Source organism: Burkholderia sp. SIMBA_062 (assembly GCF_046534765.1).
In the GTDB taxonomy this organism is placed as follows: Bacteria; Pseudomonadota; Gammaproteobacteria; order Burkholderiales; family Burkholderiaceae; genus Burkholderia; species Burkholderia ambifaria.
This window is the reverse complement of sequence record NZ_JAWRYD010000023.1, coordinates 1-57,197: the sequence shown is the minus strand read 5'-3', so window position 1 is coordinate 57,197 and position 57,197 is coordinate 1. Positions and strand designations below refer to the sequence as shown.

The 57,197-nt window shown below is 67.1% G+C and carries 50 protein-coding genes and 1 pseudogene (1 of these 51 running past the window's edge); 28 read left to right on the top strand and 23 right to left on the bottom strand.

Features of this window, described 5'->3' with window-relative positions:
- From radC to nadB, 4 genes are all read left to right on the top strand, one after another.
- A protein-coding gene (radC, locus tag SB786_RS23730; RefSeq protein ID WP_410729615.1) for a RadC family protein crosses the window boundary here: on the top strand, positions 1-415 show its 3' portion. 362 nt of this gene lie to the left of the window's left edge; the window shows 415 of its 777 coding nt (coding positions 363-777); its start codon lies off the left edge, out of view; its stop codon occupies positions 413-415.
- A gap of 237 nt (positions 416-652) precedes the next feature.
- Positions 653-886: a 50S ribosomal protein L28 gene (rpmB, locus tag SB786_RS23725; RefSeq protein ID WP_004186391.1), complete on the top strand. Its 234-nt coding sequence runs from the start codon at positions 653-655 to the stop codon at positions 884-886.
- 17 nt (positions 887-903) lie between these two features.
- Entirely contained in the window at positions 904-1,071 is a 168-nt protein-coding gene (gene rpmG / locus SB786_RS23720) for a 50S ribosomal protein L33 (RefSeq protein ID WP_006478046.1), read from the top strand.
- A gap of 161 nt (positions 1,072-1,232) precedes the next feature.
- On the top strand, positions 1,233-2,819 hold the full coding sequence (gene nadB / locus SB786_RS23715) for an L-aspartate oxidase (protein ID WP_006750054.1): 1,587 nt from the start codon (positions 1,233-1,235) through the stop codon (positions 2,817-2,819).
- Between the two features lie 94 nt (positions 2,820-2,913).
- Here nadB and nadC read toward each other — a convergent pair whose 3' ends face one another.
- The 6 genes from nadC to purN form a co-directional block, all read right to left on the bottom strand.
- Complete coding sequence (nadC, locus tag SB786_RS23710; RefSeq protein WP_043173024.1) at positions 2,914-3,795, bottom strand: carboxylating nicotinate-nucleotide diphosphorylase; 882 nt, start codon at positions 3,793-3,795, stop codon at positions 2,914-2,916.
- Between the two features lie 131 nt (positions 3,796-3,926).
- Positions 3,927-5,063, bottom strand: coding sequence for a quinolinate synthase NadA (gene nadA, locus SB786_RS23705; RefSeq protein WP_410729614.1), 1,137 nt, complete (start codon positions 5,061-5,063; stop codon positions 3,927-3,929).
- Between the two features lie 350 nt (positions 5,064-5,413).
- A complete protein-coding gene (locus tag SB786_RS23700; RefSeq protein WP_006760011.1) occupies positions 5,414-6,610 on the bottom strand; it encodes an acyl-CoA desaturase in 1,197 nt (398 codons plus the stop codon).
- A gap of 232 nt (positions 6,611-6,842) precedes the next feature.
- Positions 6,843-8,225 (bottom strand): mechanosensitive ion channel family protein, encoded by a 1,383-nt coding sequence (locus SB786_RS23695; RefSeq protein WP_410729613.1) that lies wholly within the window; start codon positions 8,223-8,225, stop codon positions 6,843-6,845.
- 18 nt (positions 8,226-8,243) lie between these two features.
- Positions 8,244-9,506, bottom strand: coding sequence for an RsmB/NOP family class I SAM-dependent RNA methyltransferase (locus SB786_RS23690; RefSeq protein WP_006760014.1), 1,263 nt, complete (start codon positions 9,504-9,506; stop codon positions 8,244-8,246).
- Positions 9,503-10,165, bottom strand: a complete 663-nt coding sequence (gene purN / locus SB786_RS23685; protein ID WP_410729612.1) for a phosphoribosylglycinamide formyltransferase — start codon at positions 10,163-10,165, stop codon at positions 9,503-9,505. Before purN ends, SB786_RS23690 begins: the two co-directional genes overlap by 4 nt.
- A gap of 123 nt (positions 10,166-10,288) precedes the next feature.
- Between purN and SB786_RS23680 the strand changes: the two genes are divergently transcribed.
- From SB786_RS23680 to dut, 5 genes are all read left to right on the top strand, one after another.
- A complete protein-coding gene (locus tag SB786_RS23680) occupies positions 10,289-11,281 on the top strand; it encodes a bifunctional riboflavin kinase/FAD synthetase (RefSeq protein ID WP_410729611.1) in 993 nt (330 codons plus the stop codon).
- A gap of 102 nt (positions 11,282-11,383) precedes the next feature.
- Positions 11,384-14,221, top strand: a complete 2,838-nt coding sequence (gene ileS, locus SB786_RS23675; RefSeq protein ID WP_410729610.1) for an isoleucine--tRNA ligase — start codon at positions 11,384-11,386, stop codon at positions 14,219-14,221.
- Positions 14,222-14,223: 2 nt separating this feature from the next.
- Positions 14,224-14,724, top strand: a complete 501-nt coding sequence (gene lspA / locus SB786_RS23670; protein ID WP_006760018.1) for a signal peptidase II — start codon at positions 14,224-14,226, stop codon at positions 14,722-14,724.
- Between the two features lie 67 nt (positions 14,725-14,791).
- Positions 14,792-16,003, top strand: coding sequence for a bifunctional phosphopantothenoylcysteine decarboxylase/phosphopantothenate--cysteine ligase CoaBC (coaBC, locus tag SB786_RS23665; RefSeq protein ID WP_410729609.1), 1,212 nt, complete (start codon positions 14,792-14,794; stop codon positions 16,001-16,003).
- Positions 16,004-16,058: 55 nt separating this feature from the next.
- A complete protein-coding gene (gene dut / locus SB786_RS23660) occupies positions 16,059-16,505 on the top strand; it encodes a dUTP diphosphatase (protein ID WP_006760020.1) in 447 nt (148 codons plus the stop codon).
- A 55-nt stretch (positions 16,506-16,560) separates the two neighbouring features.
- On the opposite strand, the gene SB786_RS23655 is transcribed toward dut, so the two are convergent.
- The 4 genes from SB786_RS23655 to clpS form a co-directional block, all read right to left on the bottom strand.
- Positions 16,561-17,331, bottom strand: coding sequence for a hypothetical protein (locus SB786_RS23655; RefSeq protein WP_410729608.1), 771 nt, complete (start codon positions 17,329-17,331; stop codon positions 16,561-16,563).
- Positions 17,332-17,478: 147 nt separating this feature from the next.
- A complete protein-coding gene (locus SB786_RS23650; RefSeq protein ID WP_410729607.1) occupies positions 17,479-18,858 on the bottom strand; it encodes an amino acid permease in 1,380 nt (459 codons plus the stop codon).
- Between the two features lie 102 nt (positions 18,859-18,960).
- On the bottom strand, positions 18,961-21,261 hold the full coding sequence (gene clpA / locus SB786_RS23645) for an ATP-dependent Clp protease ATP-binding subunit ClpA (RefSeq protein WP_011657720.1): 2,301 nt from the start codon (positions 21,259-21,261) through the stop codon (positions 18,961-18,963).
- Complete coding sequence (gene clpS, locus SB786_RS23640; protein WP_006398529.1) at positions 21,258-21,572, bottom strand: ATP-dependent Clp protease adapter ClpS; 315 nt, start codon at positions 21,570-21,572, stop codon at positions 21,258-21,260. Before clpS ends, clpA begins: the two co-directional genes overlap by 4 nt.
- Positions 21,573-22,118: 546 nt before the next feature.
- On the opposite strand from clpS, the gene SB786_RS23635 reads away from it, so the two are divergent.
- Positions 22,119-22,322 carry a cold-shock protein gene (locus SB786_RS23635; protein ID WP_004196460.1) on the top strand — a complete coding sequence of 68 codons (204 nt, stop codon included), beginning with the start codon at positions 22,119-22,121 and terminating at the stop codon, positions 22,320-22,322.
- Between the two features lie 176 nt (positions 22,323-22,498).
- On the opposite strand, the gene SB786_RS23630 is transcribed toward SB786_RS23635, so the two are convergent.
- Positions 22,499-24,097: a multicopper oxidase family protein gene (locus tag SB786_RS23630; RefSeq protein ID WP_410729606.1), complete on the bottom strand. Its 1,599-nt coding sequence runs from the start codon at positions 24,095-24,097 to the stop codon at positions 22,499-22,501.
- Positions 24,098-24,756: 659 nt separating this feature from the next.
- Here SB786_RS23630 and SB786_RS23625 point away from each other — a divergent pair.
- Positions 24,757-24,981 (top strand): hypothetical protein, encoded by a 225-nt coding sequence (locus SB786_RS23625; RefSeq protein ID WP_011657722.1) that lies wholly within the window; start codon positions 24,757-24,759, stop codon positions 24,979-24,981.
- A gap of 117 nt (positions 24,982-25,098) precedes the next feature.
- Here the strand turns inward: SB786_RS23625 and SB786_RS23620 are convergent, their stop codons facing one another.
- Together SB786_RS23620 and icd are read right to left on the bottom strand one after the other, a co-directional pair.
- The gene (locus tag SB786_RS23620) at positions 25,099-27,327 is read right to left on the bottom strand and encodes an NADP-dependent isocitrate dehydrogenase (protein WP_410729605.1); all 2,229 of its coding nucleotides are present in this window, start codon (positions 27,325-27,327) and stop codon (positions 25,099-25,101) included.
- Between the two features lie 280 nt (positions 27,328-27,607).
- Positions 27,608-28,864 carry an NADP-dependent isocitrate dehydrogenase gene (gene icd / locus SB786_RS23615; protein ID WP_410729604.1) on the bottom strand — a complete coding sequence of 419 codons (1,257 nt, stop codon included), beginning with the start codon at positions 28,862-28,864 and terminating at the stop codon, positions 27,608-27,610.
- Positions 28,865-29,138: 274 nt separating this feature from the next.
- Here icd and SB786_RS23610 point away from each other — a divergent pair, with 274 nt between their 5' ends.
- The 5 genes from SB786_RS23610 to SB786_RS23590 all read left to right on the top strand — a co-directional run bounded on the left by SB786_RS23610 (position 29,139) and on the right by SB786_RS23590 (position 34,390).
- Complete coding sequence (locus SB786_RS23610; RefSeq protein WP_410729603.1) at positions 29,139-29,717, top strand: pseudouridine synthase; 579 nt, start codon at positions 29,139-29,141, stop codon at positions 29,715-29,717.
- A 289-nt stretch (positions 29,718-30,006) separates the two neighbouring features.
- Positions 30,007-30,219 (top strand): hypothetical protein, encoded by a 213-nt coding sequence (locus SB786_RS23605; protein ID WP_081472895.1) that lies wholly within the window; start codon positions 30,007-30,009, stop codon positions 30,217-30,219.
- 160 nt (positions 30,220-30,379) lie between these two features.
- The gene (locus SB786_RS23600) at positions 30,380-30,880 is read left to right on the top strand and encodes a DUF192 domain-containing protein (RefSeq protein WP_410729602.1); all 501 of its coding nucleotides are present in this window, start codon (positions 30,380-30,382) and stop codon (positions 30,878-30,880) included.
- 214 nt (positions 30,881-31,094) lie between these two features.
- Complete coding sequence (gene fusA, locus SB786_RS23595) at positions 31,095-33,206, top strand: elongation factor G (RefSeq protein ID WP_410729601.1); 2,112 nt, start codon at positions 31,095-31,097, stop codon at positions 33,204-33,206.
- Between the two features lie 173 nt (positions 33,207-33,379).
- Positions 33,380-34,390 carry a HoxN/HupN/NixA family nickel/cobalt transporter gene (locus SB786_RS23590; protein ID WP_410729600.1) on the top strand — a complete coding sequence of 337 codons (1,011 nt, stop codon included), beginning with the start codon at positions 33,380-33,382 and terminating at the stop codon, positions 34,388-34,390.
- Positions 34,391-35,038: 648 nt separating this feature from the next.
- On the opposite strand, the gene SB786_RS23585 is transcribed toward SB786_RS23590, so the two are convergent.
- A complete protein-coding gene (locus SB786_RS23585) occupies positions 35,039-36,283 on the bottom strand; it encodes a hypothetical protein (protein ID WP_410729599.1) in 1,245 nt (414 codons plus the stop codon).
- A 34-nt stretch (positions 36,284-36,317) separates the two neighbouring features.
- Complete coding sequence (locus SB786_RS23580; RefSeq protein ID WP_410729598.1) at positions 36,318-37,163, bottom strand: aldo/keto reductase; 846 nt, start codon at positions 37,161-37,163, stop codon at positions 36,318-36,320.
- Positions 37,164-37,329: 166 nt separating this feature from the next.
- Here SB786_RS23580 and SB786_RS23575 point away from each other — a divergent pair, with 166 nt between their 5' ends.
- A complete protein-coding gene (locus SB786_RS23575) occupies positions 37,330-38,076 on the top strand; it encodes a GntR family transcriptional regulator (RefSeq protein ID WP_034177022.1) in 747 nt (248 codons plus the stop codon).
- 21 nt (positions 38,077-38,097) lie between these two features.
- Here SB786_RS23575 and SB786_RS23570 read toward each other — a convergent pair whose 3' ends face one another.
- On the bottom strand, positions 38,098-39,489 hold the full coding sequence (locus tag SB786_RS23570; RefSeq protein WP_410729597.1) for a CoA transferase: 1,392 nt from the start codon (positions 39,487-39,489) through the stop codon (positions 38,098-38,100).
- Between the two features lie 139 nt (positions 39,490-39,628).
- On the opposite strand from SB786_RS23570, the gene SB786_RS23565 reads away from it, so the two are divergent.
- Complete coding sequence (locus tag SB786_RS23565) at positions 39,629-40,861, top strand: citrate/2-methylcitrate synthase (RefSeq protein WP_410729596.1); 1,233 nt, start codon at positions 39,629-39,631, stop codon at positions 40,859-40,861.
- Here the strand turns inward: SB786_RS23565 and SB786_RS23560 are convergent.
- A complete protein-coding gene (locus tag SB786_RS23560) occupies positions 40,834-41,157 on the bottom strand; it encodes a DUF2917 domain-containing protein (RefSeq protein ID WP_410729595.1) in 324 nt (107 codons plus the stop codon). The two genes, SB786_RS23565 and SB786_RS23560, sit on opposite strands and share 28 nt — an antisense overlap.
- Before the next feature lie 223 nt (positions 41,158-41,380).
- Here SB786_RS23560 and mdtD point away from each other — a divergent pair, with 223 nt between their 5' ends.
- Together mdtD and SB786_RS23550 are read left to right on the top strand one after the other, a co-directional pair.
- Positions 41,381-42,817, top strand: a complete 1,437-nt coding sequence (gene mdtD / locus SB786_RS23555; protein WP_410729594.1) for a multidrug transporter subunit MdtD — start codon at positions 41,381-41,383, stop codon at positions 42,815-42,817.
- Positions 42,818-43,004: 187 nt separating this feature from the next.
- Positions 43,005-44,279, top strand: a complete 1,275-nt coding sequence (locus SB786_RS23550) for an EAL domain-containing protein (protein ID WP_006760955.1) — start codon at positions 43,005-43,007, stop codon at positions 44,277-44,279.
- A gap of 15 nt (positions 44,280-44,294) precedes the next feature.
- Here SB786_RS23550 and SB786_RS23545 read toward each other — a convergent pair whose 3' ends face one another.
- Together SB786_RS23545 and SB786_RS23540 are read right to left on the bottom strand one after the other, a co-directional pair.
- Positions 44,295-44,909 carry a class I SAM-dependent methyltransferase gene (locus SB786_RS23545; protein ID WP_410729593.1) on the bottom strand — a complete coding sequence of 205 codons (615 nt, stop codon included), beginning with the start codon at positions 44,907-44,909 and terminating at the stop codon, positions 44,295-44,297.
- Positions 44,910-45,195: 286 nt separating this feature from the next.
- Entirely contained in the window at positions 45,196-45,720 is a 525-nt protein-coding gene (locus tag SB786_RS23540; RefSeq protein WP_410729592.1) for a DUF962 domain-containing protein, read from the bottom strand.
- 81 nt (positions 45,721-45,801) lie between these two features.
- Here SB786_RS23540 and SB786_RS23535 point away from each other — a divergent pair, with 81 nt between their 5' ends.
- Positions 45,802-46,509: a Crp/Fnr family transcriptional regulator gene (locus SB786_RS23535; protein WP_410729591.1), complete on the top strand. Its 708-nt coding sequence runs from the start codon at positions 45,802-45,804 to the stop codon at positions 46,507-46,509.
- Between the two features lie 87 nt (positions 46,510-46,596).
- Entirely contained in the window at positions 46,597-47,808 is a 1,212-nt protein-coding gene (gene chrA / locus SB786_RS23530) for a chromate efflux transporter (RefSeq protein WP_410729590.1), read from the top strand.
- Between the two features lie 110 nt (positions 47,809-47,918).
- Here the strand turns inward: chrA and sodB are convergent, their stop codons facing one another.
- Positions 47,919-48,497 carry a superoxide dismutase [Fe] gene (sodB, locus tag SB786_RS23525; protein WP_044848579.1) on the bottom strand — a complete coding sequence of 193 codons (579 nt, stop codon included), beginning with the start codon at positions 48,495-48,497 and terminating at the stop codon, positions 47,919-47,921.
- 250 nt (positions 48,498-48,747) lie between these two features.
- Positions 48,748-50,130, bottom strand: coding sequence for an exodeoxyribonuclease VII large subunit (xseA, locus tag SB786_RS23520; protein ID WP_410729589.1), 1,383 nt, complete (start codon positions 50,128-50,130; stop codon positions 48,748-48,750).
- A 450-nt stretch (positions 50,131-50,580) separates the two neighbouring features.
- Between xseA and lpxK the strand changes: the two genes are divergently transcribed.
- The 5 genes and pseudogenes from lpxK to SB786_RS23495 all read left to right on the top strand — a co-directional run.
- Positions 50,581-51,609 carry a tetraacyldisaccharide 4'-kinase gene (lpxK, locus tag SB786_RS23515; protein WP_410729588.1) on the top strand — a complete coding sequence of 343 codons (1,029 nt, stop codon included), beginning with the start codon at positions 50,581-50,583 and terminating at the stop codon, positions 51,607-51,609.
- Positions 51,590-51,793 carry a Trm112 family protein gene (locus SB786_RS23510; RefSeq protein WP_006750935.1) on the top strand — a complete coding sequence of 68 codons (204 nt, stop codon included), beginning with the start codon at positions 51,590-51,592 and terminating at the stop codon, positions 51,791-51,793. The genes lpxK and SB786_RS23510 overlap by 20 nt, the downstream gene beginning before the upstream one ends.
- A gap of 118 nt (positions 51,794-51,911) precedes the next feature.
- Complete coding sequence (kdsB, locus tag SB786_RS23505) at positions 51,912-52,703, top strand: 3-deoxy-manno-octulosonate cytidylyltransferase (RefSeq protein WP_410729587.1); 792 nt, start codon at positions 51,912-51,914, stop codon at positions 52,701-52,703.
- A 207-nt stretch (positions 52,704-52,910) separates the two neighbouring features.
- Positions 52,911-53,573, top strand: coding sequence for an adenylate kinase (adk, locus tag SB786_RS23500; protein ID WP_006750937.1), 663 nt, complete (start codon positions 52,911-52,913; stop codon positions 53,571-53,573).
- 179 nt (positions 53,574-53,752) lie between these two features.
- A pseudogene (locus tag SB786_RS23495) lies at positions 53,753-53,863 on the top strand (3-hydroxyacyl-CoA dehydrogenase); the annotation flags it as partial.
- 156 nt (positions 53,864-54,019) lie between these two features.
- On the opposite strand, the gene SB786_RS23490 reads toward SB786_RS23495, so the two are convergent.
- Positions 54,020-54,862 carry a SirB1 family protein gene (locus tag SB786_RS23490; RefSeq protein WP_410729586.1) on the bottom strand — a complete coding sequence of 281 codons (843 nt, stop codon included), beginning with the start codon at positions 54,860-54,862 and terminating at the stop codon, positions 54,020-54,022.
- Between the two features lie 8 nt (positions 54,863-54,870).
- On the bottom strand, positions 54,871-56,421 hold the full coding sequence (murJ, locus tag SB786_RS23485; RefSeq protein WP_410729585.1) for a murein biosynthesis integral membrane protein MurJ: 1,551 nt from the start codon (positions 56,419-56,421) through the stop codon (positions 54,871-54,873).
- Between the two features lie 304 nt (positions 56,422-56,725).
- On the opposite strand from murJ, the gene rpsT reads away from it, so the two are divergent.
- Positions 56,726-56,998 (top strand): 30S ribosomal protein S20, encoded by a 273-nt coding sequence (rpsT, locus tag SB786_RS23480; protein WP_006762077.1) that lies wholly within the window; start codon positions 56,726-56,728, stop codon positions 56,996-56,998.
- Positions 56,999-57,197: the final 199 nt, after the last annotated feature.

The following is a 57,197-nucleotide window of genomic DNA, read 5'->3' as shown; positions in this document are numbered from 1 at the left end:
GATCGTGCGGCGCGCGCTGGTCGAAAAAGCGCGCGAGCGGCTGCAGATCGACTCGCCGGGCGCGGTCGAGGACTATCTGCGCCTCAGGATCGGCACGCGTCCGCACGAGGTGTTCGTCACGCTGTACCTGGACGCCCGTCACGGCCTCATCGACGTGGAAGAAAGCGCCCGCGGCTCGCTCACGCGAATGGCCGTCTATCCGCGCGAGATCGTGCGGCGCGCGCTCGTGCTGAATGCCGCGGCGCTCATCATCGCGCACAACCACCCGTCCGGCGCGGTGCAGCCGAGCGCCGAAGACCGGCGCCTGACGCGCGTGCTTCACGAAGCGCTCGCGCTTATCGACGCGAAGCTGCTCGATCACGTGGTCGTCGGCACCGCCGATACATTTTCGTTCGCGCGCGCCGGTTGGCTGTAGACTGTGGCCCGGCGACCCGCCCTGGGGCGCCGCAACGATGAAGCGAAATTGGGTTTGATTTTTCTGAACTTTTTCTGCTAGAATCATCGTCTGTCTTTTTTCCAACCAGTTCTAGCCATCGAAGGGCCTTGTCTGTAAGGGCTTCGGCGTTCTGAGTGCGGCCATGGATCACGTGGCGGTACGATGGAACCTTCATCGGCGATCGAACCCCGAATTTAGCGTATTAGGAGTGCTCTCATGGCACGCGTATGCCAAGTAACTGGGAAAGCGCCGATGAGCGGCAACAACGTTTCCCACGCCAACAACAAGACCAAGCGTCGCTTCCTTCCGAACCTGCAAAACCGCCGGTTCTGGGTGGAGAGCGAAAACCGCTGGGTGCGCCTGCGCGTCTCGAACGCCGGCCTGCGCCTGATCGACAAGAACGGCATCGATTCCGTGCTCGCTGACCTGCGCGCACGCGGCGAAGCCTAAGCCCAAGGAGCACAATCATGGCAAAAGGCGCACGCGACAAGATCAAGCTCGAGTCGACCGCTGGCACGGGTCACTTCTACACGACCACGAAGAACAAGCGCAACATGCCGGAAAAGATGGCGATCAAGAAGTTCGATCCCGTCGTCCGCAAGCATGTGGAATACAAAGAAACCAAGATCAAGTAATCTCCGGTTTCTGTAGCCTGACGGCGACCAAAAAGCCCCGCACATGCGGGGCTTTTTGTTTTGCGCACACGCGAGCGGGCCCGACGCGGTATGCTCTCCCCTTTCCGCGGCCACGGCCGACGGAACGCACAAGAGCTAAAGCGTAACGATGGAGATGCAGCATGAAATTCGACGTGGCGATCGTCGGCAGCGGCCTGGCAGGGCTGTCGGTCGCACTCAACCTGGCCAGCACGCGACGTGTCGCGCTGATCGCGAAACGTTCGATGATGGAGGGGGCGAGCGATAACGCGCAAGGCGGCATCGCGGCTGTCCTCGACTCGGCGGACAGCATCCAGAACCACGTCGACGACACGCTGGTCGCCGGCGGCGGGCTGTGCGACGAAGGCGCGACGCGCTACATCGTCGAGCACGGCCGCGAAGCGATCGAATGGCTGATCTCGCAAGGCGTGCCGTTCACGAAGGATGATGCGGCCGAACTCGGCTTCCATCTGACGCGCGAAGGCGGCCACAGCCACCGCCGGATCATCCATGCGGCCGACGCGACCGGCCATGCGGTGCTCGCGACGCTGTCCGACCGCGCGCGCCAGCATCCGAACATCACGTTCTTCGAAAACCACCATGCGATCGACCTGATCACGTCCGACCGGCTCGGCCTGCCCGGCCGCCGCTGTCACGGGCTGTATGCGCTCGACGTCGACAACGATCGCACGATCACGATCGAGGCGCCGCACACGGTGCTCGCGACCGGCGGCGCCGGCAAGGTCTACCTGTACACGACGAACCCCGACACCGCGACCGGCGACGGCATCGCGATGGCGTGGCGCGCGGGCTGCCGCGTGTCGAACATGGAATTCATCCAGTTCCACCCGACCTGCCTGTTCCATCCGTATGCGAAATCGTTCCTGATCTCGGAAGCCGTGCGCGGCGAAGGCGGCTTGCTGAAGCTGCCGGACGGCACGCGCTTCATGCCCGCGCACGATCCGCGCGCGGAACTCGCGCCGCGCGACATCGTCGCGCGCGCAATCGACTTCGAGATCAAGAAGCGCGGGATCGACTGCGTGTATCTCGACATCAGCCATCAGCCGGAAGCGTTCCTGCGCGAACACTTCCCGACGATCCACGCGCGCTGCCTCGAATTCGGCATCGACATCGCCAGGCAGCCGATTCCGGTCGTGCCGGCCGCGCATTACACGTGCGGCGGCGTCGTCACCGACCTCGCGGGGCGCACCGATCTCGCGGGCCTGTATGCGGTCGGCGAAACGTCATACACGGGGCTGCACGGCGCGAACCGGCTCGCGAGCAACTCGCTGCTCGAATGCCTCGTGATCGGGCGCGCGGCGGCCGAGGCGATCGAGGCGGCCGGCTTCGACGCCGAAACGCCGGCCACGCTGCCCGCATGGGACGAAAGCCGCGTGTCGGATGCGGACGAGGAAGTCGTCGTTGCGCACAACTGGGACGAGCTGCGCCGGCTGATGTGGAACTACGTCGGCATCGTGCGTACCGACAAGCGTCTCGAACGCGCGAAGCACCGCCTGTCGCTGTTGCGCGACGAGATCCACGAGTACTACGCGAATTTCCGCGTGACGCGCGACCTGCTCGAACTGCGCAATCTCGTCGACGTCGCGACGCTGATCGTGAAGAGCGCCTACTCGCGCCGCGAAAGCCGCGGGCTGCACTACAGCCGCGACTGGCCGCACACGCTGCCGAAGGCGCTGCCGAGCGTGCTCACGCCACGCTCGCGCCGCTGACCGGTACGCCCTTGCCGGGGCAGGCGCCATACAGAAAAAAGCCGTTGGCGCTTGCACGCCAACGGCTTTTTTCGTCAGACGACATGCCGCGAAGTCAGTCGACGATCCGCATCGAATAGTCGGTCGCGCGCACGTCCTTCGTCAGCGCGCCGATCGAGATGCGGTCGACGCCCGTTTCCGCGAACGTGCGCACCGTATCGAAATTGACGCCGCCCGATACTTCGAGCACGGCCTTGCCGGCCGCGACGCGCACCGCTTCGCGCATCATGTCGAGCGTAAAGTTGTCGAGCAGCACCGATTGCGCGCCATGCGCGAGCGCCGTGTCGAGCTGCGCGAGCGTCTCGACTTCGACCTGCACCGGCACGCCCGAATCCAGCGCGAACGCCGCATCGAGGGCTTCGCCGACGCCGCCGGCTGCCGCGATGTGGTTTTCCTTGATCAGGATGCCGTCGTACAGCGCGAGACGCTGGTTCTCGCCGCCGCCGACCCGCACCGCGTACTTCTGCGCGAGCCGCAGGCCCGGCAGCGTCTTGCGCGTATCGAGGATCTTCGCACGCGTGCCTTCGACGCGATCGACATAACGACGCGTCGCGCTCGCGACGCCCGACAGCAGTTGCAGGAAATTCAGCCCGTTGCGCTCGGCCGTCAACAGTGCGCGCGCCGGCCCTTCGAGTTCGCAGACGGTCGAATCCGGCGTCATCCGGTCGCCTTCGCGATAGCGCCACTGCACGACGATCGACGGATCGATCCGCGCGATGACGGCCTCGAACCATGGCACGCCGCACAGCACCGCTTCCTCGCGCACGATGATGCGCGCACGGCGCCGCTCGCCGGCCGGCACGAGCCGCCCGGTCTGGTCGCCCGTGCCGACGTCTTCGGCAATCGCATCGACGACGTTGCGCGCGATCGCTTCGTCGAATGCCGCACCGTATTGTGCGCGGACGGCCTCGAACAGCGGGGACACCGCGGTCGTCACGGCGCCTTCCGGCGCGCCACCCTCAAGCAACGCGGCCTTCCCCTCGGAAGGAGCCGTGGATGGGACCAGCGTGAGCGCCGAAGCGCCAACTTCGGTCGACAGCGAACGAACGTGAGCGCGGGGGCCGGTCATTACGCAGCCCCCACGTTCGCGAACAGTTGCTGGTCGCGCTGCAGGTCGCCGCTCGCCTGCACGCGCTTCTTGTGCGCCGCTGCGAAATCGAGCATCCGGTCGATCGGCAGACGCGCACGCACGCCGATCGCGGGATCGACGAAGATCTCGTTGTGACCGCGCTCGAGCACGTCGGCGAGGTTCGCGAGGCCGTTCATTGCCATCCACGGACAATGCGCGCAGCTCTTGCAGGTCGCGCTGTTGCCGGCCGTCGGCGCGGCGATGAAGGTCTTGCCGGGCGCCGCGAGCTGCATCTTGTGAAGGATGCCGAGATCGGTCGCGACGATGAAATGCGTCGCGTCGAGCTTCACGGCTGCGTCGATCAGTTGCGTCGTCGAGCCGACGACGTCCGCCTGCGCGACGACGTTTTCCGGCGACTCGGGGTGTACGAGCACCTTGGCGTCCGGATATTCGGCGCGCAGCAGGTCGAGCTCGATGCCCTTGAATTCGTCGTGGACGAGGCACGAACCCTGCCACAGCAGCATGTCCGCGCCGGTTTTCTTCTGAATGTAGCTGCCGAGATGGCGATCGGGTGCCCAGATGATCTTCTCGCCGCGGGCGTGCAGGTCGGCGACGATCTCAAGGCCGATCGACGACGTGACCATCCAGTCCGCGCGCGCCTTCACGGCGGCGCTGGTGTTCGCGTAGACGACGACTGTGCGATCGGGATGCGCATCGCAGAACGCGGAGAATTCGTCGGCCGGGCAGCCGAGATCGAGCGAGCAGGTCGCATCGAGGTCGGGCATCAGTACGCGTTTGCCGGGGCTCAGGATCTTCGCGGTTTCGCCCATGAAGCGCACGCCGGCGACGACGAGCGTCTGCGCGTCGTGGTCACGGCCGAAGCGGGCCATTTCGAGCGAATCGGCGACGCAGCCGCCTGTTTCATCGGCCAGTTCCTGCAGTTCGGCATCCACGTAGTAGTGGGCGACGAGCACGGCCTTTTCCCGTGCGAGCAGCGCCTTGATGCGCGCCTTCAATGCAGCGCGTTCCTCGGGGGACGGCGCGGCGGGCACCTTGGCCCATGCTTGTCCCACGCCGCACACCGTCCCTGCTGCGACGGGCCGGTCGTACTCGACGGGTTTGATCGTCGATTGCATCTCCATATCTCCTGTCGACCAGAGTTAGTGCTTTAGCACTTACTCTGGTCCCATGCTTCGCGGTCGACCAGAGTTAGTGCTTCAGCACTTACTCTGGTCCCATGCTTCGCGGTCGACCAGAGTTAGTGCTTCAGCACTTGCTCTGGTCCCATGCTTCGCGGTCGACCAGAGTTGGCGCTTTAGCGCTTGCTCCAATCCCATCCTCTGCGCACGCCCGGGGCATCGAACCCACTACCCCAAGCCTCATACCAATCCACCCTGCCGCTCGGCCATCAAAAACCGGCGGCCCAAATGAAAAAACCCCGCCAACGCGGGGTTTGTGACGTCCTTAGATTCTAATCGATTTCGAATCAGGCGTAGCGACGCAGACGTGTCGCGAATTCCTGCAGCGCCTTGATGCCGCTTTGTTCCGCGCGATGGCACCAATCCTGCAATTGCGCGAGCAGTTGTTCGCGCGATGCGGTCGAGCGATCCCAGATCGCGGCCAGATCCTGGCGCAGCTGGAAGTACGTCTGCAGCTTCTGGCTGTTCGCGAAGATTTCCGGCAGCAGCTTCTTCTGCGGCTCGTCGAGGCCGTCGGCGTCCTTGTGGAACCACTTGCGCGCGCTGCGCATCAGCTGGTACTTCTCGCTCGAACCGAGCTCCTTCAGGTGGGCGAGCTCCTGGCGGTATGCACGCTTGACGGCCTTGCCGTAGCGCGCCATCACTTCGTAGCGGTTCGACAACACGGCCTGCAGCGTTTCCTGGTCGAGCACAGTTTTCGGCTTGTTCAGGCGCGGCGTCGGTGCGACCTTCTTCACCTTCGCGAGGCCGAATGCCGACATGATCCGGATGTACATCCAGCCGATGTCGAACTCGTACCACTTGTTCGACAGCTTCGCCGACGTCGCGAACGTGTGGTGGTTGTTGTGCAGCTCTTCGCCGCCGATCACGATGCCCCACGGGAACAGGTTCGTGCTCGCATCGGCCGAGTTGAAGTTGCGATAGCCCCAGAAGTGACCGAAGCCGTTGACCACGCCCGCCGCCCAGAACGGAATCCAGACCATCTGCACGGCCCACACGGTCAGGCCGAGCACGCCGAACAGCGCGACGTCGATCACCATCATCATGCTGATGCCGAGAATCGGGTACTTCGAGTAGAGATTGCGCTCGAGCCAGTCGTTCGGCGTGCCGTGGCTGAACTTGCGCATCGTCTCTTCGTTCTTCGCTTCCGCGCGATACAGCTCGGCGCCCTCGAGGAACACCTTCCAGATGCCGCGCGTCTGCGGGCTGTGCGGATCTTCCTCGGTCTCGCACTTCGCGTGGTGCTTGCGGTGAATCGCGGCCCACTGGCCGGTCAGCATGCCGGTGGTCATCCACAGCCAGAAGCGGAAGAAGTGGCTCGCGATCGGATGCAGCTCCAGCGCGCGGTGCGCCTGGCAGCGATGCAGGTAGACCGTCACGCCGATGATCGTGACGTGCGTGACGGCGAGCGCGAACAACGCGACCTGCCACCACGAAAAACGCAGGAGCCCGTGGGAAAGAAAATCGAGCAGGGAATTCAACAAGGCAGTTACCTGTGGTGAGAGCGACGCCGGCGCCGGCCAGCGTCATAAAAATGAAAGCATACCGCGTATAGACCGGAATTTTACTTCAACCGTTCCAAGCCTTTGTAAAAAATGAATATTTTCTTGTGTTGACGCAATCCGGGCAGTCCATCTCGGGACCCGAAAAGCCACACGATCCCGTTCTGGCCGTCAAATTTACCGATTCGGGCCGGCGCGCCGCGTCCGAGGCCACCTAGGCCGCCGACGCCTGCCCGTCCACCGAACCGACGCCGGCCACGGGCGCGGCCTTCACCACCACGCCGGTGGCGGCAAGGCCGTCCGGCAGGCCGACCACGCGCACTTCGCGCTGCGGGAACGGAATCGAGATCCCGCGCTCGCCGAACAGCCGCCAGATGTTGCGGTTCACGGCCGAACGCACGCCCGACGTGCCCTTCGCCGCATCCTCGATCCAGAAACCGAGCTCCAGATCGATCCCGTCCGCGCCGAAGCCGACGAGGTACGGAGCCGGCGCCGGCTCCGCGAGCACGCGCGGCACCCCCTTCGCGGCCTGCGCCAGCACCGACAGCGCCTGCTCGACGTCGTTCGTATAGGCGACCTGCACGGCGACCTTCGCGTAGCCGCGCGTCAGGTACGACGACTGGTTCTGCACGACGTCCGTGATCAGCTTCTCGTTCGGGATCAGCGTCTCGTTGCCGTCGAGGCCGCGCACGACCGTATAGCGCGTGCGGATCTGCGTGACGACGCCCTGCAGCCCGCCGACGCTGATCGCGTCCCCGAGCCGCAGCGAGCGATCGAGCAGGATGATGAAGCCCGACACGTAATTGCTGGCGACCTTCTGCAGGCCGAAGCCGAGGCCGACGCCCAACGCGCCGCCGAACACGCCGAGCACCGTCACGTCGATGCCGACGAGCGACAGCCCGATCAGGATCGCCGCGAACACGAGCAGCGCGCGGCCGACCCGCGACAGCACGACCTTCAAGTTCGCGTCGAGCGTGCTCGCGCGCGCGAGGCGATCCTCGAGCACCGAGCCGAGCCACATCGCAACCATCAGCGTCACGCACACCCACAGCGCGCCGGAGATCACCGACAGCAGCGTGAGATGCGCATTGGCCACGCGAAACTGCACGCTGTCGAGCCAGCCAAGCACGTCGCGCTGGATGCCGAGCACGGTCAGCACCATCGCGGCCCACACGACGGTCGACACGATCTTCTCGACGATCGACAGCCACGCATGCGTGTGGCCGCCGCGCGCGAACACCCGCCGCGCGAAGAAGAACAGCACGTAGATCAGCCCGATGCCGAACAGCGGCACGAGCGCGAGCGACAGCAGCGATGTCGACATGAACGGCTCGAACGCGAGCTGCGCGACGCCGACGAAAATGCCGCCGAACAACGGGAACAGCGCGCGTCTCAGGCTATCCGCGCCAGCACCGGGCGCGCGTCCGGCCGCCCTGCGGCGCGCATCGATCCGGCCGTGCACGAAGCGCGCGGCCAGCCATGCGAAACAGAGTGCGCCGACGAGGATCGCCGCCTGCCAGATCGTCACCGGCTGGTGGAAATCGCGGATCACCGAGGCCAGCCGGTGCGACAGCAGGCGGCTTTGCAGACTCTCCATCCTCCGTCCGTGCCGCCGTTACTGCGCGCGCCGTTCGAGCACCGCGGCGAAGAAGCCGTCGGTCGCGTGGCGGTGCGGCCACAGCGACAGGTAGTCGCCGGTTTCGATCGCGATGCGCTGATCGGCCAGCACCTGCTGCGCGGGCACCAGCACGAACTCCGGATGGTCGGCCAGGAACTGCTCGACGATCGCTTCGTTCTCCGCGTGGAGCACGCTGCAGGTCGCGTACACGAGCCGGCCGCCCTTCTTCACGAGACGCGCGGCGCTCGCGAGGATCGACGCCTGCTTCGGCGCGAGCTCCTCGATCGACGTGCGCGTCTGGCGCCACTTCAGGTCGGGATTGCGGCGCAGCGTGCCGAGGCCGCTGCACGGCGCGTCGACCAGCACGCGGTCGATCTTGCCGGCGAGCCGCTTGATCTTCGCATCGTGCTCGCTGTCGATCAGCACCGGGTTCACGTTCGACAGCCCGCTGCGCGCGAGGCGCGGCTTGAGCTTGGTCAGGCGCTTTTCCGACACGTCGAACGCGTAAAGGCGCCCGGTCGAGCGCATCATTGCGCCGAGCGCGAGCGTCTTGCCGCCGGCGCCCGCGCAGAAATCGACGATCATCTCGCCGCGGCGCGGCGCGACCAGCGAGCACAGCAGCTGGCTGCCCTCGTCCTGCACCTCGATCTGCCCTTCCTGGAACAGTTGCAGGCGCGTGAGCGCCGGCTTGCCGACGACGCGCACGCCCTGCGGCGCGAACGGCGTCTCGCCCGCGTCGATGCCCTCCGCGCGCAGCGCGTCGATCACCTGGTCGCGCGTCGCTTTCTGCGCGTTGGCGCGCAGGTCGAGCGGCGCCGGATAGTTCAGTGCGGCGGCGAGCTGCGCGAGCTCCTCGGCATCGAAACGGGCCGACAGCGCCTGGTAGATCCAGTCCGGCAGGTTCGTGCGCACGCGCACCGGCAGGCTCGCCGGGTCGATCTTCGACACGTGCTCGAGCCACGCGGCCTCGGTGTCGGACACGAACGGCTTCAGCGCATTGCGGCCGAGCGTCTGCATCAGGCCCAGCAGCGTGAGGCGCCGTGCGGGGCTGCCCGTGCCGCTCTCGGCGAGGTGCGAAAACTCCATCTTCCGGCGCAGCACCGCGAACACCGCCTCGGCGATCACGCCGCGCTCGGCGTGGCCCAGCTTCGGGTGCGCGCGGAAGAACCGGCTCGTCGTCGCGTCGGCGGGGCCGGTGAATTTCAGCACCTCCGCCAGCAAGGTCTCGGTCTGGCCAATCAGGAATCCGTGCAGCTTCATACGCCCTCGCTCGTTTCGGTATGCGGTTGATCCGCGAAAATCCAGCGCGCCTCTTCCGGCGCCACCACTGCCCGGCCGTTCTCCAGGCGCAGGCGCCCCTCGACGAACCAGCGCACCGCACGCGGATACAGCACGTGCTCGACCGTCAGCACGCGCCGCGCGAGCGCGGCCGCGTCGTCGCCCGCGCGCACGGGCACCGCGCCCTGCGCGACGATTGCGCCGCTGTCGAGTTCGGGAATCACGAAATGCACGCTCGCGCCGTGCAGCGCGACGCCGGCATCCAGCGCCTGCTGGTGCGTGTGGATGCCCTTGAAGCTCGGCAGCAGCGACGGGTGGATGTTCAGCAGCCGGCCTTCATATCGTCTGACGAAATCGGGCGTAAGGATGCGCATGAAGCCGGCGAGCACGACGAGATCGGGCGCGAAGCGGTCGATCTCGGCGGCGAGCGCCGCGTCGAAGCTGTCGCGGCCGTCGAACGACCGGTGGTCGACCACCGCGGTCGCCGCCCCGTGCGACGCGGCAAAAACCAGGCCGGCTGCGTCAGGCCGGTTGGCGATCACGGCGGCGACCTGGGCCGGCCAGCGTTCCTGCGCGCACGCGCGGACAATGGCCTCCATGTTGCTGCCGCGACCGGAAATCAGGATCACGATTTTTTTCATCCGCGAATTTTACCATTCGCCCCCGCGTTTCCCTCCTTCTCGGCCGCCGGGCCGCCCGAACGTTTATAATCTTCTGCTTTGCGGCATCCCACCGCCCATTCCCCCGACGCTGCATCCGCTATCGTGAAAGTCTTCCGCGGCCTGCCCAACGCCGAGAGCCGCGCGCCGTGCGCGCTGACGATCGGCAACTTCGACGGTGTCCATCGCGGCCACCAGGCCCTGCTCGCGCGCGTGCGCGCGGCAGCGGACGCGCGCGGCCTGCCCGTGTGCGTGATGACCTTCGAGCCGCACCCGCGCGAATTCTTCAATCCGGCCGGCGCGCCGCCGCGCATCGCGATGCTGCGCGACAAGCTGGAAGCGCTGCGCGAGCACGGGGTCGATCGCGTCGTCGTCGAGCACTTCAACCACACGTTCGCGAGCCAGTCGCCGCAGGCGTTCGTCGAACGCACGCTGGTCGGGGGGCTGCACACGCGCTGGATGATGGTCGGCGACGATTTCTGCTACGGCGCGAAGCGCGCGGGCACCTTCGACACGCTGAAGGCGGCCGGCGAACAGTACGGTTTCGAAGTCGAGCAGATGGGCACGGTCTCCGGCAGCGACGGCATGCGCATCTCCAGCTCCGGCGTGCGCGCCGCGCTCGCCGCGGGCGATCTCGACGCGGCCGCGCAGGCGCTCGGCCACGGCTACGCGATCAGCGGCCACGTCGCGCACGGGCTGAAGCTCGGCCGCGACCTCGGCTTCCCGACCCTGAACCTGCCGATCGCGCACAAGCGGCCGGCGCTCGCGGGCATCTTCGTCGTGCAGGTGCACGGCCTGGGCCCCGCCCCGCTGCCGGGCGTCGCGAGCCTCGGGCTGCGCCCGACCGTCGACGATTCCGGCCGCGTGCTGCTCGAAGTCCACCTGCTCGACTGGCACGGCGACGCATACGGCAAGCTGATCCGCGTCGAATTCCTGCAGAAGCTGCGCGACGAGGCGAAGTTCGACGATCTCGAGGCGCTGTCGCGCGCGATCGCTTTGGACGTCGCGAATGCGCGCGCGTACTTCGTCGAGCGCGCCCGCGCGCCGGGCAGCCGCGCGACCGGCTTCTCGACGTCGGCGACCGACCGAATTAGCTGATCCGGCCGGCGGCGCCACGCGCCGCGCCCTCGCGCCGCCCACCCGCGCGCATCCCCGATTCACGACGCACGAGCGTCCACCGATTTAGATAGCGATCCCATCATGAGCAACAAGAAAGCCGATTCGAAACCGCAGGCCAAGTATCCGGTCAACCTGCTCGACACGCCGTTCCCGATGCGCGGCGACCTGCCCAAGCGCGAGCCGCAGTGGGTCAAGGAATGGGAAGAGCGCGGCATCTACGAAAAGATCCGCGCGGCCAGCAAGGGCCGCCCGAAGTTCATCCTGCACGACGGCCCCCCGTACGCGAACGGCGACATCCACCTCGGTCACGCGGTCAACAAGATCCTGAAGGACATCGTCGTCAAGTCGCGCAACATGGCCGGCTTCGACGCACCGTACGTGCCGGGCTGGGATTGCCACGGGATGCCGATCGAGATCCAGATCGAGAAGCAGTTCGGCAAGTCGCTGCCGGCGGCCGAAGTGATGAGCAAGGCGCGCGCGTACGCGACCGAGCAGATCGAGAAGCAGAAGGTCGGCTTCAAGCGCCTCGGCGTGCTCGGCGACTGGGCGAATCCGTACAAGACGATGAACTTCGTCAACGAGGCGGAAGAGATCCGCGCGCTCGGCAAGATCATCGAGAAGGGCTACGTGTACCGCGGGCTGAAGCCGGTGAACTGGTGCTTCGACTGCGGCTCGGCGCTCGCCGAGGCGGAAGTCGAGTACAAGGATCGCACCGACCCGACGATCGACGTGATGTTCGCGTTCGCGGAGCCGGAAAAGACCGCCCAGGCGTTCGGCCTGCCGGCGCTGCCGCGCGCCGAGGGCGGCATCGTGATCTGGACCACCACGCCATGGACGATCCCGGCCAACCAGGCGCTGAACCTCCATCCGGAAATCGTCTACGCGCTGGTCGACACCGAGCGCGGGCTGCTGATCATCGCGGAAGAACGCGTCGCCGCATGCATGGCCGACTTCAAGCTGACCGGCCGCGTCGTCGCGACCGCGCTCGGCGTGAAGCTCGCGAACCTGCGCTTCCACCACCCGCTCGCGTCGGCCCATCCCGGCTACAAGCGCACCGCGCCCGTCTACCTCGGCGACTACGTGACGACCGACACGGGCACCGGCGTCGTGCACTCGTCGCCCGCCTACGGCATCGAAGACTTCATGTCGTGCAAGGCGCACGGGATGACCGATTCGGACTTCATCAACCCGGTGATGGGCGACGGCCGCTACATCGAATCGCTGCCGCTGTTCGGCGGCCTGTCGATCTGGGACGCGAACCCGAAGATCGTCGACGCGCTGAACGCGGCCGGCTCGCTGCTGCGCAGCGAGAAGTACACGCACAGCTACATGCACTGCTGGCGCCACAAGACGCCGATCATCTACCGCGCGACGTCGCAATGGTTCGCCGGCATGGACGTGACGCCGCGCGACGACGGCAAGACGCTGCGCGAAGCGGCGCTCGAAGGCGTCGAGGCAACCGCGTTCTACCCGTCGTGGGGCAAGCAGCGCCTGTTCAGCATGATCGCGAACCGTCCCGACTGGACGCTGTCGCGCCAGCGCCAGTGGGGCGTGCCGATGGCGTTCTTCGTGCACAAGGAAACCGGCGAGCTGCACCCGCGCACGCTCGAGCTGCTCGAGGAAGTCGCCAAGCGCGTCGAGCAGTCGGGCATCGAGGCGTGGCAGTCGCTCGATCCGCGCGAGCTGATCGGCGACGACGCGAACATGTACGAAAAGAACCGCGACACGCTCGACGTGTGGTTCGACTCGGGCACGACGCACTGGCACGTGCTGCGCGGCTCGCACAAGGATCAGCTGCAGTTCCCGGCGGACCTGTACCTCGAAGGCTCGGACCAGCACCGCGGCTGGTTCCACTCGTCGCTGCTGACCGCGTCGATGATCGACGGCCGCGCGCCGTACAAGGGCCTGCTCACGCACGGCTTCACGGTCGACGGCGAAGGCCGCAAGATGAGCAAGTCGCTCGGCAACGGTGTCGACCCGCATGAAGTCGCGAACCGCCTCGGCGCGGAAATCATCCGCCTGTGGATCGCGTCGACCGACTATTCGGGCGAGCTTGCGATCTCCGAGGAAATCCTCAAGCGCGTGACCGAAGGCTATCGCCGCATCCGCAACACGCTGCGCTTCCTGCTCGCGAACCTGTCGGACTTCGACTTCGCGCGGCACGCGGTGCCGGTCGACGAATGGCTCGAGATCGACCGTTATGCGGTCGCGTTCTCCGCGCAACTGCAAACCGAATTGCTCGGCCACTACGAGAAGTACGAGTTCCACCCGGTCGTCGCGAAGCTGCAGACGTACTGCTCGGAAGATCTCGGCGGCTTCTACCTCGACGTGCTGAAGGACCGCCTGTACACCAGCGCGGCCGATTCGCGCGCGCGCCGCTCCGCGCAGACCGCGCTGCACCACCTGACGCACGGGCTGCTGCGCGTGCTCGCACCGTTCCTGTCGTTCACCGCGGAAGAAGCGTGGAAGGTGTTCCAGCCGGCCAGCGACACCGTGTTCACGGAAACGTACTACGCGTATCCGGAAGTGGCCGGCGCGGCCGCACTCATCGAGAAGTGGGCGCAGCTGCGCGACGTGCGCGGCAACGTGACGAAGGCGCTCGAGGAAGCACGCACCGCGAACCGCATCGGTTCGTCGCTGCAGGCCGAAGTGGCCGTGCATGCGAGCGGCGCGCGCTACGATGCGCTGACGAGCCTCGGCGACGACCTGAAGTTCGTGCTGATCACGTCGGCGGCGACGGTCGTGAAGGTCGACGACGAAGCGCAGGAAAGCGTCGACGTCGCGGCATCGAAGTATCAGAAGTGCGAACGCTGCTGGCACTACCGCGAGGACGTCGGCGCGCACGCCGACCATCCGACGCTGTGCGGACGCTGCTTCTCGAACCTGTTTGAAAACGGCGAAATCCGGAGCGCGGCTTAACTATGGCAAAAACCCTGTCGAAACCCGCCAGCGGCGCGCTCGCGCCCTGGCTCGGCATTTCGCTGATCGTGATCCTGTTCGATCAGTTGTCGAAGATCGCGATCCTGAAAACGTTCGCGTACGGCGCGCAGCATGCGCTGACGTCGTTCTTCAGCCTCGTGCTGGTGTACAACCGCGGCGCCGCGTTCGGCTTCCTGTCGACCGCGAGCGGCTGGCAGCGCTGGGCGTTCACCGCGCTCGGCGTCGGCGCGACGCTCGTGATCTGCTTCCTGCTGAAACGCCACGGCCACCAGCGGCTGTTCAGCGTGTCGCTCGCGCTGATCCTCGGCGGTGCGCTCGGCAACGTGATCGACCGGCTGGTCTACGGCCACGTGATCGACTTCCTCGATTTCCACCTCGGCGGCTGGCACTTCCCGGCATTCAACCTCGCCGATTCGGCGATCACGGTCGGCGCGGTGCTGCTGGTGTACGACGAACTGCGTCGCGTGCGCGGCTCGCGCTGAGCGCGCATACTCGGTGTCGACGGCCGGCTTCGCGCCGGCCGTTCCGTTTGACCCTTGGAGGCCTGAGTTGGCACACGCAGAACTCGCTGGAAAACACCTCGTTCTCGGCCTGACGGGCGGCATCGCCTGCTACAAGATCGCCGAGCTCACCCGGCTCCTGACGAAGGCAGGCGCGACCGTGCAGGTCGTGATGACCGAAGCCGCCGCGCAGTTCATCACGCCCGTCACGATGCAGGCGCTGTCCGGCCGGCCCGTCTATACGAGCCAGTGGGACGCGCGCATCGACAACAACATGGCGCACATCGACCTGTCGCGCGAAGCCGACGCGATCGTGATCGCGCCCGCGTCGACGGATTTCCTCGCGAAGCTCGCGCACGGATTCGCGGACGACCTGCTGTCGACGCTGTGCGTCGCGCGCGACTGTCCGCTGCTCGTCGTGCCCGCGATGAACCGCCAGATGTGGCAGAACCCGGCCACGCAACGCAATGCCGCGCAACTGCGCGCCGACGGCGTGTCGGTGCTGGGCCCCGATTCGGGCGCGCAGGCCTGCGGCGAAGTCGGCGACGGCCGCATGCTCGAACCCGAGGCGATCTACGAAGCCATCGTCGCGCACTTCGCGCCGAAGGTGCTCGCGCATCGTCGCGTGCTGATCACGGCCGGCCCGACGTTCGAGCCGCTCGACCCGGTGCGCGGCCTCACGAACCGCTCGAGCGGCAAGATGGGCTTCGCGCTCGCGCGCGCCGCGCAGCAGGCCGGCGCCGACGTGCATCTCGTCGCGGGGCCGGTCGCGCTCGACACGCCGTGGGGCGTGTACCGCCAGGACGTGCAGACCGCGCAGCAGATGTACGACGCGGTCATGCACGCGGTCGCCGATGCCGACATCTTCATCGCGGTGGCCGCGGTCGCCGACTGGCGCGTCGACCAGCCGGCCGAGCACAAGATGAAGAAGACGGCCGATCGCAAGATGCCGGCGCTCGCGTTCGTCGAGAACCCCGACATCCTCGCGTCGGTCGCGGCGCTGCCCGATGCGCCGTTCTGCGTCGGCTTCGCCGCCGAAAGCGGCGATCTCGACGTGCACGGCGACGAGAAGCGCAAGCGCAAGAACGTGCCGCTGCTGGTCGGCAACCTTGGCCCGCTGACGTTCGGCCGCGACGACAACGAAGTCGTGCTGTTCGAGGCCGCCGGCCTTACGCGCCTGCCGCGCGCGCCCAAAGACGAACTCGCGCACGCGCTCGTCGCCGAAATCGCGAAGCGCCTGCCCGACAATCACCTGATCTGATCCATTGCTTGGCGGCACGCGCCGCCGGGCCCTCCCCGACCGATTCGACGACCGCATGAAACTCGACCTGAAGATTCTCGACGCGCGCATGCGCGACTACATGCCCGCCTACGCCACCACGGGCAGCGCGGGTCTCGACCTGCGCGCGTGCCTCGACGCACCCGTCACGCTGCAGCCGGGCGAAACGACGCTGGTGCCGACGGGCCTCGCGATTCATCTCGCGGATCCCGGCTATGCGGCGCTGATCCTGCCGCGCTCGGGGCTCGGCCACAAGCACGGGATCGTGCTCGGCAATCTCGTCGGCCTGATCGATTCCGACTACCAGGGCCAGTTGATGGTGTCGACGTGGAACCGCGGCGGGACCGAATTCGTGCTGAACCCGTTCGAGCGGCTCGCGCAGCTCGTGATCGTGCCGGTCGTGCAGGCGCAGTTCAACATCGTCGACGATTTCGCGCAAAGCGATCGCGGCGAAGGCGGCTTCGGCAGCACCGGCCGTCACTGAACGGCGCCATGCGGAAAAGGGGCCTCGCGGCCCCCTTTCCTTTTTCCGTTTCCGCTCACCGATCAGCCGTCCGCGCGATCCGCGCGGGCGCGAGTTCGCGTCGGCGTACCTGCGCGATGCTCGCATAAGTCACCATCGCGGCCAGCACACCGAGCAGCACTGTCGACGAGCCGACCGTGCCGAGCGCGAGCCCGCCCTTGCCGACCGGTTTCGTCAGCAGGTCGCCGACCGTCGCGCCGAACGGACGCGTGAGCACGAACGCGGCCCAGAACAGCAGCACGCCGGAGATCCGCGTGAAGTAATGCGCGAACACGATCGCCGCGAGCAGCGCGCCGATCAACAACGCGCCGCCGCCGAAGCCCAGCCCCGAGCTGTCCGCGAGGAAGTCGCCCAGCGCGGTGCCGAGCGTGTTCGAGAACAGGATCGCGATCCAGTACAGCAGCTCGACCTTGCGCGTGCGGATCAGGTCGACCGACAGCGACTCGCCGCTCAGGCGCCACACCGCGAAAATCGCCAGCAGGATCGCGACAAGAGTCGACGAGCCGGCCGCGTAGCCGAGGCCGAGCGAGCGGTCCATGAAATCGGACATCGTCGTACCCGCGGTGCTCGTCGCTACGATCACCGCCCAGTAAATGGCCGGGCGATAGCCGATCGTCCTGAGCTGCGCACCGAGCGTGACGAGAAAGAAACCGAACAGCAGAATAGAACTCACCGCGTAGCCGACGTTCAGCGTCATCGACAGCAGGTCGCCGCCGGTTTCGCCGAGCGTCGTCGCGCAGATCTTCATGATCCAGAACGCGAGCGTGATTTCGGGAAGTTTGTTCATTCGAGCCCCTTTTTACAGGAAAGCAGCGCGCCGGCGTGGGCCGGCCCGCGATGCAGACAGGTTCGAATGTAATCGCCGCCGGCTTAACGCAGCCTTAGCGGCCTCGCGTCGCCGCGCAGGCTAGCGCCCGCGACGTGGGCTCACGCGTCAACGCGCGTGCTGGTGCCGGTAGTGCAGCGCGTACGCGAGCGTCAGCAGCACGACGAACACGACGCCGACCACCATGGTCATCCGGAACTCGCGCGTGAACGCGGTCGTGACCAGGACCGCACCGACGAGGCCCGCACCGAGCAGGCTGCCAAACGGGTGGCCCCACATCCGGAATGCGAGCGCCGGGCCGCGATACCGCGCGCGAAAGCGCAGGTGCGTGACGAAGATCATCAGCCACGTGAACAGCGCGCCGAACATTGCGATCGCCATCATCACGGTAAATGCGGTGTCAGGCGACAGCGCGACCAGCACGGCCGCGACCGCGACGCCGCTAGTCGAGATCCACAGCGCCGCACGCGGCACGCCGTTGTTGCCGAGCCGGCCGAACACCGCCGGCGCGAGCCGCGCACGCGACAGGCTGAACATCATCCGCGTCGTCACGTAGAGCTGGCTGTTCATCGCCGACAGCGCCGCGATCAGCAGCACGAAGTTGATCACGCCGGCCGCATAGGGCACGTGCGTGGCAGCCATCACCTTCACGAACGGGCTTTCGTCGGTGCCGGCCTGCGTCCAGGGCACGATCGCGAGCATCAGCGACAGCGTGAGCAGGTAGAACAGCACGAGCCGGAACACCGTCGAGCGGAACGCACGCGTGACCGCGTGCTGCGGATCGCGCGCCTCGCCGGCCGCGATCGCGACGGCCTCGATGCTCATGTAGCTGAAGATCGCGACGATCACCGCGACCCAGGTGCCCCACGGCCCTTTCGGCATGAAGCCGCCGTGCGCGGTGTAGTTCGCGAAGCCGATGCCCGAAACCACCGGCGCGGACCACACGAGATACGCGCCGAGCACGATGAACACGACGATCGCCGCGATTTTCAGCAACGAAAACGCGTATTCGACCGACCCGTACAGCGTGACGCTCGCGAGGTTCACCGCGATCAGCAGCGCGGAGAAGCCGATCACCCAGTACCAGCCGGGCACGGCCGGGAACCAGTACTTCATGAACACAGCGATCGCGCTGATCTCGGTGCCGATCGCGAACACCACCGCGAACCAGTACGCATAGCGCACGAGAAAGCCCGCGAGCGGGCCGACGTAATGCTCGGCGTACGCGCCGAACGAACCGGCCGTCGGATGCGCGACCGTCATTTCCGCGAGCGCGCCCATCAGCATCAGCGCAATCAGCGCGCCGATCGCATACGAGACCAGCACGCTCGGGCCCGCGAGCCCGATCGCGAACCCGCTGCCGAGGAACAGCCCCGTGCCGATCGCGCCGCCGATCGCGATCATCGCCATCTGCCCCGACGTCAGCGCGTGGCGCAACCCTTGTTCGCGCGCGACGATGTTGTCGAACGACCGTTGTTGTTGTGTCACTGCGTTGCTACTCCCTGCCCCACCATTGCGCCACCGGCGCCAGATAAAACGAAACGGCGCGGAGAACTTCCCGCGCCGTTCGCATGAACAACGAATTATCGCTTACTCGACTTCGACCGTCTCTTCGTTCGGCTTGTGCGGCGGATTCGCCAGCTTGTCGAACGACAACTGAACCTTGTCGTTTTCGTCGACGTCGACCGTCACGTGCCCGCCGTTGACGAGCTTGCCGAACAGCAGTTCGTCGGCCAGCGCGCGACGGATCGTGTCCTGGATCAGCCGCTGCATCGGCCGCGCGCCCATCAGCGGGTCGAAGCCGTGCTTCGCGAGATGCTTGCGCAACGCGTCGGTGAACAACGCGTCGACCTTCTTCTCGTGCAGCTGCTCCTCGAGCTGGATCAGGAACTTGTCGACCACGCGCATGATGATTTCCTCATCGAGCGAGCGGAAGCTGATGATCGAATCCAGGCGGTTGCGGAACTCCGGCGTGAACAGACGCTTGATGTCGGTCATCTCGTCGCCCGTCTCGCGGCGCGTCGTGAAGCCGATCGTCGCCTTCTGCATCGACTCGGCGCCCGCGTTCGTCGTCATGATGATGATGACGTTGCGGAAATCCGCCTTGCGGCCGTTGTTGTCCGTCAGCGTGCCGTGGTCCATCACCTGCAGCAGCACGTTGAAGATGTCCGGATGCGCCTTCTCGATTTCGTCGAGCAACAGCACGCAATGCGGCTTCTTCGTGACGGCTTCGGTCAGCAGACCGCCCTGGTCGAACCCGACGTAGCCCGGCGGCGCGCCGATCAGGCGGCTCACCGCGTGACGCTCCATGTATTCCGACATGTCGAAGCGGATCAGCTCGATGCCGAGCGTGAACGCGAGCTGGCGCGCCACTTCGGTCTTGCCGACGCCCGTCGGGCCGGAGAACAGGAACGAACCGATCGGCTTGTCCATCTTGCCGAGGCCCGCGCGCGCCATCTTGATCGATGCGGCGAGCGCGTCGATCGCCGGATCCTGGCCGAACACGACGCTCTTCAGGTCGCGATCGAGCGTCTGCAGCTTGCTGCGATCGTCCTGCGACACGCTTTGCGCCGGCACGCGCGCGATCTTCGAGATGATTTCCTCGATCTCGCTCTTGCCAATCGTCTTCTTCTGCTTCGACTTGGGCAGGATGCGCTGTGCGGCGCCCGCTTCGTCGATCACGTCGATCGCCTTGTCCGGCAGGTGGCGGTCGGTGATGAAGCGCGCCGACAGTTCGGCCGCGGCCGACAGTGCGCCCGACGAATACTTGACGCCGTGATGCTCCTCGAAGCGCGACTTCAGCCCGCGCAGGATCGCGACCGTCTGCTCGACGGTCGGCTCCGTCACGTCGACCTTCTGGAAGCGCCGCGACAGCGCCGCGTCCTTCTCGAAGATGCCGCGATACTCGGTGAACGTGGTCGCGCCGATGCACTTGAGCGTGCCCGAGGACAGCGCCGGCTTCAGCAGGTTCGACGCGTCGAGCGTGCCGCCCGATGCGGCGCCCGCGCCGATCAGCGTATGGATCTCGTCGATGAACAGGATCGCGTGCGGACGCTCCTTCAGCTCCTTCAGCACCGTCTTCAGACGCTGCTCGAAGTCGCCGCGATACTTGGTGCCCGCGAGGAGCGCGCCCATGTCGAGCGAATACACCTGCGCGTTCGCGAGGATGTCCGGCACTTCGCCGCGCGTGATGCGATAGGCGAGCCCTTCCGCGATCGCGGTCTTGCCGACACCCGCTTCGCCCACGAGCAGCGGATTGTTCTTGCGGCGGCGGCACAGTACCTGCACGACGCGCTCGACCTCCGGCTCGCGGCCGATCAGCGGATCGATGCGGCCGTCCTTCGCCATCTGGTTCAGGTTCTGCGTGAACTGCGCGAGCGGCGTTTCCTTCTGCGCGTTCGCGTCTTCGCTTTCCGCGTTCGCGTCGGTCGACTTCGCGGCTTCGCCGCCGTTCGTCTTCGCGATGCCGTGCGAAATGAAGTTCACGACGTCCAGGCGCGTGACGCCCTGCTGCTGCAGGTAATAAACGGCGTGCGAATCCTTCTCGCCGAAGATCGCGACCAGCACGTTCGCGCCGGTGACTTCCTTCTTGCCGTTCGACGTCGACTGGACGTGCATGATCGCGCGCTGGATCACGCGCTGGAAACCGAGCGTCGGCTGGGTATCGACATCGTCGGTACCCGGAACGGTCGGTGTGTTGTCGTGGATGAAATTGCGCAGGTTCTGACGCAAGTCCTCGATGTTGGCCGCACACGCGCGCAACACCTCGGCTGCCGTCGGATTATCCAGCAGGGCCAGCAGCAGATGCTCGACCGTGATGAACTCATGGCGCGCCTGGCGTGCTTCCATGAACGCCATGTGCAGGCTGACTTCCAATTCCTGGGCAATCATGCTTCCTCCATCACGCACTGCAGCGGATGCCCGGCCTGCCGCGCATGGGTAACGACTTGCTCAACCTTGGTCGACGCGATGTCCCGCGTATAGACCCCACATACCCCTCGCCCTTCACGATGGACCTTCAGCATGATCTGCGTGGCCGTCTCGCGATCCTTCTTGAAATACTCCTGTACGACCATCACGACGAACTCCATCGGCGTGAAGTCGTCGTTCAGCAGCACCACCTTGTACATCGAAGGCGGCTTGAGCTTCTGCTGCTTGCGTTCCAGGACGGTGCTGTCCTGCTTGTCCGGGATAATCGCCATACACCCATTCTAAACAACTCGGACAGGCCCGCAATCCTGCCATTACCCGACCGACCGGCCGGCGCCCTCCCTGGTTCCCGACGACACGCGATCGTCTTCGCACCATACGAAAGCCGGCTGCGGTGCCGGCTTTCACGCGTGGCGCGGAACACGACCGTCAGGGGAGACTGCCCCGGACCGTCGCATCCGCATCCAGTATCCCACAAGCCGGGACGACTCGATCGCGTGTCACTCGAGCCTGGTATATGAGCCGATTATGCGACTTTTCAAGTCCGCGCGCTCGGCGGCATGCTGCGAAGCAAAGCCGGAAAAACCCTGAAAATGGGTTCTTTACAACGGCCCTCTAACCGTCTAAAAATTCTGCTTGACACTCAAATAAAGAGCGCCAACAATCAAGCTGGCACTTTTTTCAATTTGCCGGTTGGCGAAATGAAAGAGGCCGAAGGTGAGCTTGTGAGGGGGGAACGGCTGTATTTTCCGGTCGTTTAGCTTTTCGAGCGTGCTCGTGGTAAGTAGCAGCGACTGTGTGACAGGGGAAGTAGGAAAATGGCAACTGGTATCGTTAAGTGGTTCAACGACGCGAAGGGCTTCGGTTTCATCACCCCCGACGAGGGCGGTGAGGATCTGTTTGCGCACTTCTCGGCCATCAACATGCAGGGCTTCAAGACCCTGAAGGAAGGCCAGAAGGTGAGCTTCGAGGTCGTTCAAGGCCCGAAGGGCAAGCAAGCGTCGAACATCCAGGCCGCGTAAGGCACCGGATATTGGACGAAGAAACCCGGCATTGCGCCGGGTTTCTTTTTTTCAGGCCGGCCATTCGTTAATTCGATTGGCCGGCCTTTGCGTTCAATCCCGATTATTGAACACATATTGTCTTGTCGCACACGCAGATCGAACACCGTCATACGTGTGAAACATAATCGATCTCGTTACACGACCTTCAGCGTGCCCATCATGCCGAGATCCTCGTGTTCGAGAATATGGCAGTGAAACATGCGCTCGCCGGGCAGGTCTTGCGTGACGAGGATCGTCACCGTCTCGCCGCTGCGCACGTTCACGGTATCGCGCCACGCGCGGAATGGTTCGTTCGTGCGCGTGCCGTCCGATGCGCGCTCGATCACCTGGAATTGCGTGCCGTGCAAATGGAACGGGTGATCCATGTCGGTGGCATTGCGGATCGTCCAGCGCTCGACGTCGCCGCGGCGGCTCGTCAACGTCACGCGATGCGGTGCATAGGCCGCGCCGTTGATCGTGAAGCGCATCCCCGCCGGGCGGCCATGCATCGGGCCGTTCATCATCGCGTCCATGTCCATCTCTTCGCCGAACGCGACTTCCTTGTGCGCGACCGGCTCGCCGAGCGCCGGCACCGCGCGCAGCGTCGCCGGCAGCGCACGGGCGGCGGCGGGTGCGAACGCGACGTCGGCCAGCGGCAGCGCCGGATCGGGCGGCAGGCTGCCGTGGCCGTCGTCGTGCGACATCGCCATCTTGCGGCGGTCGTATTCGGCCGCCTGCAGCACGGCGCGTGACGCGCGCTCGCCCGCACGCACCAGCAGTTCGGCACGCTCCCCCGGCGCGAGCAGCAGCGACGTCACGCGGCGCGGCGCATCGAAGAGCCCGCCGTCCGTGCCGGCATGCTCGAACGCGCGGCCGTCGTCGAACGCCACGCGCAGGTAGCGCGCGCTGCACGCGTTCCACACGCGCCAGCGCTCGTCACTCGCGACGTCGATCCGCGGCCGGCGCGCACCGTTGACGAGCACGAACTGGCCTTCGCGGCCGTTCATCCAGTCCATCATGTCGTTCGGCGCAATCGTGCCGTCGCGCGCAAGCTTCAGGTCGGACACGAACAGGTTGCGCTCGGGCCAGCCGGCGAGCGGATCGTCGGCGGCGCGCACGACGAACGGGCCGGCCAGCCCGCGGAACACCTGCTCGGCGGTCATCATGTGCGGATGCGGGTGATACCAGTAGGTGCCGGCACTGCCCTTCGGCAGCGTGAAGCGGTACACGTGCGACGCACCCGGCGCGACCGGGTCGGACGGGTTGCCGTCCTGGTCGGGCGGCACCGGCAGGCCATGCCAGTGGATCGTCGACGGTTGCGGCAGCTTGTTCACGAAGCGGATTTCGACCGTATCGCCCTCGCGTACGTCGATCAACGGACCGACCACCGGCCCCTGCGTGCCCGTGCCGAACTGCCAGAACGTCGTCGGGCGCGCGCCGTGCAGAAGCGGACGCGCGACCGGCTGCGCGACCAGCGTCGCGCGGAACGTGCCGGGCTCACGGCTTTCGTTCGCGAGCGTGCGCAGCGACGCGAGCGGCGCGCCGGCTGGCAGCGCATCGGCCGCCGCGAGCGCGGCCGGCGCCGGCTTCGCGTGCTGCATGTGGCCCGTCATCCCTGACATGCCGGGCATGTCGTCCATCTGATCCATGCCGGCCATGCCCGCATGTGCGGCATGCTGCGCCCACGCGGTGCGCGCAAACAGCGATGCGGCCGCCACGCCGATGGCATGCGACAGGAAGGTTCTCCGTATCATCAATCGTTCCTCGTTATTCATGCTGCGTCGCGCGGCCGTCGCGACACCCGCGCCGGCCGGTGCGCAAAGCGCCCATGCGCGACGCGAAACCTGAAGCCCGCGTCATCATAACCGCGGGTCGCGGCCGAAGCACCGCAGCACAGCGCGAGCGGCGATACGCCGCAGTGGGCGGTTGGGCCTAAGGGCCCGGACGCCGTTCGTGCGGCGTTTTCGATCATCGGTCGACGCCGCAACGCCCTACCGCTTTCACGCCGGCGGCCCTCTAGACGGCCTTCGCTGCCCGTATGCGCTCCCAATCGAGGGCAATTCGTCCCTCCGGTTCATCCCGCCAGCGTCACGCCTTACACCTTCGATGCATGGACTCCCTCGATTTTTCACGATGCGGAACAAGTCACTGCGTTATAAAAATTCGTGGTGCACGGCACAAATTCGCTGTTTCGCGATGCCAAAAATCGTTCCGCAATACAAAACGGACAAAATAAATGGCTGTTTTTAAAAAGGAATTTTTGTTTCGAGAAAGCGTTCTACGCGCACCATCGGTCGCGGCCGCGGACGTAGACTGGGTTCCATGCACCGACGCTTCGCCACCACGGTCGATACGAAACCCAACCGGCGAGCGGCACAACAGGATCGCTTGCAATCAGAAAGGGAGAACGGAAATGAAGGGATTTCGCTTTGGTTCAGCGCTCGGGTCGTTCTACATCCTGCCGGGTAACGGCGGCTGGGAAGCGACGTTCGGCAACGCTCTGCTCGGCGCGTTCTCGTGCCCGGAAGTCGCCGCCGACCACATCTCCCGCGGCGACTGCGAGCAACCGACCGAACTCGATACGGCCACGCTCGAAGTGCCGCCCGAAATCAGCGAATGGGAAATCGTGCACGTCTGAATGGCACGCCTGCAACGAAAAACGCCCCGGGCGACCGGGGCGTTTTTATTGTCGGCGACGCGGCGAGCCGTGAAGCCCGCCGCCGTTGCCGTCGCGCGCGTGTGGGCGCGGCCGGCGTCAGGCGACTGCGTCGACGATGGCGTTCAGCGTTGCGCTCGGGCGCATCGCGTGGCTCGTCAGCTCGACGTTCGGACGGTAGTAGCCGCCGATCGCCTGCGCGGTGCCCTGCGCGGCCGACAGTTCTTCCAGGATGCGAGCTTCGCTGTCGGCCAGCGACTTCGCGACGCCTTCGAACTGCGCCTTCAGCGCGGCATCGTCAGTCTGCTCGGCCAGCGCCTGCGCCCAGTACAGGCACAGGTAGAAGTGGCTGCCGCGGTTGTCGAGGCCGCCGACCTTGCGTGCAGGCGACTTGTTCTCGTCCAGGAACTTGCCGGTCGCCTGGTCGAGCGTCTTCGCGAGCACGAGCGCCTTCGGGTTCTGGTAAGCGTGGCCGAGGTGTTCGAGCGACGCGGCCAGCGCGAGGAATTCGCCCAGCGAATCCCAGCGCAGGAAGCCTTCCTCGACGAACTGCTGCACGTGCTTCGGTGCCGAGCCGCCCGCGCCCGTTTCGAACATCCCGCCGCCGGCCATCAGCGGCACGATCGACAGCATCTTCGCGCTCGTGCCGAGTTCCATGATCGGGAACAGGTCGGTCAGGTAGTCGCGCAGCACGTTGCCCGTGACCGAGATCGTGTCCTTGCCCGCGCGGATGCGCTCGAGCGAGAAACGCGTCGCGTCGACCGGCGTCATGATGCGGATGTCGAGGCCGTTCGTGTCGTGATCCTTCAGGTAGCGTTCGACCTTCGCGATGATCTGCGCGTCGTGCGCACGGGCCGGGTCGAGCCAGAACACGGCCGGCGCGCCGGTCGCGCGGGCACGGTTCACCGCGAGCTTGACCCAGTCCTGCACCGGTGCGTCCTTCGTCTGGCACATGCGCCAGATGTCGCCCGACTCGACCGCGTGCTCGAGCAGCACGTTGCCGGCTTCGTCCGTGACGCGCACGACGCCATCGGCCGGGATCAGGAACGTCTTGTCGTGCGAACCGTATTCCTCGGCCGCCTGCGCCATCAAGCCGACGTTCGGCACGCTGCCCATCGTGACCGGGTCGAATGCGCCGTGCTGCTTGCAATCTTCGATCACGGCCTGGTAGACGCCCGCGTAGCAGCGGTCCGGAATCACGGCCTTCGCGTCGGACAGTTCGCCGTCCGGGCCCCACATGCCGCCCGAGTCGCGGATCATCGCCGGCATCGATGCGTCGACGATCACGTCGCTCGGCACGTGCAGGTTCGTGATGCCCTTGTCGGAGTTGACCATCGCGAGACGCGGGCGCACCGCGTATTCGGCCTTGACGTCGGCTTCGATCACTTCGCGCGTGTCGGCCGGCAGATCCTTCAGGCGCGCGTACAGGTCGCCGATCCCGTTGTTCGGGTTGAAGCCGAGTTTCGCCAGCACGTCCGCGTGCTTGGTGAGCGCGTCGCTGTAGAACACCGACACGAAGTGACCGAACAGGATCGGGTCCGAGACCTTCATCATGGTCGCCTTCAGGTGCACCGAGAACAGCACGTCCTGCGCCTTCGCGTCGGCGATCTGCGCTTCGATGAAGCTGCGCAGCGCGTTGCGGCTCATCACCGATGCGTCGATGATTTCATCGGCCTTCACGGCCGTCTTTTCCTTCAGCACCTTCTTCACGCCGTCGCTCGTCGTGAGTTCGATCTTCACGCTGCCGGCCGCGGCAATCAGCGCCGACTTTTCGCTGCCGTAGAAGTCGCCTTCGCTCATGTGCGCGACGTGCGCCTTCGACGTGGCCTTCCATGCGCCCATCTTGTGCGGGTGCTTGCGTGCGTAGTTCTTCACCGACAGCGGCGCGCGGCGATCCGAGTTGCCTTCGCGCAGCACCGGGTTCACCGCGCTGCCCTTGATCTTGTCGTAGCGGGCCTTGACCGCCTTTTCTTCGTCGGTCGACGGGTCTTCCGGATACGCCGGCAGCTTGTAGCCCTGCGCCTGCAGTTCGGCGATCGCGGCCTTGAGCTGCGGCACCGATGCGCTGATGTTCGGCAGCTTGATGATGTTCGCTTCCGGCTTCAGCGTGAGCTGGCCCAGTTCGGCCAGATCGTCGGAACCCTTCTGCTCCGGCGGCAGGACGTCGGCGAATGCCGCGATGATGCGGCCGGCGAGCGAGATGTCGCGCGTTTCGACGGCGACGCCGGACGAGCGCGTGAAGGCCTTGACGATCGGCAGCAGCGAATAGGTCGCGAGCGCGGGCGCTTCGTCGGTGAGGGTGTAGATGATCTTGGGCGAAGTGGACATGGTGGTCAAAGCGTTGCTACGTGAATGTTGGACTGAGAAGCGCCGGCGATAACCGGCGGGGAGCGACCGGGTGGGTCGCGAAAGGGGCGCGCCGGCTAGCCGGGCGGTGGTGTTGCGAGGGCCGTCATGTTCTACCTTGCAGGGCATGCGGGCCGCAGCGCGGCGCCGCGGCCCGCACGCCGGACCGCCCTGCCAACAAACCTGCCATTCACGAAACGCCCCGGCGCCGGCAGTAGGAGCCGGGGCGGCCGGCGATCCGCCGGCCCACCCCGGAAGGGGCTTACATGTTCTCGATCAGCACTTCGCCGAAGCCGGAGCACGACACCTGCGTCGCGCCTTCCATCAGGCGCGCGAAGTCGTACGTGACGCGCTTCTGCAGGATCGACTTTTCCATCGCGGCGATGATCGTGTCGGCCGCTTCCGTCCAGCCGAGGTGGCGCAGCATCATTTCCGCCGACAGGATCTCGGAACCGGGGTTCACGTAATCCTTGCCCGCGTACTTCGGCGCCGTGCCGTGCGTCGCCTCGAACATCGCGACCGAATCCGACAGGTTCGCGCCCGGCGCGATCCCGATGCCACCGACCTGCGCGGCCAGTGCGTCGGAGATGTAGTCGCCGTTCAGGTTCAGCGTCGCGATCACGTCGTATTCGGCCGGACGCAGCAGGATCTGCTGCAGGAACGCGTCGGCGATCGAATCCTTGATGACGATCTCGTTGCCCGTCTTCGGGTTCTTCACCCGCATCCACGGGCCGCCGTCGATCAGCTCGCCGCCGAATTCCTTCTGGGCGAGCGCGTAGCCGGCGTCACGGAACAGGCCTTCCGTGAACTTCATGATGTTGCCCTTGTGCACCAGCGTGACCGACTTGCGATCGTTGTCGATCGCGTACTGGATCGCCTTTCGCACGAGGCGCTCGGTGCCTTCGGTCGACACGGGCTTGACGCCGATCCCCGAGGTTTCCGGGAAGCGGATCTTCTTCACGCCCATCTCGTCCTGCAGGAACTTGATCACCTTCTTCGCCTGCTCGGAGCCCGCGGCCCACTCGATGCCTGCGTAGATGTCTTCCGAGTTCTCGCGGAAGATCACCATGTCGATCTTTTGCGGCTCGCGCACCGGCGAGGGCACGCCCTTGAAATACTGGACCGGGCGCAGGCACACGTACAGGTCGAGCTCCTGGCGCAGCGCGACGTTCAGCGAACGGATGCCGCCGCCGACCGGGGTCGTGAGCGGCCCCTTGATCGACACCACGTATTCCTTCAGCACCTGCAGCGTTTCGTCCGGCAGCCACACGTCCGGACCGTACACCTTCGTCGCCTTCTCGCCCGCGAAGATCTCCATCCAGTGGATCTTGCGCTTGCCCTTGTACGCATAGGCGACCGCCGCGTCGACGACCTTGATCATGACCGGCGTGATATCGAAGCCCGTACCGTCGCCTTCGATATAGGGAATGATCGGTTGATCGGAAACGTTGAGCGAGTAGTCCTTGTTGACGGTGATCTTGTCACCGCCCTCCGGAACCTTGATGTGCTGATACGGCATGATCGACTCCCGTGACGTGGCTGAGCAGGTGGTGCTGGTCGAAACTGCGCGCGCGGCGAGGTGGCCTTGCCACCTTCGTGACGGCAACAGCGAGCCGCTATTCTAGCGCCCGAATCGGGGCCGGCGGCACGAAGCGCGACGCTGCGTATCAAGTCTTCCCTTATGTCTTATATAAGACAGATGACTTGCCGTTCCGTATTATGCATTAAGATTCCGCCATTTGCCATAGACCGCCGGCCCGCCTCCCCGCGGCACGCCGGGCGGGCGCCCCGCCATGACCTTGATCGCCCTCAACAAGCCGTTCGGCACGATTTGCCAGTTTTCCGCGCACGAGACGCGGCCGTCGCTCGGCGACTGGGTAAAAACGCCCGGCGTCTATCCGGCCGGCCGGCTGGACGCGGACAGCGAGGGCCTGCTGCTGCTCACCGACGACGGCGCGCTGCAGGCGCGCATCGCGGAGCCGCGCCACAAGCTCGTCAAGCGCTACTGGGCGCAGGTCGACGGCGCGCCGGGCCCGGCCGACCTGAAGGCGCTCGCGCGCGGCGTCGATCTCGGCGACTACGTGACGCGCCCGTGCCGCGCGGAATTCATCGAGCCGCCCGATGCGCTGTGGCCGCGCAACCCGCCGATCCGCTACCGCGCCGCGATTCCGACCACGTGGATCGAACTGGCGATCACCGAAGGCAAGAATCGGCAGGTGCGCCGGATGACGGCCGCGCTCGGCTTCCCGACGTTGCGTCTCGTGCGCGTCGGCATTGGCGCGCTCGACATATTCGCGCTCGGCATTGCACCGGGCGAAACAATCGCGCTGCCGCCGCGGGCTCCGTGGGACGGTTTCGCACGGGACGCATGAGTGCGCCGGCAACTTTCGATTTTTTCGTCATCTTTTTCGTCAACCGCCGGCGAAGATCGCGCGTTAAACCACGCAGATGCCATCCTGAGCTATCCGGCATTGGCAGCCGAACCGGTATTTCCGTGTTTGCGTCACGAAAGCGACGTTTTCTTCGAATACGATTCGGCGCCCGCAGCGCAATGAGAAATTTCTCGAAGCGTCTGTCAACCGAAAGGTGGATGGCACCGTTAGACGACATGACTCCTATGCCGGGTCATTTGGTTAATTAACTAAAGCTGAGGAACACAACATGAACAAACTGATCGCCGCTCTGGTCGCTGGTCTCTTCGCAACGGCTGCTTTCGCACAAGCTTCGGCTCCGGAAGCTGCTTCGGCTGCTGCTCCGGCAGCTGCTTCGGCACCGGCAAAGAAGGCCCACGCCAAGAAGCATCACGCCAAGAAGCACCACGCAGCGAAGAAGGCTGCTAGCGAAGCCGAAGCCCCGGCAGCTGCTTCGAACTAAGCAAGCTGGTTGTAATAACGCAGTCAAGAACACGCAGTCTTGCCGTTCTTACGGCGTTGAAAGGCAGATCACCGCGAGGCGATCTGCCTTTTTCTTTTTTGTGCCCGCCGGCGCGCTTCGCGTACCATGCGGGTCTCGTTTTCCCGATAGGAGCCTTGCTGTGCGATTCTCCCTGCGCTCGTCGCTCGGCCGCCTTGCGCGCGCCGCCGTGTTTCCCGCCGCGCTCGCCGTCCTCGCACTCGGCGTGCACACCGCCCACGCGCAGATGCCGCCCGGCGCCAAGCAGCCGGGCGAGTTCCCGCACGTGAAGCTGCGCGCCGGCATGTACGTGATCGACGCGGCCGTCGCCGCGAACGACGCCGACCGCGAACAGGGGCTGATGTACCGGTCGCAGCTCGCGCCGAACGAAGGCATGCTGTTCGTGTTCAACGAGAACGCCGTGCACTGCTTCTGGATGAAGAACACGCTGATCCCGCTGTCGATCGCGTTCATCCGCGCGGACGGCACGATCACCGACATCGACGAGATGCGGGCCGAGACGACCGACAATCACTGCCCGCGCAACAACGGCGTCTATGCGCTCGAAATGAGCAAGGGCTGGTTCGCCGCGAAGGGCATCAAGCCGGGCATGAAGCTCGACGGGCTGCCCAAGCCCCAGTAACGGCGAATGCCGCGGCGGCGCCGCGCATCGACCGACGCCGGCCGCCCGTTGCGCGCCGGCTTTTTTTCGCGTGCCGCCGGCACCCGCCTTGATTCGGCCGACGCTGGCCGCATCTGCAAAAGCCACGGACAAGCGCTATCCTTTAAATCTCGCTTGTTCCAATCCGGACCGGCCCAGCCGGCCCGCTTACGATCCGAACCACCAGGAGGTTCACGTGCCCCGCAAAACCCCCATCGAGCGCTATCGCAACATCGGGATCAGCGCTCACATCGATGCCGGCAAGACCACGACGACCGAGCGCATCCTGTTTTACACCGGCGTGAGCCACAAGATCGGCGAAGTGCACGACGGCGCGGCCACGATGGACTGGATGGAGCAGGAGCAGGAGCGCGGCATCACGATCACGTCGGCCGCGACCACGGCCTTCTGGAAGGGCATGGCCGGCAACTATCCGGAACACCGGATCAACATCATCGACACCCCCGGGCACGTCGACTTCACGATCGAGGTCGAACGCTCGATGCGTGTGCTCGACGGTGCGTGCATGGTCTACGACTCGGTCGGCGGCGTGCAGCCGCAGTCCGAAACCGTGTGGCGCCAGGCGAACAAGTACAAGGTGCCGCGCATCGCGTTCGTCAACAAGATGGACCGCGTCGGCGCGGATTTCTTCCGTGTGCAGCGCCAGATCGGCGAGCGCCTGAAGGGCGTCGCGGTGCCGATCCAGATTCCGATCGGCGCGGAAGATCATTTCCAGGGCGTCGTCGATCTCGTCAAGATGAAGGCGATCGTCTGGGACGACGAAAGCCAGGGCGTGAAGTTCTCCTACGAGGAGATCCCGGCGAATCTCGCCGAGCTCGCGCACGAATGGCGCGGGAAGATGGTCGAGGCCGCCGCGGAAGCCAGCGAGGAATTGCTCGAGAAGTATCTGCACGACCATGAGTCGCTGACCGAGGACGAGATCAAGGGCGCGCTGCGCCAGCGCACGATCGCGAACGAGATCGTGCCGATGCTGTGCGGCAGCGCGTTCAAGAACAAGGGTGTGCAGGCGATGCTCGACGCGGTGATCGACTATCTGCCGTCGCCGGTCGACGTGCCGGCCATCCTCGGCCACGACTTCGCCGATCCGGAAAAACCGGCGGAACGCCACCCGAGCGACGACGAGCCGTTCTCGTCGCTCGCGTTCAAGATCATGACGGACCCGTTCGTCGGCCAGCTGATCTTCTTCCGCGTGTATTCGGGCGTCGTCAATTCGGGCGACACGGTGCTGAACGCGACGAAGGACAAGAAGGAGCGGCTCGGCCGGATCCTGCAGATGCACGCGAACGAGCGCAAGGAAATCAAGGAAGTGCGCGCGGGCGACATCGCGGCGGCGGTCGGCCTGAAGGAAGCGACGACGGGCGACACGCTGTGCGATCCGGCCAAGCCGATCATCCTCGAGAAGATGGAATTCCCGGAGCCGGTGATCTCGCAGGCCGTCGAGCCGAAGACGAAGGCCGACCAGGAGAAGATGGGCCTCGCGCTGAACCGTCTCGCGCAGGAGGATCCGTCGTTCCGCGTGCAGACCGACGAGGAAAGCGGCCAGACCATCATCTCGGGGATGGGCGAGCTGCACCTCGAAATCCTGGTCGACCGGATGAAGCGCGAGTTCGGCGTCGAGGCCACGGTCGGCAAGCCGCAGGTCGCCTATCGCGAAACGGTGCGCACTACGGCGTCCGACGTCGAAGGCAAGTTCGTCAAGCAGTCGGGCGGGCGCGGCCAGTACGGGCATGCGGTGATCACGCTCGAGCCGAACCCGGGCAAGGGCTACGAGTTCCTCGATGAAATCAAGGGCGGCGTGATTCCGCGCGAGTTCATCCCGGCCGTCGACAAGGGCATCACCGAAACGCTGAAGAGCGGCGTGCTCGCCGGCTACCCCGTCGTCGACGTGAAGGTGCACCTGACGTTCGGCTCGTACCACGACGTCGACTCGAACGAAAACGCGTTCCGGATGGCCGGCTCGATGGCGTTCAAGGAAGCGATGCGCCGCGCGAAACCCGTGCTGCTCGAGCCGATGATGGCCGTCGAGGTCGAGACGCCCGAGGATTTCATGGGCAACGTGATGGGCGACCTGTCGAGCCGGCGCGGCATCGTGCAGGGGATGGAGGACATCGCGGGCGGCGGCGGCAAGCTCGTGCGCGCCGAAGTGCCGCTGGCCGAGATGTTCGGCTATTCGACGTCGCTGCGCTCGGCAACGCAAGGCCGTGCGACGTACACGATGGAGTTCAAGCAGTACGCTGAAACGCCGGCGAACGTGTCGGAAGGCGTGATCAACGCGAAAGTGAAGTAAGCGCCGGGCGCGTGCGCCCGACCACAAGCCGCAGGCCCGTCCGGTTCCGGACGGGCTTTTTTTCATCCGTCGCATGCGCCGATGCGGGCCGCGGCCGACGTTTTCGATCGGCACGCCAGGTGTTTTTTTCACATGTCACAATGGATCGCGATTCGTCCGACGGAACCTTTCCCATGCCGCCCACCCCTGCCCTGCGCCGCCTGCTGACGCTGTATGCGGGCCTGATCGCCGCCAACATCGCCGTCTGGCTGGGGGCGCTCGCGGTGCTGCGCGACCATCCACTGCTGCTCGGCACCGCGGCGATCGCGTACGGGCTCGGGCTGCGTCACGCAGTCGACGCCGATCACATCGCCGCGATCGACGTCGCGACGCGCAAGCTGATGCAGGACGGCCAGCGTCCGGTGTCCGTCGGCCTGTTCTTTTCGCTCGGCCACTCGACGATCGTGATTGCCGCGACACTCGGTATCGCGCTGACCGCGTTCGCGCTGCGCGACCGTTTCGACGCATTCCGCGAGATCGGCGGCACGATCGGCACGGCGGTGTCCGCGACTTTCCTGCTCGTGCTCGCATGCATGAACCTGGTGATCCTGCGCGGCGTGTGGCGGCGCTATCGCGGCGCGCCGGACCATGCTCACCGCGGCGCGCACACGCATCGGGCGGGCGGCCTCGTGTCGCGGCTGCTGCGCCCGCTGTTCCGGTTCGTGTCGAAAAGCTGGCACATGTATCCGGTCGGCGTGCTGTTCGGCCTCGGTTTCGATACTGCAACAGAAATCGCGCTGCTCGCAATCGCGGCCGCGCAGGCAAGCCACGCGCTGCCGCTCTATACGGTCATGCTGTTTCCCGCGCTGTTCGCGGCGGGCATGACGCTGATCGACTCGACCGACAATGTGCTGATGATTCACGCGTACGGTTGGGCGATGGACGACCCGCAGCGCAAGCTGCTCTATAACGCGAGCATCACGCTGCTGTCGGCGGTCGTTGCGCTGGCCGTCGGCGGGATCGAGGCCGCCGGCCTGCTCGCCGACAAACTGTCGCTGACGGGCCCCGTACGCGATGCGCTCGATACGCTCGGCGAGCACTTCGGCGCGATCGGCTATGGCATCGTCGCGCTGTTCCTCGTCGGCTGGATCGCGTCGATCCTGTGCCATCGCTGGCCGCGCGCTGCCGATACAACGGCGCGCTGATCTGGTCAGACGTTTCATTCCGGAAACAAAATGCTCGCCACAGCGTTTCACGCGCTGTCGGCGATATGTGCACGCCTTGCGCCACGGGCATAGCCGGCCGGTGGCACGAATCTCGCAGTTAGGGATTCGCACGGCGGGCCCGCGTGCCGATCCGTGTTCGCGGCTGGCCTCCGACGCCGGTCCGACACGCATCGGCCGCCGAAACGACATTGCATCGTTGCTGGTCCCCTGCATCACATGTTGATGGTCGCGCGTGACGAGGCATCGCGCCAATCGGGGAGATGAATGATGAGTATAACGAAACAATTGTCCCGCACGGCGGGCCGGTGCTTTCACACGACCCTGCTGGCCGCAGCCGCGTTTGCATGCTGCTGCTCGTACGCCAGTGCGCAGGACGCGACGCCTGGCGCCTCGCCCGACGCGATTGCCGGCGCGGACCCCGTCATGATGCTGGTCGAGAACGCGGCGTCCTGCGCTGCCAATCCGGCTGCATGCGCGGTACACGTCTATGCCGGCCGTGGCGCGGCAGGCAGCGGTGCCGGCAATACCACTGGCGGTGGCAGTCCGGGCAATAGCGGCAATGGCGGCAATGCCGGAAGCGGCGGGAACGGCGCTGTCGGTCCCGCAGGTGTCGGTGGATCCGCGGGATCAACATCCGGCGGTATGAACGGCACGGGCCGTGGCGGCAATGCATCCGGCAACGGAGGTAACGGTAATGGGACTTCGGGTGGTGGCACTTCGGGTGGTGGCACTTCGGGTGGTGGCACTTCGGGTGGCGGTACTTCGGGTGGCGGTACTTCTGGCGGTGGTACTTCTGGCGGTGGTACTTCTGGTGGCGGCACTTCTGGTGGCGGCACTTCTGGTGGCGGCACTTCGGGTGGCGGTACTTCGGGTGGCGGCACTTCTGGTGGCGGCACTTCGGGTGGCGGCACTTCGGGCGGCGGCACTTCGGGTGGCGGCACTTCGGGTGGCGGCACTTCGGGTGGCGGTACTTCGGGCGGCGGCACTTCGGGTGGCGGTACTTCGGGCGGCGGCACTTCTGGTGGCGGCACTTCGGGTGGCGGCGGTTCGGGTGGCGGCGGTTCGGGTGGCGGCAGTTCGGGTGGTCATGGTGGTCACGACGGCGGTGGTCATGGCAACGGTGGCGGCAATGGCAATGGCAACGGCAGTGGTGGTGCCGGCAATGGTGGTGGAAATGGCGTAGGTAACGGCGGCGGTCACGGTGGCGGCAATGGCGGCGGCAACGGTGGCGGCAACGGTGGCGGCAACGGTGGAGGTCACGGCGGCGGCAACGGCGGCGGTCACGGTGGCGGCAGCGGCAGCGGCGGCGGCAGCGGCAGCGGCAGCGGCGGCGGCGGCGGCGGCAACGGCGGCGGCAACGGCGGCGGCAATGGCGGCGGTCACGGTGGCGGCAGCGGCGGCGGCAGCGGCGGCGGCAGCGGCAGCGGCGGCGGCAACGGTGGCGGCAACGGTGGCGGCAGCGGTGGCGGCAATGGCGGCGGTCACGGTGGCGGCAGCGGCAGCGGCAGCGGCGGCGGCGGCAACGGTGGCGGCAGCGGCGGCGGCAGCGGTGGCGGCACTGGTGGCGGTCACGGCAGCGGCAGCGGTGGCAGTGGCGGCAGTGGCGGTCACGGCAACGGGAACGGCAATGGCAATGGCAGCGGCGGTGCCGGCAATGGCGGCGGTAGCGCCGGCGGCAACGGTGGCCAGGGTAACGGCGGCAATGGCAGCGGCGCCGGCGGTCATGGAACCGGTGGTCACGGCAACGGCGGCGGCAACGGTAATGGCAACGGCAATGGTGGCGCCGGCAACGGCGGCGCCAACGGTGTCGGCAACGGCAACGGCAATGGCAATGGCGGCAACGGCGGCAGCGGCGGATCGGCCGGTGGCCATGGCCACTGACCGACGCATCGCCTGAGCAGTGCCGTCAGAGCATTTCGAGCGCGCGCTTGCTGCGCGGCGGACGGAAATAACCGTCGATCTGCGCGCGCTCGTCATCGCTCAACACGAGATCGAGCGCCGCACGATTGTCGCGCACGTGCTCGATCCGCGACGCCTTCGGAATCGCGAACGCACCCGGTTGCGCGAGCACCCAGGCAAGCGCAACACGCGTCACCGACACGCCGCGCTGCCGCGCGATCTCGTCGAGCGGCGAGCGCTTCGGCAGCCGCCCGTGATCGACCGGACTGTAGGCCATTGCGGGTATCCGGTGGTCGGCGAGCCACGGCAGCAGGTCGAATTCCGGACCGCGCCGCGCGATGTTGTAGAGGATCTGGTTGGTCGCGCACGCGCCGCCGCCCGCCTCGTCGACGAGCTCGGCCATGTCGGCCGTATCGAAGTTGCTGACGCCCCAGTGCCGGATCTTGCCCGCGCGCCGCAACGCCTCGAACCCCTCGACCGTCTCCTCGAGCGGCACCGAACCGCGCCAGTGCAGCAGGTACAGGTCGAGATGATCGGTATGCAAACGCTCGAGGCTCGCCTCGCACGCGGCGACGACGCCGCGCCGGCTCGCATGATGCGGGTACACCTTGCTGACGAGGAACACGTCGTCGCGCAGGCCGGCCAGCGCCTCGCCGACGAGTTCCTCGGTCGCGCCGTCGCCGTACATCTCGGCGGTGTCGACCAGCGTCATCCCCAGCGCGATACCCTCGCGCAATGCGGCGATCTCGTCGGCGCGGCGCGCGGGCCGCTCGCCCATTTCCCAGGTGCCCAGCCCGAGCTTCGGAATCGTCTCGCCGTCCGGCAGGACGACCGTGGCGATCGTGTCTGTCATGCGTTCCTCGCTGCGGATTCGTGGCCGCCACCGCGGCCGAAGCATCGAATACGACGCATCAGTGTAGTCAATCGGTGCGGCGTTCGCGTATTACACGGCAAAAACCGGCTATAACGGCGCCGCATGATGACTTAGAATGGCCGGCAACCTGATCGATACCCATTCCATGAAGTCACCCACGGACGACCGCTGGCAGGACCTGCGCCCCGACCCCGATAACGACACGCCGCTCTATCTGCAGCTCGCCCGCAAGCTCGGCGACGCAATCCACGACAATCGCTGGGCGGCCGGCGAGGCGCTACCGTCCGAGCGCGTGCTGTCCGAAGCGCTCGGCGTGTCGCGCATCACCGCGCGCAAGGCGATCGCGCTACTCGTCGAGCAGGGCCTGATCCGCCGCACGCAGGGCGCCGGCAACTTCATCCAGCCGCGTTACGAGGATCCGCTGTCGCGGCTCTCCAGCTTCAGCGAGATGCTCGAGCGCCGTGGCTTCAAGCCGAGCTCGCAATGGCTCGAGCGCGAAATCCAGCCGGCGAATCGCGACGAAGTGATTCAGCTCGGCCTGTCGCCGGCCGCATCGGTTACGCGGCTGAAGCGCCTGCGCCTCGCCGACGGCATCGTGATGGCCGTCGAGAACTCGACGTTCCCCGCCACGCTGATCCCCGATCCGCAGGCGATCGGCGGTTCGCTGTACAGCTATCTCGAAGCGCGCGGCACGCCGATCGTGCGCGCGCTGCAGCATTTCCGCGCAGTCAATGCGACCGACGAGATCGCGCAACAGATGGGCATCGCGCCGCACGACGCGCTGCTGCTGATCACGCGCATCGGCTACACGGCGGACCAGCGCGCGATCGAGCTCACCGATACCTACTGCCGCAACGATTACTACGACTTCGTCGTCGAGCTGCGCAAGTAACGGGCACGGCGCCGCCGGCGCTCACAGCCAGCGCGCGCCGTCCGTGCCGAGCGGAACGGGCGGCCGAGCGAAGCGCGGCGGCGTCGCCGACAGGCGTTCGGCCGAGCGCACCGCACCGATCGTGCCGAACGGCGACGCGCTCCGGTCGATCCGGTCGCGCACGTCCTCAGGCGTAAGTTCCGGTGCGTGCAGACCGTCCGGCACCACGCCGAACGATTGCAGCCAGCGCCCCGTCTGCGCGAGCGACAACCGCACGTGCCAGCTTCCCCCTTCCGTCGCCCGCCGCGCGAGCGCGATCATCGCGCCGAACGCGGCCAGATACCCCGTCGCATGATCGAGCGCCTGGCACGGCAGATGGCGCGGGCCGTCCGCGTGCGCCGCGCGCTGCTCGCTCCATGCGATGCCGCTCGCCGACTGCACGAGGCTGTCGAAGCCGCGCCGCATCGACCACGGCCCCGCGTGCCCATACGCGGACACCGACACGCAGACGATGCCGGGCCGCAGTTCCGCGAGCGCCTGCGGCGAGAACCCGCGCGCGGCGAGCGCGCCCGGGCGATAGGCCTGCAGGAATACGTCGGCGTGGCGTGCGAGATCGCGCAACGCGGTAACGCCCGCCGGCTCGCGCAGGTCGATCCACGTCGAGCGCTTGCCGCGCCCGTTGTCGATCACGAGCGACGCGATGTTCGGCAGGTGCGGGCCGTTGACGAGCAGCGTTTGCGCGCCGTGCGACGCGAGCGTGCGGCCCGCGACCGGCCCCGCGATGATGCGCGTGAGATCGAGCACGCGCACGCCCGCGAGCGGCTGGTCGGGCTCGCCGCGTCCGATCGCCTCGACGGGTGCATCGCCGATGCGCTCGATCTCGAACAGCGGCAGCGACGCGAGCGCACGCGCCTGATCGTGCGAAGCCCATTCGTCAGGGGTTCTGATCAATGCCGCGCACAGGCCGGCCTCGGCCAGCGCGGTATCGAGCGCCGCGCCGTCCCACGTGCGGATCGCCGCGGCAACGTCGTCGCGCCGCGAGCCGCAGCCGAGCACGTCGAGAATCCCGTGCAGGTGATGCGCAAAGTTCGCATGCAGCTGGATCCAACGTCCGTCGCGCGTGTCGTAGAAGCCCGTCACCGGATGACGCGGCTCCGGCGGCGGGCCCTCGTCCACGCGCAGGTAGCGTTCGCTGCGGAACGCGACGAGCGCGTCGCGCATCGACACGTCGACGCGCTGCGCGACACCCGTGCGCAGCCGGTGACATTCGGCCGCTGCGAGGCCGGCTGCCGCGATCGTCGCCGCGGCCAGCGTGCCGACGTGGAACGTCGACGGCAGCGTCGGGTCCTGCCCCGTCACGGCCGCGCGGGCCAGCGCGTCAGGCGCGCCGTGCGCGACTTGCCACAAACGGGTCAATGCGAGTTCGGGTGTCATGGTGAAAGCACGCCGTTGAGGAGACTGAATCGAGTCTAGAATTCGCGACGGGTGCGATCAATCTTGATTGCGCGAATCAATGCATAACGAATAGTTGTAGCCGGGCTGCGTTTCATGCGCCCCGACAGGAGCGATCCGCATGACGTCCCTCAGCGCGCCGGAAGCCGCCGGCATCCTCGGTGTCAGCGTGAGCACCCTTTATGCGTATGTGAGCCGCGGCCTGCTGCGCTCGCTGCCCGACGGCGCGAGCAAGCGCCGCCGCTACGACGCGGATGAGGTGCGCCTGCTCGCGCGCCGTCGCGCCGATGCAAAACGCGCGGGCGGCGTCGCCGAACGCTCGCTCGACTGGGGCGTGCCCGTGCTCGAATCGCGTATCACGCAGATCGCCGACGGCCGCCTGCACTACCGCGGCGCCGATGCAATCGCGCTCGCGAACGCCGCGACGCTCGAAGAAGCGGCCGCCCGGTTGTGGGATTGTCCGCTCACGCGGCTCGCCGCCGCATCGCCGGCGTCGGCCGGTTTCGACGCCGCGCAGTGGGACGACTGGGCTCGCCGCTGGGCGCACCTGGCGCCGCTCGAGCGCACGCTGGTGCTGCTCCCGGCCGCGGCCGCGTCGCTGCCGCGCCTGTGGGCGCAGGGGCGCGACGCGCAGTTCGACGCGGCAACGCTGCTGCTGCGCGTGACGGCGGCCGCGCTGGCGGGCAGCACGCCGAATGACGCGCCCGTGCATCGGCAGCTCGCCGCCGCGTGGCGCATCCGGCGGCGCGACGAAGCCGACCTGCTGCGCCGCGCGCTCGTGCTGTGCGCCGATCACGAGCTGAATCCGTCGACCTTTGCGGTGCGCTGCATCGCATCGACCGGCACCCACCTGTTCGGCGCGATCGCGGGCGGCCTCGCCGCGCTATCGGGCCCGCGCCACGGCGGCGAGACGTTCCGTGCGGGCGCCCTGCTCGACGAAGCGGCGCGTACCGCCGACCTCGACCGCTATCTCGCGCTGCGCGTCGCGCACGACGAACGCGCGGACGGCACACGCACGGTTCTGTCCGGCTTCGCGCACCCGCTCTATCCCGACGGCGATCCGCGTGCCCGCGCATTGCTCGACGCACTGCACGCGACGCTGCCCGACCGGGCGCCGCTCCAAGTGGCGCGTGCGCTCGTCGCGCGTGTGGAAGCGGCGACCGGCCTGCGCCCCGCGATCGATTTCGCACTGGCCGTGCTGGAGCGCACGCTTGCGCTGCCCGACGGCGCCGCGTTCACGCTGTTCGCGGCCGGCCGCACCGCGGGCTGGATCGCGCACGCGCTCGAACAGTATGCGGACGGCAAGCTGATCCGGCCTCGCGCGCGCTACGTCGGCAGCGATGCGACGGCCTGAGCGCGGCCGGCGCGCCATGCGGCGAACCGTCGCCACGCGCTCGGCGTGGCGTGCACGGCCGGCGCCGCCTGCGGGCCGAATGCGAACACCGCCCCGCCCGCCGCCGCGCTGATCCATACGCGCATGCCGGGCAACAGCGCCAGCGACTCGCCGGCGCGCAGCCAGTGATCGTCGGGGCGGCCCTCGACCGTCACCCACAGGTCGCCGTCCGCAACCTGCAGCGCGGTGCAATCGACGATCCGCCACCGCGCGGCCGGCTCGTTGCCGTCCATCTCGTAGAGTCGCAGTTCGCGCATGGGGCCTCCGGGTCGCGTGGGTTCGATGACGCCAGTATTCCGGACAGCGGCAACACAGGGACAGATACGCCTGCAGACACTTTCGGCTGAACTGTACCGGTCCGCCGACGGACGGGCGTCCGCCCGGTTGCGTGTCCTGACGGCTGGCCCTCCCGGCCCCCATTCTGCGTGTTCCGGCGGCTTTGCCTACAATGGCGGCTGTTTCACGCCCCGGTCCGCCCCCATGTTCCAACGCCCTCCCGCCGCCGCTCCCGGCGAAAAGAATCTCACCGTCATGCTGTGGCTCGTCGCGACGGGCTTCTTCATGCAGACGCTCGATGCGACGATCGTCAACACGGCGCTGCCGTCGATGGCCGTGAGTCTCGGCGAATCGCCGCTACGGATGCAGTCGGTCGTGATCGCGTACTCGCTGACGATGGCGGTGATGATTCCCGTTTCGGGCTGGCTCGCGGACACGTTCGGCACGCGGCGCGTGTTCTTCAGCGCGATCCTGGTGTTCTCGCTCGGCTCGCTGCTGTGCGCGAACGCGCATACGCTGCAGCAGCTCGTCGTGTTCCGCGTCGTGCAGGGGGTGGGCGGCGCGATGCTGCTGCCGGTCGGGCGGCTCGCCGTGCTGCGCACGTTCCCGGCCGAACGCTACCTGTCCGCACTGTCGTTCGTCGCGATTCCCGGGCTGATCGGTCCGCTGATCGGGCCGACGCTCGGCGGCTGGCTCGTGAAGATCGCGTCGTGGCACTGGATCTTCCTGATCAACGTGCCCGTCGGCGTCGCCGGCTGCATCGCGACCTTCTACTCGATGCCCGACTCGCGCAATCCGGCCGTCGGCCGCTTCGACCTGAAGGGCTATCTGCTGCTCACGATCGGGATGGTCGCGATCTCGCTGTCGCTCGACGGGCTCGCCGATCTCGGCATGCAGCACGCGGCCGTGCTCGTGCTGCTGATCCTGAGCCTCGCGTGCTTCGTCGCGTACGGACTGTACGCGGTGCGCGCGCCGCAGCCGATCTTCTCGCTCGAACTGTTCAAGATCCATACGTTCAGCGTCGGCCTGCTCGGCAACCTGTTCGCGCGGATCGGCAGCGGCGCGATGCCGTACCTGATCCCGCTGCTGCTGCAGGTGAGCCTCGGCTATTCGGCGTTCGAGGCGGGGCTGATGATGCTGCCGGTCGCGGCGGCGGGGATGTTCTCGAAGCGCATCGTCACGAATCTGATCACGCGGCACGGCTACCGCAAGGTCCTGCTCGCGAACACGATCATGGTCGGCGTGATGATGGCGAGCTTCGCGCTGATGCACGACACGGTGCCCGTATGGGTGAAGGTCGTGCACCTTGCGCTGTTCGGCGGCTTCAACTCGATGCAGTTCACCGCGATGAACACGCTGACGCTGAAGGATCTCGGCACCGGCGGCGCGAGCAGCGGCAACAGCCTGTTCTCGCTCGTGCAGATGCTGTCGATGAGCCTCGGCGTCACGGTCGCCGGTGCGCTGCTGGCAACCTTCACCGGGATGCTGCGCACGGTGACGCCGAGCAACACGCTGCCCGCGTTCCATGCGACCTTCATCTGCGTCGGGATCATCACGGCCGCGTCCGCGTGGATCTTCGCGCAGCTCGCCCCGGAAATCCGCGGCCGCGCGCAAAAGACCGACCCGTCCGAACGCGCGTGACGCGTAGCGTCCGGCGCGCGCCGCCGCGATCGCCACGACGGCGCGGCGCGCACCATGTCGGTGCGGCCATGCTGCACTGCGCGGCAGGCGGCGGCCGCGGCGGCCCGCCGCACGGGGCACGATGCCGTGCATACTTCTTGCTCACCTATTCTGTAGGTAAACTGGCAGTCTCCCTTCGGCCGACATCATGAGCATGATCGACATCGATCCCCCCGGCTTCCAGCCGCCCCGCCCCGTCGCCGGCGACGACGGAAAGCGGCGCACCGTGCTGTACGGCGCGTACACCGTGTTCAGCGTGTTCCAGCCGGTTTTCTCGGTGTCGCACCGCCGCGCGATCGGCTATCACGCGTCGCTGCGCGCGCACGACGAGGAAAGCCGCCAGGTCGCGTCGCACGAGGTGTTCACGCAGGCGGCGCGGCGCGGCGACCTGCTCGAGCTCGGCCGGCTCGCCGAATCGCTGCACCTCGGCAACTTCCACGCGTTCGACAGTCACGACGAATGGCTCTTCCTGAGCCTGCATCCGGCCGCGCTGATGGACACCGTCTACGGGGACGCGCTGCTCGCGAACCTGAAGGCGCTCGGCCTGCCGCCGCATCGCGTGGTGCTCGAGGTGCCCGAACAGGCGGGCGGCGAGACGCCGCGCTACGCGGCGATCGTCGACGGGTTGCGCAAGGCCGGCTTCCTGATTGCACTCGGCGGCTTCGGCGCGAAGCATTCGAACATCGACCGCGTGTGGCACCTGCACCCCGACATCGTCACGCTCGATCGCGGCATCCTCGCGCAGGCGAGCGAGCACTCGCATCTCGAACGCGTGCTGCCGGGGCTCGTGTCGCTGCTGCACGAATCCGGCCAGCTCGTGCTGATGGGCGGGCTCTCGACCGAGCGCGACGCGCTGATCGCGCTCGAATGCGACGTCGATTTCGTGCAGGGGCAGTATTTCGCGGGGCCGAGCGTCGATCCCGTCCAGCCGCAGGCCGCCGCCGGCTGCATGGACACGCTGTCGGCCGCATTGCGGCTGCGCGTCGCGCAACGCGAGCGCACGCAGGCCGAACGCCTCGCGCCGTATGTCGCCGCGCTGGAGGAAGCGAGCCAGAAGCTCGCCGCCGGCGAGCCGCTGATCGACGCCGCCGGCGCCGTGCTGGGGTTGCCGGAAACCGCGCGCTGCTTCCTGCTCGATGCATCGGGCCGCCAGATCGGCGACAACGTGCTCGCGCGCGGCAGCGTATCGCAGCGGGCGAAACGCTTCCGGCCGCTGCTGCATTCGGAAGGCGCGAGCTGGGAGCGCCGCCCCTACTTCAGCCACGCGATGCGCGCGCCGGGCCGCGTGCATCTGACGCCGCCGTACCTGTCGATCAACGAGGCGCACCTGTGCGTGACCGCATCGATCGCCGCGCCGGTCGCGACCGGCATGCAGGTGCTGTGCGTCGACATCAACTGGGAAGCGGCGCTCAACCGCGAATGAAGTTGGGCGCCGCGCTCATGCGGCGCCGCCGACGTCGCCGGCCCGGCGCGCGATCAGCCGGTGCACGCGCTTGGCCGACGATGCGCTGACGACTTCATGCTCGTCGATCACCTGCATGCCGGCGCCGAGTGCCGCACGCATGCGCGCCGAATCGAGCGGCGTGTACAAGCGGCCGCGCTCGTCGCGCAACGCACCGTTGCCGGCCACCCGCCAGCTCAGGTACAGCGTGCCGCCGGGCATCAGCAGCGCGGCGAGCCGTGCGGCCGCCGCGGCCGCATCGGCCTGTTCGAGATGCATCACGACCGTCTCGCACAGTACGTTCCGGAACGCGCCGGACGGCACGCCGGCGAGCGCCGGCAGCGTGGCCAGCTCGAACGTCAGCGACGGGTGCCGCAAGCGCGCCTGCGCGAGCAGCGCGGCGCTCGCGTCGTAGCCGCGCACGTCGAATCCTTGCGAAGCAAGCCAGGCGGTGTCGCGCCCCGCGCCGCAGCCGACATCGGCCGTCGGCCCCGGCGAGAAATACTGCTCGAGCAGCGCATACATGTCGTCGGGGGCGGCCTGGTCGAGCCAGTCCTGCGCGTATTGCGCGGCATGGGCTTCGTAGGCATCGAGCGTCGGGCGATCCACCATGGCGATTGCTCCGCGTACGCGTCTGATCGTGCGACGCATTCCGCATCTTAGCCGTTGCGTATCGCGCGTGGTATGGCGCGCGGTGCGTGGCCCAACGCCGCTCGCATGCCGCATCGCGCCGGTCGCCTCGGCCGTCAGTCGCCCCAGAGCGCGCCCGTTCGCCCGAATCGCGTCGCCGATTCGGGCGCGGCCGATGAGCGCCACCGGCGTACCGGCCGCCGCGAGCCGGCCGCCGAGATATCAGCCGCGATAACAGCCGAACACGCAGACGGGGGCAGCCGACGTGTCAGACATGCGAATGCGCGCCGCCGTGGACCGGCCCCGAGCGCCGCTCGACTTCGCGGCGCACGTCGCCGCGCAGGCCCGCGAAGAACGCGACTTCCGCGACGACGAACAGCGGCCCGACGATCAGGCCGACCAGATCGTCGACGAACGCGGGCTTGCGCCCTTCGAACCAGTGCCCGACGAACTGCACGATCCAGCCGACCACGAACGCACCGATGCCGATCCCGAGCCACTGCGCGGTAGGCAGCAACGCGAGCGTCTGCGCGGCCCACAGGCCGAGCGCGAACAGCCCGGTCATCACGACGCCGAAGCGCAGGTCGACGCGCAGGTAGAACATCACGGACGCCACGGCGAGCAACAGTGCAGGCGACAGCGCGATGCCGGCCGGCGTGCCGAGCGCCGGCCGCGACAGCAGCACCGCGACCGCGAACACGATCATCGGAATACCGACCAGGTGCGTCGCGATGTTGCGCGCGTCGCGATGGTAGGCCGCATACTGGGAAAGGTGGTCCTCGAGCGTCTTCATGGTGTCTCCCGAACGATCATTGGGCGCTATGATGCGCGTCACGCCCGTGAACCTCTGTCAGCTACCCGACATCGCGCGCCCATGCCCTCGTCGCTCGTCCCCTACCTGCCGCAGATCGAAGCGCACCCGTGGTTCGCCGCGCTGCCGCCCGCGTTGCGCGCCGACCTGCTCGCCCGCGCCGCGGTGCGGCGCCTGCCGGCCGGCCACGCGCTGTTCCACCGCGGCGACCCGCCATGCGGGCTGTATGCGGTGCTGGCCGGTTCCCTCACCATAGGCGCGGTGGATCCGCAGGGCAAGGAAGCGCTGCTGACGGTCGCCGAACCCGTCACGTGGTTCGGCGAGATCGCGCTGTTCGACGGCAAGCCGCGCGCCCACGATGCGATCGCGCTCGACGACACGCTGCTGCTGCACGTCCCGCAGGCCGCGCTGCTCGCGATTCTCGACACGACGCCCCAATACTGGCGGCAGTTCGGGTTGCTGATGGCGCAAAAGCTTCGGCTGAGCTTCCTGGCCGTCGAATCGATGAGCGTGATGCCGGCCGCGCAGCGGCTCGCCGCGCGGCTGCTGATGATCGCCGAAGGCTACCGCGGGATCAGCGCCGGCCGCACGCACATCCGGCTGTCGCAGGAAAAGCTTGCGGCGATGCTGTCGCTGACGCGGCAGACCACCAACCAGCTGCTGAAGGCGCTGCAAGCCGACGGCGTCGTGCGGCTGCACGTCGGCGAGATCGAACTCGTCGACGTCGACGCGCTGCGCCGCGCGAGCGGACTGCCCGGCAGCACGGACTGACACCGCCGCGCAAGCGCCGCAACATCGCATTCCCGCCGTCATGGCATTGCGCTATCGTGGCGGCTCGTCCCCCCTTCCCATCCGCGCTTGAACACGTCGACCGTCACCGCCCCGTCCCGCCACGCCTGGCCCGTGTTCGTCGCGTTCCTGCGGCTCGGCCTCACGTCGTTCGGCGGCCCCGTCGCGCATCTCGGCTACTTCCGCGATACGTTCGTCACGCGGCGCGGCTGGCTGACCGAGCGCGCCTATGCGGATCTTGTCGGGCTATGCCAGTTCCTGCCGGGGCCGGCGAGCAGCCAGGTCGGGATGGCGATCGGCCTCGCGCGCGCGGGCTATGCGGGGATGTTCGCCGCATGGCTCGGCTTCACGCTGCCGTCGGCGCTGCTGATGATGCTGTTCGCGCTCGGCGTGCATGCGACGGGCATGCCGGTCGCCGCCGGCGCGCTGCACGGGCTGCGCATCGTGTCGGTCGCGGTGATCGCGCAGGCGGTGTGGGGCATGGCGCGCACGCTGTGCCCGGATGCGCGCCGCGTCACGCTGATGGCGATCGCGGCGTCCATCGCGCTGCTCGTGCCGGCCGCGTGGCTGCAGGTTGCCGTGATCGGCGCGGCAGGTATCGCCGGTCTCGTGCTGTTGCCGCAGCCCGAGCGCGGCGCGCACGATCCGTTGCCGCTGCATGTGTCGCACCGCGCGGGCCTGCTGTGGCTCGCGCTGTTCGCCGCGCTGATCGTCGTGTTGCCGTTCGCGGCCCGCGCGTTCCATTCGAACACGCTCGCCGTCGTCGACGCGTTCTTCCGCACCGGTGCGCTGGTGTTCGGCGGCGGCCACGTGGTGCTGCCGCTGCTGCAGGCCGCCGTCGTCGCGCCGGGCTGGGTCGGCGATTCGGCGTTCCTGGCGGGCTACGGTGTCGCGCAGGCCGTGCCGGGGCCGCTCTTCACATTCTCGGCCTTCCTCGGTGCGTCGCTGCGCGACGCGCCGAATGGCTGGCTCGGCGGGACGATCGCACTCGTGTCGATCTTCGCGCCGTCGTTCCTGCTTGTGGCCGGCACCGCGCCGTTCTGGGAACGCCTGCGCCGCAGCACGCGCATGCAGGCCGCGCTGGCGGGCGTGAACGCGGCGGTCGTCGGGCTGCTGCTCGCCGCGCTCTATCACCCGGTATGGAGCGACACGATCGCGTCGCCAGGCGATTTCGCGGCCGCACTCGTCGCGTTCGTCGCACTCGTGTTCTGGCGCGTGCCGCCGTGGGCCGTCGTGATCGCAAGCGCGGCGCTCGGATGGTTGTCGGGGATGATTGCCTGAGCCGGCGAATGTCGGGTGTCGATTCACGTCCGACGAAAACAAAAAAGCCCTCGTTACGAGGGCTTTCTTTGGGGTGCCGCGTGCCGCATAGGCATGCGGAACACGGGGACTTACGCGAAGTTCTTCGCTGCGAAGTCCCAGTTCACGATGTTCCAGAACGCTTCGACGAACTTCGGACGTGCGTTGCGGTAGTCGATGTAGTACGCGTGTTCCCACACGTCGATCGTCAGCAGCGGCTTGTCGGCCGTCGTCAGCGGCGTTGCGGCGTTGCTCGTCGACACGATGTCGAGCGAACCGTCGGCCTTCTTCACGAGCCATGCCCAGCCCGAACCGAACGTGCCGACCGCTGCCTTCGTGAACGCTTCCTTGAACGCGTCGTACGAACCCCACTTCGCGTTGATCGCGTCGCCCAGCGCGCCCGACGGTGCGCCGCCGCCGTTCGGCGACAGGCTGTTCCAGAAGAACGTGTGGTTCCAGATTTGCGCGGCGTTGTTGAAGATGCCGCCCGACGACTTCTTCACGATCTCTTCCAGCGACAGGTTTTCGAATTCCGTGCCGGGGATCAGATTGTTCAGGTTCGTCACATAAGCCTGGTGATGCTTGCCGTAGTGGTACTCGATCGTCTCTTTCGAGATGGTCGGCGCGAGTGCGTCTTCAGCGTACGGGAGCGGCGGGAGCGTATGAGCCATGGCGATTCCTTCGTTGAGTATGTAGGGAGGCTGTGTTGGATGCTGCCGAGCGTCCGATTGTAGGCGAGTCCGAATATCCCCGCAAACTCACGGGCATTTATCCGCGGTATGCAGAAAATCGGCGTTGGCGCTTCATCCTGCAGGACGAGACGACGATGCGCAGCATCCGTTCCCGCGTTCCCGCGCGCGGCGCGAGCGGGAGATCCGGTACGCCGCGCGCGCGACCTTCGGTTCGCGTGCGCCGCCCCCGTCAGATCGAATCGGTCAGCCGCGGCTGCACGTCGGCAAGCGACACGTCGGCCGAGCCTTCGGCGAGATGCACGGTCAGGCGGCGCTGCGGCTTCAGCGCGCTCGGCGCGCGCACCGCGCGGCCGGTCTGCGCGTCGATCAGCGCCGCGTAGCCGCGCTCGAGCGTGCGCTGCGGGCTCAGCACCTCGAGCCGCGCCGCGCAGGCCGAGACCCGCGCGGTGTCGCGCTCGTGACGGCGCTGCAACGCCACGGTGAGACGCTGCGACAGCCCTGCGAGCACATGGCGCGCCTGCGTCTGATCGGGCCGCGCGCGCTGCCAGCGCAGTTGCGCGAGCGCGAAACGCGCACGCGCGTCGCGCACCGGCCGCGACGCCGCCGACGCGAGCCGCACCGCCAGTTGCTCGACGTGGGTGCGCTGCCGCCGCAGCCGTTCGGCCGGGCTGACGAGCCGGCGTGCGAGCCAGTCGAGCTGCTGCGCACGCTGCTCGAGCCCGCGTTCCAGGCAGCGCGCGAGCGCGCGCTGCCGCTCGGCGACCTCGCGCAACAGCAACGCGCGCTGCGGACTCGCAAGCTCGGCCGCGCCGGTCGGCGTCGGCGCGCGCAGGTCGGCCGCGAAGTCCGCGATCGTGAAATCGGTTTCGTGGCCGACGCCGCTGACGACCGGCAGTTCGCTCGCGGCGATCGCGCGCGCGAGCGCTTCATCGTTGAACGACCACAGATCCTCGATCGACCCGCCGCCGCGACAGACCAGCAGCACGTCGACCTCGCGCCGCGCGTTCGCGGCCTGCACGGCCGCGACGAGCTTCTCGGCCGAGCCCGCGCCCTGCACGGGCGCCGGATAGACGATCACCGGGATGTGCGGCGCGCGGCGCGCGAGCGTGGTCACCACGTCGCGCAGCGCGGCGGCCTGCAGCGACGTGACGATGCCGATCGCGCGCGGGTGCGCGGGCAGCGGCCGCTTGCGCTCGGGCGCGAACAGGCCTTCGGCCTCGAGCTGCGCTTTCAGCCGCAGGAACGCCTCGTACAGCCGCCCTTGCCCGGTGCGCCGCACGGCCTCGACATTGAGCTGCACTTCGCCGCGCGGCTCGTACATCGTGACGACCGCGCGCACCTCGATCCGGTCGCCTTCGCGCGGCGTGAATTCCGCATACTGCGCACGACCGCGAAACATCACGCAGCGCATCTGCGCCTGCTGGTCCTTGATCGAGAAATACCAGTGACCGCTCGCGGCGCGCGTGAAATTCGACACTTCGCCCGAAATCCACAGCAGCGGAAACGAGCGCTCGAGCATCGTCGAAATCGCGCGATTGAGCGCCGAAACGGGAATCACTTCGTCGCCACCGCGGGTGGCGCCGGGAACAGAAAAAGGAGAGTCGGAAAGCATGGGCGATCGAATGAGTGCTGGCGGCGACACGATAGTCCGACACGCGCCCGACGTCCAGCGCCGACCATGCGCGCCGCGCTGCGCGAAATGTGTCCACACTCTGGCAATCGTCCGCCAAAAACGCTGGAAAACCGCCGAAAAACCCAGACAATTGCTTACAACACCTTGATTTTTATATATTTTTAAAGCTTACGAATTAATTCTGGACCGATTCGATGTCCGCCCGGCGGGCGTTTGGCGCGGACAGGCGGGAAGTTCTTCACAGAGTTATCCACAGCCCGCCCCGATCCGGCCCCGTCGGTTGCGTCGCCCGGCCATGCTTGCCGCGCCCGCGTGCCACGCGCTAGAGTGCCGCCTTCCGAAGATCTTGCGGCATGCGCCGCGCAACGGAGAATCCGTCTTGACGAATCCGTCCCACGCCGCGGCGCACGACACGCCGCGCCCGGCCCGATGAGCGCGCCCGGCGGCCCGCTCGCGCGGCTCGAAGCGCGCCTCACACGCGAATGGCAGCGACGCGGCGCACTCGCGTGGGCGCTCACGCCGTTCGCGTGCGTGTTCGGCCTGTGCGCGGCGCTGCGCCGTACCGCTTACGCACAGGGCTGGAAGCAACCGGTCGACGTCGGCGTGCCCGTCGTCGTGGTCGGCAACGTGACCGTCGGCGGCACCGGCAAGACGCCGACCGTGATCGCGCTCGTCGATGCGCTGCGCGCGGCCGGGTTCACGCCGGGCGTCGTGTCGCGCGGCTACGGCGCGAACGTGAAGGCGCCCACCGCGGTCACGCCCGCATCGCGCGCGAGCGCGGCCGGCGACGAACCGCTGCTGATCGCGCGCCGCACCGATGCGCCCGTGTGGGTGTGTCCCAACCGCGTCGCGGCCGCCCAGGCGCTGCGCGCCGCGCGCCCGGAAGTCGACGTGATCGTCAGCGACGACGGTCTGCAGCACTATCGCCTCGCGCGCACGGTCGAACTCGTCGTGTTCGACCACCGGCTCGGCGGCAACGGCTTCCTGCTGCCAGCCGGCCCGCTGCGCGAACCGCTGTCGCGCCACCGCGACGCGACGCTCGTCAACGATCCGTACAGCGGCGCGCTGCCGCCGTGGCCCGACACCTATGCGCTCGCGCTGACGCCGGGCGCCGCGTGGCACCTCGACCAGCCGGCGCTGCGCCGCCCGCTGTCGCAGTTCGCGAACGAGCGCGTGCTCGCCGCGGCCGGCATCGGCGCGCCGGAACGCTTCTTCGCGACGCTGCGCGCGGCCGGCCTCGCGCCGGCGACGCGCGCGCTGCCCGACCATTACGCATTCGCCGACAATCCATTCGTCGACGACGCAGTCGACGCCATCCTGATCACCGAGAAGGATGCAGTAAAATTGGGCGCTTCCTGGCGCGACGCTCGGCTGTGGGTCGTCCCCGTCGAAGCCGCGCTCGATCCTCGCCTCATTGCCCTCGTTGTGGAGAAACTCCGTGGACGCTCGCCTGCTTGAAATCCTTGTGTGCCCTATCTGCAAAGGCCCGCTCCACTATGACCGCGCCGCGCAGGAGCTGATCTGCAATGCGGACAAGCTCGCCTACCCGATCCGCGACGGCATCCCCGTGATGCTCGTCGACGAAGCACGCCAGACCGTCGAAGGCACGCCGGTCGACCCCGCCGGCCCGGCCGGCAGCTGAACGCCGCACCGCTGCACCGGCGCGCGGCCGCGATTCGCCGCGGCCGCGTGCCGAACCCTGCCGGGCGGCCTGCTTTCGACGCGTCGCCCGCCCCAGCCCTTCTCACCGCCCAGCCCCGATGACTCATCAGCAGCCCTTCATCGCCGTCATTCCTGCCCGGCTCGCGTCGACGCGCCTGCCGAACAAGCCGCTCGCCGATCTCGGCGGCAAGCCGATGGTCGTGCGCGTCGCCGAGCGCGCGCGCGAAGCGGGCGCGCAGCAGGTGCTCGTCGCGTCCGACGCGCAGAGCGTGCTCGACGCGGCACGCGATCACGGTTTCGAAGCGGTGCTGACGCGCGCCGACCATCCGTCCGGCACCGACCGGCTCGCGGAAGTCGCCGCGACGTTCGGATGGAGCGACGACACCGTCGTCGTCAACGTGCAGGGCGACGAACCGCTGATCGACCCGGTGCTCGTGCGCGACGTAGCGTCGCACCTCGCCGCGCATCCGGACTGCGCGATCGCGACCGCCGCGCACCCGATCCACGACGCGGCCGACGTGTTCAACCCGAACATCGTGAAGGTCGCGCTCGACGCGCGCAACGTCGCGATGTACTTCTCGCGCGCGCCGATTCCGTGGAGCCGCGACGCCTATCAGCCGCACTGGCCCGACGTCGCGGCCATGCCGCCACCGGCCTTTCCGGTCCATCGCCACATCGGCCTCTACGCGTATCGCGCGCGCTTCCTGCGCACCTATCCGTCGCTTGCGCAGGCGCCGGTCGAGCAGGCGGAGCAGCTCGAACAGCTGCGCGCGATGTGGCACGGCGAGCGCATTGCCGTGCTGATTACCGAGCACGCGCCCGAAGCCGGCATCGACACGCCGGCCGATCTCGCACGCGTGCAGGCCCTTTTTCGTCCGGCTTCAAAATAACCCGTGGCATAATCAGGCGATTGTGCGAGCCGTCCGCGACCCGCGCGTTCTCGCTTGACCCGCCACGGCCCGTCCCGGCAGCCGCGCGTCGCTTTTAGCCGACGCGCCGCGTCAGACCGGTCCGCCGCGCGCCAGGCAAGCCCCGCGCACGCTGTCGCCGGCGCTTTTGCGTCTCGCCATACGAATCTACATTCTGGAGATATCACCATGCGTTTGATCCTGTTGGGCGCGCCCGGCGCGGGAAAGGGCACCCAGGCAAACTTCATCAAGGAAAAGTTCGGCATCCCGCAAATCTCGACGGGCGACATGCTGCGCGCGGCCGTCAAGGCCGGCTCGCCGCTCGGCGTCGAGGCGAAGGGCTACATGGACGCCGGCAAGCTCGTGCCGGACGCGCTGATCATCGGCCTCGTGAAGGAGCGCCTGAAGGACGCCGACTGCGCGAACGGCTATCTGTTCGACGGCTTCCCGCGCACGATCGCGCAGGCTGACGCAATGAAGGACGCCGGCGTCGCGATCGACTACGTGCTCGAAATCGACGTGCCGTTCTCGGAAATCGTCGAGCGCATGAGCGGCCGCCGCACGCACCCGGCATCGGGCCGCACGTACCACGTGAAGTTCAACCCGCCGAAGGTCGAGGGCAAGGACGACGTGACGGGCGAACCGCTGATCCAGCGCGACGACGACAAGGAAGAAACCGTCAAGAAGCGTCTCGAAGTGTACGAAGCGCAGACCAAGCCGCTGATCACGTACTACGGCGACTGGGCGCAGCGCGGCGAGGAAAACGGCCTGAAGGCCCCGCAGTATCGCAAGATCTCGGGCCTCGGCACCGTCGACGAAATCCGCGAGCGCGCGTTTGACGCACTGAAGTAAGCACCGCGTCGTGCCCCCGCAAGCCGCCCTTTCCGGGCGGTTTTTTTTCGTCTGCTTCATCCGCTTCGGCTGACCTCGATTCGCACGAGCGTGCCGGTCGCGCCGGCGCCCGGCGGCGCCCCGTACAATCGATCGAACGCAGGTGCCGACCGGCATCGGATCCAACCAAGGAGACAGTGATGGAGATTCGCGGCAACGTCTTTCTGATCACGGGCGGTGCATCCGGCCTCGGCGCCGGAACGGCCCGCATGCTCGCGCAGGCAGGCGGCAAGGTCGTGCTCGCCGACCTCAGATGCTCAACGGCGAAGTGATCCGCCTCGACGGCGCGATCCGGATGCAGCCGAAATAAGTGCAAACAACTGCAAACAAAAAACGCCCGCAATTGAAATGCGGGCGTTTCGTTGGAGGCTCCAGGCGCCGGACTCAGCCGGCGCCGCGCCAGCGGCTCAGTCCTCGTCGTCGCGCTGCATCCGCTGGCGCAATTCCGTCACCTGCGATTCGACGACGGTTGCGTCGTCCGCATCGGGCCGCTCGCCGAGATACTGCTCGAGATCCTCGAGCGCGGGGCGCAGGTAGTCGAGCCGCGCATACGCGAAACCGCGGTCGCGCACCTCGTCGAGCTGCTCCGGCAGCAGGATCACGAGCCGCTGCTGCACCGCGAGCAGCCGCTGCCAGCGTTCCGTCTGCAGATAGATCGTCTTCAGGTTGCGCAGCATCCGCGCGATGATCTCGCGGCTCGTGGCCGGCTGCAGCAACGCGCGCAACGCACTGTCGACCGCGCCCGCCGCACGCGCGACGTACGGCTCGAGCATCTCGACCATCTCGGCTTCGGACAGCGAATGGCCGTTGGTCGGATCGATGATCAGGTCGCCGTCCGGCAGCGTCACGCGCAGCAGGAAATGGCCGGGGAACGAGACGCCGCGCGCCGGCACGCCGATCTGCTCGGCGAGCTCGAGGTACAGCACCGACAGCGAGATCGGAATCCCGCGCCGCCGCTTCAGCACCGCGTTCAGGTGGCTGTTATCGGGGTCGTAGTAATCGTTGTGATTGCACGCGAAGCCGAGTTCGCGAAAGAAGAACTCGTTGAGCGCGGCGACGCGGTCCTTCAGGTTCGCATCGTCGGCGAGCCGGCGGCGCAGCCGCGCGGCCAGCATGTCGAGTTCGGCCAGCGTGCCCTGCAGGTCGAGGTCGGGATAGGCGTCCTGTGCGAGCGACAGCGCGGTCTCGGTGACGGGCAGGCTGTCGTCGTCCGCCACGAGCGTGCTGAAGTAGTCGAGGACGCGGGTCATTGCGGTCGTCACTTGGCGCGCCTTCTGAAGTAAGCGTATTTGAAGCCCATTACCCACAACATACCGAAATATAGTGCAGCGAACAGCACGAGGCACGCGGCCATCAGCGCGATGCGATCGAGCGGCTGCGCGCGCATGCCGGTCCAGTCGAAGCTGATCGCGCACCAATGCATCAGCCCCGCGAGCACGAGCGCCGCGCCGACGAGCTGCACGAAGAAGCGCGGCCAGCCCGGCGACGGCTGGTAGATGCCGCGCTTGCGCAGCCCGAGGAACAGCAGCAGCGAGTTCAGGCACGCGCCGACGCCGATGCTCAGCGTGAGGCCGGCATGACCGATCAGCGGCACGAACACGTAGTTCGACAGCTGCGTGACGATCAGCACGCCGATCGCGATCTTCACCGGCGTCTTGATGTCCTGCTTCGCATAGAAGCCCGGCGCGAGGATCTTGATCAGGATGATGCCGACGAGGCCGATCCCGTAGGTCGCGAGTGCGCGGGCGACCATCGTGACGGTATGTGCGTCGAACTTGCCGTAGTTGAACAGCGTCGCGGTGAGCGGCGTCGCGAAGAAGAACAGCGCGAGCGCGCTCGGCGCCGCGAGCAGGAACGTGACGCGCAGCCCCCAGTCGAGCAGCGACGAATACTCGTGTGTGTCGGCGTCGACGTGCGCCTTCGACAGGCTTGGCAGCAGGATCGTGCCGAGCGCGACGCCGAGCAGCGCCGTCGGGAACTCCATCAGGCGGTCGGCGTAGTTGATCCACGACACCGCGCCCTGCCCGAGCCGCGACGCGATGTTGGTGTTGATGATCAGCGACAGCTGCGCGACCGACACCGCGAACGTCGCGGGCACCATCTTCGCGAGCACGCGCTTCACGCCCCGGTGGCGCAGCGCACGCAGCGGGTTGATGCCGATCAGCGGCACCATGTCGATCTTCTTCAGCCCCGGCAGTTGCACGAGGAATTGCAGCACGCCGCCCACGATGACGGCCCACGCGAGCGCGTAGACCGGCACCTTGAGATGGGGCGCGACGAACACGGCCGCGGCGATGAACGCGACGTTGAGCAGCACCGGCGCGAACGCGGGCAGCGAGAAGCTCTTGTAGGTGTTGAGCACGCCGGACGCGAGCGTCGTCAGCGAGATGAACACGATGTACGGGAACATGATCCGCGTCATCGTGACCGCGAGCGGGAATGCCTGCCCGTCGGTATGCAGGCCGGAGGCGACCGCGAACACGACCCACGACGCGCCGGCGATCCCGAGGACCGACAGCACGGCGAGGGCCCACGCGAGGACGGTCGACATTGCGTCGACGAGCGCCTTGGTCGCATCGTGCCCCTGCTGGTTCTTGAACTCGGCCAGGATCGGCACGAACGCCTGCGAGAACGCGCCTTCGGCGGACAGGCGGCGCAGCAGGTTCGGAATACGGAAGGCGACGTAGAACGCGTCGGTGTATTGACTGGCGCCGAACGCACGGGCGATCAGCGTCTCGCGGGCCAGTCCGGTCACGCGCGACAGCAGCGTGAAGCCGCTGACCGTCAGCAGGGCTCGGAATAGATTCATGGGGCGCTTATTATACGGACGTTGCGTGTCCCGGCACGGACGGATGCCGAAAAGGACAGGCGGCGCCGGCGCCTCCGCCCGGCGGGCGTTACGTTGAACTTGCCACGCGCTTGATTTTGTTGCTATAATTGCCGGTTTCTGAGCCTGTTACATGCACGGCACCTGTCGTTTTCATGTCTCGGCCTCGGTTAAAATCACCGTTTTTAATGCGCCCCTGGGCAATCGTTCTCAGGGGACGGATCGAAAAGCAGCGCTTGGCCGTCAGGCTCCAAGCTCTGGAAACAGGACAGGATAAGGAACCGTCATGGCTAACTCCGCACAAGCACGCAAGCGCGCCCGCCAAGCCGCGAAGGCAAATTCGCACAACTCGGCGCTGCGCTCGAAATTCCGTACCTCGATCAAGTCGGTTCGCAAGGCTGTTGAAGCCGGCGACCAGGCAAAGGCTGCCGAGCTGTTCAAGGCTGCCGTGAAGACGATCGACACGATCGCCGACAAGAAGATCGTTCACAAGAACAAGGCCGCTCGCAGCAAGAGCCGCCTCGCCGCGGCCGTCAAGGGTCTGCAGGCAGCAGCGTAAATCCGGCGTGACCGGCAAGGGGCGCCCGCTTCGGCGGGCGTTCCTGTTTCCTGCGATCGCGAAAAAGCCCGCCTAGGCGGTAATGCCGTTCAGTTAAGCCACTGAACGGCATTTTTGTTTTGGGGAAGGAGTGGTTGTAAACGCTGCGCAGAGGTGTTAACTTCTGGCGCGATGCTTTCCAGCCACCTCACCTATCTGA

Bases quoted from the DNA above. Each gene is read 5' to 3' on its own strand.
- rpmB (WP_004186391.1), top strand. From the start codon at position 653: ATGGCACGCGTATGCCAAGTAACTGGGAAAGCGCCGATGAGCGGCAAC.
- rpmG (WP_006478046.1), top strand. From the start codon at position 904: ATGGCAAAAGGCGCACGCGACAAGATCAAGCTCGAGTCGACCGCTGGC.
- nadB (WP_006750054.1), top strand. From the start codon at position 1,233: ATGAAATTCGACGTGGCGATCGTCGGCAGCGGCCTGGCAGGGCTGTCG.
- nadA (WP_410729614.1), bottom strand. From the start codon at position 5,063: ATGCAATCGACGATCAAACCCGTCGAGTACGACCGGCCCGTCGCAGCA.
- SB786_RS23695 (WP_410729613.1), bottom strand. From the start codon at position 8,225: ATGGAGAGTCTGCAAAGCCGCCTGCTGTCGCACCGGCTGGCCTCGGTG.
- SB786_RS23690 (WP_006760014.1), bottom strand. From the start codon at position 9,506: ATGAAGCTGCACGGATTCCTGATTGGCCAGACCGAGACCTTGCTGGCG.
- purN (WP_410729612.1), bottom strand. From the start codon at position 10,165: ATGAAAAAAATCGTGATCCTGATTTCCGGTCGCGGCAGCAACATGGAG.
- ileS (WP_410729610.1), top strand. From the start codon at position 11,384: ATGAGCAACAAGAAAGCCGATTCGAAACCGCAGGCCAAGTATCCGGTC.
- lspA (WP_006760018.1), top strand. From the start codon at position 14,224: ATGGCAAAAACCCTGTCGAAACCCGCCAGCGGCGCGCTCGCGCCCTGG.
- dut (WP_006760020.1), top strand. From the start codon at position 16,059: ATGAAACTCGACCTGAAGATTCTCGACGCGCGCATGCGCGACTACATG.
- SB786_RS23655 (WP_410729608.1), bottom strand. From the start codon at position 17,331: ATGAACAAACTTCCCGAAATCACGCTCGCGTTCTGGATCATGAAGATC.
- clpA (WP_011657720.1), bottom strand. From the start codon at position 21,261: ATGATTGCCCAGGAATTGGAAGTCAGCCTGCACATGGCGTTCATGGAA.
- clpS (WP_006398529.1), bottom strand. From the start codon at position 21,572: ATGGCGATTATCCCGGACAAGCAGGACAGCACCGTCCTGGAACGCAAG.
- SB786_RS23635 (WP_004196460.1), top strand. From the start codon at position 22,119: ATGGCAACTGGTATCGTTAAGTGGTTCAACGACGCGAAGGGCTTCGGT.
- SB786_RS23630 (WP_410729606.1), bottom strand. From the start codon at position 24,097: ATGATACGGAGAACCTTCCTGTCGCATGCCATCGGCGTGGCGGCCGCA.
- SB786_RS23625 (WP_011657722.1), top strand. From the start codon at position 24,757: ATGAAGGGATTTCGCTTTGGTTCAGCGCTCGGGTCGTTCTACATCCTG.
- SB786_RS23620 (WP_410729605.1), bottom strand. From the start codon at position 27,327: ATGTCCACTTCGCCCAAGATCATCTACACCCTCACCGACGAAGCGCCC.
- icd (WP_410729604.1), bottom strand. From the start codon at position 28,864: ATGCCGTATCAGCACATCAAGGTTCCGGAGGGCGGTGACAAGATCACC.
- SB786_RS23610 (WP_410729603.1), top strand. From the start codon at position 29,139: ATGACCTTGATCGCCCTCAACAAGCCGTTCGGCACGATTTGCCAGTTT.
- SB786_RS23605 (WP_081472895.1), top strand. From the start codon at position 30,007: ATGAACAAACTGATCGCCGCTCTGGTCGCTGGTCTCTTCGCAACGGCT.
- SB786_RS23590 (WP_410729600.1), top strand. From the start codon at position 33,380: ATGCCGCCCACCCCTGCCCTGCGCCGCCTGCTGACGCTGTATGCGGGC.
- SB786_RS23585 (WP_410729599.1), bottom strand. From the start codon at position 36,283: ATGGCCACCGGCCGATCCGCCGCTGCCGCCGTTGCCGCCATTGCCATT.
- SB786_RS23580 (WP_410729598.1), bottom strand. From the start codon at position 37,163: ATGACAGACACGATCGCCACGGTCGTCCTGCCGGACGGCGAGACGATT.
- SB786_RS23575 (WP_034177022.1), top strand. From the start codon at position 37,330: ATGAAGTCACCCACGGACGACCGCTGGCAGGACCTGCGCCCCGACCCC.
- SB786_RS23570 (WP_410729597.1), bottom strand. From the start codon at position 39,489: ATGACACCCGAACTCGCATTGACCCGTTTGTGGCAAGTCGCGCACGGC.
- SB786_RS23565 (WP_410729596.1), top strand. From the start codon at position 39,629: ATGACGTCCCTCAGCGCGCCGGAAGCCGCCGGCATCCTCGGTGTCAGC.
- SB786_RS23560 (WP_410729595.1), bottom strand. From the start codon at position 41,157: ATGCGCGAACTGCGACTCTACGAGATGGACGGCAACGAGCCGGCCGCG.
- mdtD (WP_410729594.1), top strand. From the start codon at position 41,381: ATGTTCCAACGCCCTCCCGCCGCCGCTCCCGGCGAAAAGAATCTCACC.
- SB786_RS23550 (WP_006760955.1), top strand. From the start codon at position 43,005: ATGAGCATGATCGACATCGATCCCCCCGGCTTCCAGCCGCCCCGCCCC.
- SB786_RS23545 (WP_410729593.1), bottom strand. From the start codon at position 44,909: ATGGTGGATCGCCCGACGCTCGATGCCTACGAAGCCCATGCCGCGCAA.
- SB786_RS23540 (WP_410729592.1), bottom strand. From the start codon at position 45,720: ATGAAGACGCTCGAGGACCACCTTTCCCAGTATGCGGCCTACCATCGC.
- SB786_RS23535 (WP_410729591.1), top strand. From the start codon at position 45,802: ATGCCCTCGTCGCTCGTCCCCTACCTGCCGCAGATCGAAGCGCACCCG.
- sodB (WP_044848579.1), bottom strand. From the start codon at position 48,497: ATGGCTCATACGCTCCCGCCGCTCCCGTACGCTGAAGACGCACTCGCG.
- xseA (WP_410729589.1), bottom strand. From the start codon at position 50,130: ATGCTTTCCGACTCTCCTTTTTCTGTTCCCGGCGCCACCCGCGGTGGC.
- lpxK (WP_410729588.1), top strand. From the start codon at position 50,581: ATGAGCGCGCCCGGCGGCCCGCTCGCGCGGCTCGAAGCGCGCCTCACA.
- kdsB (WP_410729587.1), top strand. From the start codon at position 51,912: ATGACTCATCAGCAGCCCTTCATCGCCGTCATTCCTGCCCGGCTCGCG.
- adk (WP_006750937.1), top strand. From the start codon at position 52,911: ATGCGTTTGATCCTGTTGGGCGCGCCCGGCGCGGGAAAGGGCACCCAG.
- SB786_RS23490 (WP_410729586.1), bottom strand. From the start codon at position 54,862: ATGACCCGCGTCCTCGACTACTTCAGCACGCTCGTGGCGGACGACGAC.
- murJ (WP_410729585.1), bottom strand. From the start codon at position 56,421: ATGAATCTATTCCGAGCCCTGCTGACGGTCAGCGGCTTCACGCTGCTG.
- rpsT (WP_006762077.1), top strand. From the start codon at position 56,726: ATGGCTAACTCCGCACAAGCACGCAAGCGCGCCCGCCAAGCCGCGAAG.